The organism is Blautia massiliensis (ex Durand et al. 2017), assembly GCF_051861785.1.
GTDB lineage: Bacteria > Bacillota > Clostridia > Lachnospirales > Lachnospiraceae > Blautia_A > Blautia_A luti_A.
In genome coordinates, this window is the sequence record NZ_CP146725.1 from 2,326,028 (window position 1) to 2,383,698 (window position 57,671).

The 57,671-nt window shown below is 42.3% G+C and carries 53 protein-coding genes and 1 pseudogene (2 of these 54 running past the window's edge); 48 read left to right on the forward strand and 6 right to left on the reverse strand.

Annotation, left to right across the window (positions count from 1 at the left end; all coding sequences use genetic code 11):
• Positions 1–1,552: the 3' end of an Ig-like domain-containing protein gene (locus V9W66_RS11125; protein ID WP_186290079.1), read on the forward strand. Its footprint begins 2,918 nt before the window's first position; 1,552 of the gene's 4,470 nt are visible here — the last part of the coding sequence; its start codon lies off the left edge, out of view; its stop codon occupies positions 1,550–1,552.
• A 104-nt stretch (positions 1,553–1,656) separates the two neighbouring features.
• On the opposite strand, the gene V9W66_RS11130 is transcribed toward V9W66_RS11125, so the two are convergent.
• Positions 1,657–2,151 carry an HD domain-containing protein gene (locus V9W66_RS11130; RefSeq protein ID WP_021976382.1) on the reverse strand — a complete coding sequence of 165 codons (495 nt, stop codon included), beginning with the start codon at positions 2,149–2,151 and terminating at the stop codon, positions 1,657–1,659.
• A gap of 409 nt (positions 2,152–2,560) precedes the next feature.
• Between V9W66_RS11130 and V9W66_RS11135 the strand changes: the two genes are divergently transcribed.
• The gene (locus tag V9W66_RS11135) at positions 2,561–3,139 is read left to right on the forward strand and encodes an HD domain-containing protein (protein WP_144094396.1); all 579 of its coding nucleotides are present in this window, start codon (positions 2,561–2,563) and stop codon (positions 3,137–3,139) included.
• Positions 3,140–3,189: 50 nt separating this feature from the next.
• On the opposite strand, the gene V9W66_RS11140 is transcribed toward V9W66_RS11135, so the two are convergent.
• Positions 3,190–3,735, reverse strand: coding sequence for an NADH peroxidase (locus V9W66_RS11140; RefSeq protein ID WP_119240844.1), 546 nt, complete (start codon positions 3,733–3,735; stop codon positions 3,190–3,192).
• 107 nt (positions 3,736–3,842) lie between these two features.
• On the reverse strand, positions 3,843–4,247 hold the full coding sequence (locus tag V9W66_RS11145) for a Fur family transcriptional regulator (protein WP_144094395.1): 405 nt from the start codon (positions 4,245–4,247) through the stop codon (positions 3,843–3,845).
• Between the two features lie 236 nt (positions 4,248–4,483).
• Here V9W66_RS11145 and V9W66_RS11150 point away from each other — a divergent pair, with 236 nt between their 5' ends.
• From V9W66_RS11150 to V9W66_RS11230, 17 genes and pseudogenes are all read left to right on the forward strand, one after another.
• A complete protein-coding gene (locus V9W66_RS11150) occupies positions 4,484–5,077 on the forward strand; it encodes a DUF3793 family protein (RefSeq protein ID WP_186290078.1) in 594 nt (197 codons plus the stop codon).
• A gap of 30 nt (positions 5,078–5,107) precedes the next feature.
• On the forward strand, positions 5,108–5,533 hold the full coding sequence (locus V9W66_RS11155; RefSeq protein WP_110103074.1) for a flavodoxin: 426 nt from the start codon (positions 5,108–5,110) through the stop codon (positions 5,531–5,533).
• A 252-nt stretch (positions 5,534–5,785) separates the two neighbouring features.
• A complete protein-coding gene (locus V9W66_RS11160; protein WP_144094393.1) occupies positions 5,786–6,541 on the forward strand; it encodes a threonine/serine exporter family protein in 756 nt (251 codons plus the stop codon).
• Positions 6,542–6,686: 145 nt separating this feature from the next.
• Positions 6,687–7,133 (forward strand): threonine/serine exporter family protein, encoded by a 447-nt coding sequence (locus V9W66_RS11165; protein ID WP_144094392.1) that lies wholly within the window; start codon positions 6,687–6,689, stop codon positions 7,131–7,133.
• Positions 7,134–7,452: 319 nt separating this feature from the next.
• Positions 7,453–8,379, forward strand: a complete 927-nt coding sequence (locus V9W66_RS11170) for a helix-turn-helix domain-containing protein (protein ID WP_144094391.1) — start codon at positions 7,453–7,455, stop codon at positions 8,377–8,379.
• Positions 8,380–8,408: 29 nt separating this feature from the next.
• The gene (locus V9W66_RS11175) at positions 8,409–10,475 is read left to right on the forward strand and encodes a beta-glucosidase (protein ID WP_144094390.1); all 2,067 of its coding nucleotides are present in this window, start codon (positions 8,409–8,411) and stop codon (positions 10,473–10,475) included.
• A gap of 33 nt (positions 10,476–10,508) precedes the next feature.
• Positions 10,509–11,744 (forward strand): MFS transporter, encoded by a 1,236-nt coding sequence (locus V9W66_RS11180; protein WP_144094389.1) that lies wholly within the window; start codon positions 10,509–10,511, stop codon positions 11,742–11,744.
• A gap of 2 nt (positions 11,745–11,746) precedes the next feature.
• The gene (locus tag V9W66_RS11185) at positions 11,747–13,033 is read left to right on the forward strand and encodes an apiosidase-like domain-containing protein (RefSeq protein WP_144094388.1); all 1,287 of its coding nucleotides are present in this window, start codon (positions 11,747–11,749) and stop codon (positions 13,031–13,033) included.
• 58 nt (positions 13,034–13,091) lie between these two features.
• On the forward strand, positions 13,092–13,769 hold the full coding sequence (locus V9W66_RS11190) for an alpha/beta hydrolase (protein WP_279231485.1): 678 nt from the start codon (positions 13,092–13,094) through the stop codon (positions 13,767–13,769).
• Between the two features lie 547 nt (positions 13,770–14,316).
• Positions 14,317–16,332, forward strand: coding sequence for a methionine--tRNA ligase (gene metG, locus V9W66_RS11195; RefSeq protein WP_144094386.1), 2,016 nt, complete (start codon positions 14,317–14,319; stop codon positions 16,330–16,332).
• A 2-nt stretch (positions 16,333–16,334) separates the two neighbouring features.
• Positions 16,335–16,814 (forward strand): cyclic pyranopterin monophosphate synthase MoaC, encoded by a 480-nt coding sequence (gene moaC, locus V9W66_RS11200; RefSeq protein ID WP_144094385.1) that lies wholly within the window; start codon positions 16,335–16,337, stop codon positions 16,812–16,814.
• On the forward strand, positions 16,811–17,800 hold the full coding sequence (gene moaA, locus V9W66_RS11205; RefSeq protein ID WP_144094384.1) for a GTP 3',8-cyclase MoaA: 990 nt from the start codon (positions 16,811–16,813) through the stop codon (positions 17,798–17,800). The genes moaC and moaA overlap by 4 nt, the downstream gene beginning before the upstream one ends.
• Positions 17,801–17,806: 6 nt before the next feature.
• Positions 17,807–18,295, forward strand: a complete 489-nt coding sequence (locus V9W66_RS11210; RefSeq protein WP_144094383.1) for a MogA/MoaB family molybdenum cofactor biosynthesis protein — start codon at positions 17,807–17,809, stop codon at positions 18,293–18,295.
• A gap of 238 nt (positions 18,296–18,533) precedes the next feature.
• Positions 18,534–18,941: pseudogene (locus V9W66_RS11215) on the forward strand (MOSC domain-containing protein); the annotation flags it as partial.
• A gap of 24 nt (positions 18,942–18,965) precedes the next feature.
• Positions 18,966–19,742: a TatD family hydrolase gene (locus tag V9W66_RS11220; protein ID WP_243121763.1), complete on the forward strand. Its 777-nt coding sequence runs from the start codon at positions 18,966–18,968 to the stop codon at positions 19,740–19,742.
• Between the two features lie 695 nt (positions 19,743–20,437).
• Positions 20,438–20,773 (forward strand): hypothetical protein, encoded by a 336-nt coding sequence (locus V9W66_RS11225; protein WP_243121760.1) that lies wholly within the window; start codon positions 20,438–20,440, stop codon positions 20,771–20,773.
• 18 nt (positions 20,774–20,791) lie between these two features.
• Positions 20,792–21,136, forward strand: a complete 345-nt coding sequence (locus V9W66_RS11230; RefSeq protein WP_243121759.1) for an IS110 family transposase — start codon at positions 20,792–20,794, stop codon at positions 21,134–21,136.
• A gap of 139 nt (positions 21,137–21,275) precedes the next feature.
• Here the strand turns inward: V9W66_RS11230 and nagB are convergent, their stop codons facing one another.
• Entirely contained in the window at positions 21,276–22,001 is a 726-nt protein-coding gene (nagB, locus tag V9W66_RS11235) for a glucosamine-6-phosphate deaminase (RefSeq protein WP_144094381.1), read from the reverse strand.
• Between the two features lie 278 nt (positions 22,002–22,279).
• On the opposite strand from nagB, the gene V9W66_RS11240 reads away from it, so the two are divergent.
• The 12 genes from V9W66_RS11240 to V9W66_RS11295 all read left to right on the forward strand — a co-directional run bounded on the left by V9W66_RS11240 (position 22,280) and on the right by V9W66_RS11295 (position 37,142).
• Positions 22,280–22,969, forward strand: a complete 690-nt coding sequence (locus V9W66_RS11240; protein WP_144094380.1) for an N-acetylmannosamine-6-phosphate 2-epimerase — start codon at positions 22,280–22,282, stop codon at positions 22,967–22,969.
• 44 nt (positions 22,970–23,013) lie between these two features.
• On the forward strand, positions 23,014–23,931 hold the full coding sequence (locus V9W66_RS11245) for a dihydrodipicolinate synthase family protein (RefSeq protein WP_144094379.1): 918 nt from the start codon (positions 23,014–23,016) through the stop codon (positions 23,929–23,931).
• Between the two features lie 80 nt (positions 23,932–24,011).
• Positions 24,012–25,517 (forward strand): sodium:solute symporter, encoded by a 1,506-nt coding sequence (locus V9W66_RS11250; RefSeq protein ID WP_144094378.1) that lies wholly within the window; start codon positions 24,012–24,014, stop codon positions 25,515–25,517.
• A 17-nt stretch (positions 25,518–25,534) separates the two neighbouring features.
• Positions 25,535–25,987 (forward strand): YhcH/YjgK/YiaL family protein, encoded by a 453-nt coding sequence (locus V9W66_RS11255; protein ID WP_144094377.1) that lies wholly within the window; start codon positions 25,535–25,537, stop codon positions 25,985–25,987.
• A 128-nt stretch (positions 25,988–26,115) separates the two neighbouring features.
• On the forward strand, positions 26,116–27,012 hold the full coding sequence (locus tag V9W66_RS11260; protein WP_144094376.1) for an ROK family protein: 897 nt from the start codon (positions 26,116–26,118) through the stop codon (positions 27,010–27,012).
• Between the two features lie 10 nt (positions 27,013–27,022).
• Positions 27,023–27,862: a MurR/RpiR family transcriptional regulator gene (locus V9W66_RS11265; protein WP_144094375.1), complete on the forward strand. Its 840-nt coding sequence runs from the start codon at positions 27,023–27,025 to the stop codon at positions 27,860–27,862.
• A gap of 24 nt (positions 27,863–27,886) precedes the next feature.
• On the forward strand, positions 27,887–29,041 hold the full coding sequence (gene nagA, locus V9W66_RS11270) for an N-acetylglucosamine-6-phosphate deacetylase (protein WP_144094374.1): 1,155 nt from the start codon (positions 27,887–27,889) through the stop codon (positions 29,039–29,041).
• Between the two features lie 467 nt (positions 29,042–29,508).
• Positions 29,509–30,513: a glycosyltransferase family 2 protein gene (locus tag V9W66_RS11275; protein ID WP_186290077.1), complete on the forward strand. Its 1,005-nt coding sequence runs from the start codon at positions 29,509–29,511 to the stop codon at positions 30,511–30,513.
• Positions 30,510–32,156 carry a glycosyltransferase gene (locus tag V9W66_RS11280; RefSeq protein ID WP_144094372.1) on the forward strand — a complete coding sequence of 549 codons (1,647 nt, stop codon included), beginning with the start codon at positions 30,510–30,512 and terminating at the stop codon, positions 32,154–32,156. Before V9W66_RS11275 ends, V9W66_RS11280 begins: the two co-directional genes overlap by 4 nt.
• Positions 32,149–33,993, forward strand: a complete 1,845-nt coding sequence (locus tag V9W66_RS11285; RefSeq protein ID WP_144094371.1) for a glycosyltransferase — start codon at positions 32,149–32,151, stop codon at positions 33,991–33,993. Before V9W66_RS11280 ends, V9W66_RS11285 begins: the two co-directional genes overlap by 8 nt.
• The gene (locus tag V9W66_RS11290) at positions 33,990–36,335 is read left to right on the forward strand and encodes a polysaccharide pyruvyl transferase family protein (protein ID WP_144100349.1); all 2,346 of its coding nucleotides are present in this window, start codon (positions 33,990–33,992) and stop codon (positions 36,333–36,335) included. Before V9W66_RS11285 ends, V9W66_RS11290 begins: the two co-directional genes overlap by 4 nt.
• A gap of 6 nt (positions 36,336–36,341) precedes the next feature.
• Positions 36,342–37,142 carry a UDP-galactopyranose mutase gene (locus tag V9W66_RS11295; protein WP_144092119.1) on the forward strand — a complete coding sequence of 267 codons (801 nt, stop codon included), beginning with the start codon at positions 36,342–36,344 and terminating at the stop codon, positions 37,140–37,142.
• Between the two features lie 71 nt (positions 37,143–37,213).
• On the opposite strand, the gene V9W66_RS11300 is transcribed toward V9W66_RS11295, so the two are convergent.
• The gene (locus V9W66_RS11300) at positions 37,214–38,302 is read right to left on the reverse strand and encodes a pyridoxal phosphate-dependent aminotransferase (protein ID WP_144100350.1); all 1,089 of its coding nucleotides are present in this window, start codon (positions 38,300–38,302) and stop codon (positions 37,214–37,216) included.
• A gap of 291 nt (positions 38,303–38,593) precedes the next feature.
• On the opposite strand from V9W66_RS11300, the gene V9W66_RS11305 reads away from it, so the two are divergent.
• The 13 genes from V9W66_RS11305 to V9W66_RS11365 all read left to right on the forward strand — a co-directional run bounded on the left by V9W66_RS11305 (position 38,594) and on the right by V9W66_RS11365 (position 51,660).
• Positions 38,594–39,538 (forward strand): ketopantoate reductase family protein, encoded by a 945-nt coding sequence (locus tag V9W66_RS11305; protein ID WP_059086618.1) that lies wholly within the window; start codon positions 38,594–38,596, stop codon positions 39,536–39,538.
• Between the two features lie 137 nt (positions 39,539–39,675).
• A complete protein-coding gene (locus tag V9W66_RS11310; RefSeq protein ID WP_144092440.1) occupies positions 39,676–40,104 on the forward strand; it encodes a hypothetical protein in 429 nt (142 codons plus the stop codon).
• Between the two features lie 274 nt (positions 40,105–40,378).
• Positions 40,379–41,053, forward strand: coding sequence for a TMEM165/GDT1 family protein (locus tag V9W66_RS11315; RefSeq protein WP_144092438.1), 675 nt, complete (start codon positions 40,379–40,381; stop codon positions 41,051–41,053).
• A gap of 89 nt (positions 41,054–41,142) precedes the next feature.
• Positions 41,143–41,400, forward strand: a complete 258-nt coding sequence (gene spoIIID, locus V9W66_RS11320; RefSeq protein WP_021653046.1) for a sporulation transcriptional regulator SpoIIID — start codon at positions 41,143–41,145, stop codon at positions 41,398–41,400.
• 183 nt (positions 41,401–41,583) lie between these two features.
• On the forward strand, positions 41,584–41,988 hold the full coding sequence (locus tag V9W66_RS11325; RefSeq protein WP_021653044.1) for an ACT domain protein: 405 nt from the start codon (positions 41,584–41,586) through the stop codon (positions 41,986–41,988).
• Between the two features lie 558 nt (positions 41,989–42,546).
• Positions 42,547–45,069, forward strand: coding sequence for a YfhO family protein (locus tag V9W66_RS11330; protein WP_144092436.1), 2,523 nt, complete (start codon positions 42,547–42,549; stop codon positions 45,067–45,069).
• 203 nt (positions 45,070–45,272) lie between these two features.
• The gene (gene rpsL / locus V9W66_RS11335; RefSeq protein ID WP_144092434.1) at positions 45,273–45,692 is read left to right on the forward strand and encodes a 30S ribosomal protein S12; all 420 of its coding nucleotides are present in this window, start codon (positions 45,273–45,275) and stop codon (positions 45,690–45,692) included.
• A gap of 229 nt (positions 45,693–45,921) precedes the next feature.
• Entirely contained in the window at positions 45,922–46,392 is a 471-nt protein-coding gene (rpsG, locus tag V9W66_RS11340; RefSeq protein ID WP_059086633.1) for a 30S ribosomal protein S7, read from the forward strand.
• A gap of 18 nt (positions 46,393–46,410) precedes the next feature.
• Positions 46,411–48,534, forward strand: coding sequence for an elongation factor G (gene fusA, locus V9W66_RS11345; protein WP_279231177.1), 2,124 nt, complete (start codon positions 46,411–46,413; stop codon positions 48,532–48,534).
• Positions 48,535–48,659: 125 nt separating this feature from the next.
• Positions 48,660–49,853 (forward strand): elongation factor Tu, encoded by a 1,194-nt coding sequence (gene tuf / locus V9W66_RS11350; RefSeq protein WP_144092432.1) that lies wholly within the window; start codon positions 48,660–48,662, stop codon positions 49,851–49,853.
• Between the two features lie 470 nt (positions 49,854–50,323).
• Positions 50,324–50,851, forward strand: a complete 528-nt coding sequence (locus V9W66_RS11355; RefSeq protein WP_144092430.1) for a hypothetical protein — start codon at positions 50,324–50,326, stop codon at positions 50,849–50,851.
• A 4-nt stretch (positions 50,852–50,855) separates the two neighbouring features.
• The gene (locus V9W66_RS11360) at positions 50,856–51,230 is read left to right on the forward strand and encodes a TnpV protein (RefSeq protein ID WP_144092444.1); all 375 of its coding nucleotides are present in this window, start codon (positions 50,856–50,858) and stop codon (positions 51,228–51,230) included.
• A 136-nt stretch (positions 51,231–51,366) separates the two neighbouring features.
• On the forward strand, positions 51,367–51,660 hold the full coding sequence (locus V9W66_RS11365; protein WP_144092428.1) for an LPS biosynthesis protein: 294 nt from the start codon (positions 51,367–51,369) through the stop codon (positions 51,658–51,660).
• Between the two features lie 120 nt (positions 51,661–51,780).
• Here V9W66_RS11365 and V9W66_RS11370 read toward each other — a convergent pair whose 3' ends face one another.
• Positions 51,781–53,019 (reverse strand): IS110 family transposase, encoded by a 1,239-nt coding sequence (locus tag V9W66_RS11370; protein ID WP_439362778.1) that lies wholly within the window; start codon positions 53,017–53,019, stop codon positions 51,781–51,783.
• 457 nt (positions 53,020–53,476) lie between these two features.
• On the opposite strand from V9W66_RS11370, the gene V9W66_RS11375 reads away from it, so the two are divergent.
• The 4 genes from V9W66_RS11375 to V9W66_RS11390 form a co-directional block, all read left to right on the forward strand.
• Positions 53,477–54,082: a helix-turn-helix domain-containing protein gene (locus V9W66_RS11375; RefSeq protein WP_243121742.1), complete on the forward strand. Its 606-nt coding sequence runs from the start codon at positions 53,477–53,479 to the stop codon at positions 54,080–54,082.
• Between the two features lie 575 nt (positions 54,083–54,657).
• On the forward strand, positions 54,658–54,936 hold the full coding sequence (locus V9W66_RS11380; protein ID WP_144094225.1) for a hypothetical protein: 279 nt from the start codon (positions 54,658–54,660) through the stop codon (positions 54,934–54,936).
• 182 nt (positions 54,937–55,118) lie between these two features.
• The gene (locus V9W66_RS11385; RefSeq protein WP_144094224.1) at positions 55,119–56,588 is read left to right on the forward strand and encodes a TIGR02677 family protein; all 1,470 of its coding nucleotides are present in this window, start codon (positions 55,119–55,121) and stop codon (positions 56,586–56,588) included.
• 2 nt (positions 56,589–56,590) lie between these two features.
• On the forward strand, positions 56,591–57,671 hold the 5' portion of the coding sequence (locus V9W66_RS11390) for a TIGR02678 family protein (RefSeq protein WP_144094223.1). It continues 56 nt past the right edge of the window; 1,081 of the gene's 1,137 nt are visible here — the first part of the coding sequence; it begins with the start codon at positions 56,591–56,593; its stop codon lies off the right edge, out of view.

Genomic DNA, 57,671 nt, shown 5'->3' on the forward strand with positions numbered 1-57,671 from the left:
CCAGGATTCCAGGATTCCGCAGAGTGCTGATGTAACTGTCATCGCCGGTACCGAAGCAAACACAGCCGGAAAAACACAGGCCCTTACAGTAAAGGCTACAGACGCAGCACTTTACGGATATGTAAAACCGGAGAAAGTACAGGCAGAGGTAACTGTTCTTGACGCACTTGCAGATCTTCATGCAGCAATGTACGGAGACGCATTTAAGGCAGCACCGGAAGATTACCTGGTAGTAAATGAGAGTGGCTGGATCAGCAAAGCGTTTGGAGTTACTACTGCTAATGTAAGCTTCTTTGTAAACAACAAAATGCCGCTGGGTGACAGTGGATATGGAAGCATGTGTAATGAAGCCATTCTGAACAGCGGAGATGTTTTAAACGTATTCTTCTATAATGACACAGCAGGATACAGTGACGAATATCTGTATTTTGACAGCATTGCATGCGACATCATGGCTAAGAAAGACTTTATCCTGAATGTAAAAGGATTTAAGGCAGCATGGGGTGAGGAGGCTTCTGCACAGAAGGATATCACCGTAGAACTCCGTGACAGCGAAGGTAAGACAGTAGCAACAGGAACCACCGATGAGAACGGAAATGTAACACTTAATGCACCGGCAGAAGGAACTTATACAGCAGCTATCGTAAAAACACCATATGAGTACTATATTCCGGTAGATGCCAAGGTTGTTGCCAAGGCACATGAGCATAGCTACACAACCTGGAAAAAAGTAAGCTCTGCAACCGTATTTGCTCCGGAGAAACAGGAAAGCACCTGTGATTTCTGTGGCGAGAAGACAACAAAAACTGTTGGCGAGAAACTTACACCAACCGTTAAACTTACAGCAACAAAACTGGCACTGAAAACGAAACAGTCTGTAACCGTAAGGGCAACAGGACTTGCAAAGGGAGATTACGTCAAGAGCTGGACATCCTCCAAAAAGTCAGTTGCAACTGTAGACAAAAACGGTAAGATCACAGCAACCTCCAAAGAGGGAACCGCAGTGATCACAGTAACTCTTGCAAGTGGAAAAACCGCAAAAGTAACTGTAACCGTAAAAATGATCAGAACAACAAAGCTCACAAAAGTACCGAAGACACTGAGCCTTACAACCGGAAAGAAATATACCCTGAAACCGGTTGTAACACCATCCAATTCTCAGGAGAAAGTTACTTACAAGAGCAGCAACACCAAGATCGCTACTGTAAGCAGCACAGGTGTGATCACTGCGAAAAAAGTCGGAAAAGTAACGATCACCGTACAGTCCGGAAAGCAGAAAGCAACGGTAACATTAACTGTGAAAAAAGCGCCTGCATTAAAAGCAATCAAAAATGTTCCGACTAAGAAAACCATCACAAAGGGTAAAACATACACATTAAAACCACAGCTTTATCCGTCAGGAGCAATTGCAAAGATCACTTATACATCCAGCAACAAAAGCGTTACCACAGTAGATTCCAAAGGCAAGATCACAGCAAAGAAAAAAGGAACTGCTGTGATCACTGTAAAAGCCGGCAAATTTACTGCAAAATGCAAAGTTACTGTAAAATAGGAAATTGATAAGAAATTAAAGATCACAGAAATGTGAAACCAAAAAACAGGGTCTGTCAGAAATGACAGCCCTGTTTTTTGTTGTTTCTGTCAGAAAAAATCTGATCAGGCCGGATTGATGACGATCCGGTTCCGTCTGGCCAGAGCAATGGCGATATGACAGCCTTCCGCAATGGCACAGGCTTTGTCGGCAAAGCTGATGATCCAGGCTTCTCTGTTGCGTGGAAGAGGTCCCAGAGGGAACATATGTGAGAGAATTGCGTCCAGTTCTCTGTCCGTCATATCAAAGTGAGTGGCACTGTTTTCTGCGGCAGCTTTCGGGTGATAGAACGCCTGATGCTCACCGGTCGGTGTCTCTGCTTTGAAATCGTAAGGACAGAAATCGTGGAGAAGTCCTGCCCTTGCGGCGGCTTTCTCGTCACATCCCAGCTTCCTGGCAATGAACCAGGAGAGGTAGGAAACATTGATACTGTGCATGAGCCGAGTGGTCCACTGGTGGTGGGTGTACAGGCTCAGCTTCAGGAATTCTCTGTTGCAGAGGATGTTTTTCACAAGCTCATGATATTCCTGTGAGACCTCGTCCGACACTGTGATATCCATCGGCAATCACCTTCTTTCTTCTGTTTATAATTTCATTATGACGCTTATAGCGAAAAATGCAATAAAATTTATAGTTTTTTTAGAAATTAGTTGGAACAAATTTTTTTAGACTTTGCTGTGGGGTGTCGATCAGAATGTGAATGCCAGTCGCATTGGATGTTTTGTCCGGAAGGGATGTATGGTATAGTTTAACCAAATCAAGTAAGTCCCCTGCTTAAATTGCGAAAAGCAATAAGCAGTGGGTGGGGACTTGCTTGTATCAGGAGGAGTGAAAGCTCCTCCTGATAAACTGCGGAGCAGTTATTTGGTGTAGAGCTACGTAGCGAAGCGGATTGCGAATATCCGCTTGACTCAGCGAAAAAAATATTGTCGAGAGACATTCTTAAAAGACTGAGGAGGGTGAATGGATATGAAACCTGAAAAACTGATCGAAGTACTTTCCGTTGCAGAAAGATTAAAAGATGCGGTGCGTCATTGCTACACATCCGGTGGAAGGCGGGAGAGTGTTGCGGAGCATTCCTGGAGAATTACACTGATGGCTTATTTTGTCAGCGATGAGTTTCCGGATGCGGATCTTCTGAAAATTATGAAAATGTGTCTGATCCATGACCTGGGGGAAGCTTTTACCGGGGATATCCCAGCTTTTGAAAAAACGGATAAAGATTCGGAAAAAGAAGCGGATGTACTGGGCGAGTGGGTAAAAACCCTTCCGGAGCCATTTGATAAAGAGATGGCAGAACTATATCAGGAAATGGAAGCACAGCAGACTCTGGAATCCAGGATTTACAAAGCTCTGGACAAGCTGGAAGCTCTGATCCAGCACAATGAATCCGATATTAAAACCTGGATCCCGCTGGAATATGATCTGCAGATGACTTACGGAAATGAGCAGGTGAAATTCTCAGATTATCTGACAGAGCTTCGTGATCAGGTACGCGAGGACAGTGTGCGGAAGATTGAATGCAACAGAAAAGAGGGAACCATATAATCTGGCTCCCTCTTTTAAAAATCTTTATTTTATGATTTTATGCGGATTTCTTATTTACCGAAGTATCTCTTAAGCAGACCGGCGAATGCTTTTCCGTGTCTAGCTTCATCCTTAGCCATCTCATGAACTGTGTCATGGATTGCGTCAAGGTTAGCTGCTTTCGCACGTTTAGCAAGGTCGAATTTACCTGCTGTAGCACCGTTCTCAGCCTCTACACGCATCTGAAGGTTCTTCTCTGTGCTGTCTGTTACAACTTCGCCAAGGAGCTCTGCAAATTTAGCTGCATGCTCTGCTTCCTCGTAAGCTGCCTTCTCATAGTACATTCCAACTTCCGGATATCCTTCTCTGTGAGCTACTCTAGCCATTGCAAGATACATACCAACCTCAGAGCACTCGCCCTCGAAGTTTGCTCTCAGGTCTGCAAGGATGTCCTCGCTGACGCCTTTAGCTACACCTACAACATGCTCAGCTGCCCATGAGAGCTCGCCTTCCTGTTTCTGGAATTTAGAAGCTGGTGCTTTACATACCGGACAGGCTTCCGGTGCCTGCTCGCCTTCATAAACATATCCACATACTGTACATACCCATTTAGCCATAGTAATGATCTCCTTTTCTTTTTTGAAATATATTGTTTGTTTTTGTTTCTTATAAATTAATAATAGTAATTATTACTATTTTATAGTATCATGTGATCTTTATTTTGTCAAGCTTGTTTTTCTTCTTTTTTCAGGCATTCCTTGCAGATCCCATAGAAGCTTGCATCTACGTCAAAGACTTTTCCGTGGATAAATTCTGCAGCTGCCTGTTCAAGAATTCCGTTAAGTCTGTCTGACTGCATATCGATCACCCGGTTGCATCTGGTACACATGAAATGTGAGTGTGGTGCGACCCTTCCATCGTAGCGATCCGCGCTTCCGAAATTGGTCAGCTTCCGGATCTCGCCGATGTCACTGAGAAGAGAAAGATTACGGTAGACAGTTCCGAGACTGATGCTGGGGTAGATCTGTCGAAGATTCTCGTATACTGTGTCTGCCGTTGGATGATCTGTTCTGGATCTCAGAAATTCCTTGATAGATTCTCTCTGACGGCTGTATTTAAGTGCTGCCATAATGTTTCCTCCCTATTAGTAATAGTAATTATTACTGATATTATAATACATGACAGAGAAAGGTTTGTCAAGAGATTTTGATCTTATTATCCAAAATATTGTGCCCTTAATGATGGGATTTTATCAATAAAAATTCCTGATGAGAATTTTAAAAAAAATAAGTTGACACAAACTAACTTTAGTAGTATATTTACGATAGTTAGATAAATCTAACTAAAGCGTAAAGGAGAATGCAAATGACTTGTGCAAAATTTGAATCTGTCATAGGTTATCATTGTTCCCCTGTATTAATGGGAATGAAACCGGCGAACCTTGTTTCCTTTTCCAAGGAAAAAATGCCGGAGCTGCCGGAGATCATTTCGGATTATAAGGAGAGTCTTGAACAGGAAGGCATCCGTATGGAGATCATCTGCGGATGCAGGAAGCATTATCTTCTTCTGGTGTACCGGTCGGATATGCTGCAGGAATATCTTAAGCAGGAAGAGGCCAGGAATCTTTTGCTCCAGGATGGTTATAATATAGATGGTTCTCTGGATGAGATGATCGCCCGTCTGAAGGAGAGATTTTTTCATAAGACGGAATTTCCTCATGAGATCGGACTTTTCCTGGGTTATCCCATTGAAGATGTGAAGGGCTTCCGGAAGTTCGGAGGCAGTGGCTGCAAGATGTGTGGTTACTGGAAGGTTTATGATGATGTGGAGCAGGCTCGCAGGATTTTTGACAGCTATGATAAGTGCCGGGAGTTTACTGCGGCGCAGATCCGTGCTGGGTATTCGATTTTGCAGGTTGTTGGTATGAAGCATCTCTGTACATCTCAGATGTGCGTATAATATAAAGTTTAAAAACAGGAGGTTTTTAAGATGAGCAAGGTAGGAATTATTTACTGGTCTTCCACAGGTAACACAGAGGCAATGGCACAGGCTGTTGAGGAAGGCGCAAAAGCAGCCGGTGCGGATGTTGAGATCATGGAAGTTGCAGATGCAGATGTAGATAAAGCTCTCTCTTATGATGTTCTGGCACTTGGTTGTCCGGCAATGGGAGATGAGGAGCTTGAGGATGGTGAGTTCGAGCCATTCTTCTCTGATTTGGAAGGCAAACTTTCCGGTAAAAAAGTTGCACTTTTCGGTTCCTATGACTGGGGCGACGGAGAGTGGATGAGAACATGGTGCGGCAGAGCAAAAGACGCAGGCGCAGAGCTTGTTGAGGATGAAGGACTCATTGTAAACAATACACCTGATGATGAAGGACTTGCAGCTTGCCGTGAACTTGGTGGAAAACTTGCATAAGATCTGTTAGATTTCAAACAAATAAAAACTGAGCAGAGCATTGGATTTTCAAACACAAACACCATCCGGACAGAAGGGATAGATATCTTTTTTGTCCGGGTGGTGTTTTATTTTGAGCGAAAATATCTGCTTATTACTTTGAGAAAATATAGAGGAAATGAATATTAAGACAAAAAATCCTTGTTGATTTTAATATTTACGTGTCCTAAAATAGATAAAGATGAAATAAAGCAGGAAAGTGAGGGATGCCGGATGACGCGGGAGGAAGCGGAACAGTATTTATATTATGCGATGACAATTGGTGAACAGCTTCTTTGCTGCGGAGCAGAGGTTGGACGTGTGGAAGATACCATACGGCGGATCTGCCTGGCATATGGAGCCACCCGGGCAGATGTTTTTTCTATCACATCCAGTATTGTGACGACTATTTATGGAGAGGATTTCGGTATTTGCACCCAGACGCGGCGTGTGCCGGGAATGTCCAATGATCTGGGGCGGCTGGATGACCTGAACCAGCTTTCCAGATATATCTGTGAGTATCGGCCGAAGCCGGAGGAGATCCAGAAGGGGCTGGAAAAGATCCGGGATAAACAAGGATATTCTTTTAAAACGCAGATTTTGATCTATGCTGTAATTTCAGGTTCTTTTTCCGTGTTTTTCGGAGGAGATGTCAACGATATGATCGCTTCTGCGCTGATAGGTATCGCCCTGAAGCTGTTTGAGGCTTTTGTAAAAAAGGGCACATTAAACTCGCTGCTGACAGTGCTTCTTTGCTGCGGAGCCGGCGGAGTACTTTCCAATCTTACAGTTCTGATCGGGCTTGGACATCATGCGGATCTGATCAGTATCGGAAATATCATGCTTCTGATACCGGGAATTGCATTTACCAATTCATTGCGCGATATGTTTTCAGGAGATACCATTACAGGTTTGATCCGATGTATGGAGGCACTTTTGCTGGCACTGGTCGTGGGCCTTGGTTTTACGGTGGCGAATCTGTTGTTTTAACCGAATCAGGGAAGTTCTCTTGAAGGTTGCGAAAAGCAATAAGCAGTGAATGAGGAGGTCACATACAGTATCAATTGTGGAGTAGCGAAATGCAGCAGATAATGGGAGCATTTGAGAGTAGTTATGATTTATTCAGGAGGAAAATATGAGGGAAATCATACAGCTGGTCGTATCCTTCACAGGATCCCTCGGCTTTGCGGCATTATTTAATATCCATGGAAAAAAACTCTGGTTTGCGGCTGTAGGGGGCTGTCTGTCCTGGGCTGTATATCTGGCAGTGGAGTTCATAACGCCAAGTCCGTATGCGTGCGGTTTCTGGTCAACAGTAGCTATTACTCTGTATGCAGAATGTATGGCAAGAATTCATAAAACGCCGGTAACTGTATTCCTGGTTTCCGCGACAATTCCGCTGATTCCGGGAGCAGCACTTTACCGGACCATGAACTGGATGTTGATGAAAGACTGGGCGAAATTCCGGAAAGACGGAATCTATACGATCCTTTTTGCGGTGAGCATGGCAGCAGGAATGACGCTGACGACGATTGCGTTCCGGATGGCGTGGCGGTGGATGTACAGGCAGAGGAGAATGTAATAATGGAAAAGTAAAAAAAGAATATTGTTTTTTTATCAGCAGTCTGAGAGAAAATAGTGATACATAAAGTGAGAGGTTGGAACGATAGTGTTCTAACCTCTTTTTGGCAGAAATACAAATAGTAAATGTAATTATTGCACAAAAAATGCATATAAAATATATACAAAATACATAAAATAAAAACGAAAATAAAATAAAAAACATACAATATATACAAGATGTCCATAAATGACAGAGGTGTTATCTTTATATGACAAAGAACAGGATAATTACATGCTATACTCATGCATGTAATCGAGGGAAACATAAAGGAGAAAAAATGAGCTCATACATTTTCGAAACGGTAGATTATGATAAAAAGTATCCGGCAAATGTTTTTGTCACACATATAGGAAATAGTCAGTTCCACTGGCACTATGAATACGAGATATGTCTTGTATTAAAGGGAAGTATCAAGATTATTTATGATTCAGAGCCAACTGTTTACCATGAAAATGAAATTGTACTTATAAATTCCAGAGCAGTTCACAGTGTACAGGGTGAAGAAGATAATCTATGTGTATTTATACAATTAGATCCGGTGTTGTTTCAGGAAGATGGGCAGAATACAGGAAGTATCCGACATTTTTATCTGGATAGTGTTCGGAATGAGCTGGAATCATATAAGCCATACCGGTATTTTGTAAAAAAAACAGCAAAGATTGCCTATGAAACTTTGGAAGATCAGGAAAATGGATATTTTCGTGGCAGAGCAGAAATTTATACGCTGATAGCAGATCTGATCGAACATGTTGAATATGTTATTCATTCAAATGTGCAGATTGCAGAGAATGAAATGGATTTGGTTATGAGATTCTTCGATTATGTTAAAGAGCATCTTCAAATGGAAGAAGTCCTTCAGAATGCGGTAAAAGAACTGGGTGTAAGTCAGAAAACGATGATTCGGTATCTGAAAAAACATATAGGAATGTCTGCAAAAGAAGTTCTGGATATACAGAGAGTAGCAATGGCACGCCATTATTTGTCAGAAACAGATAAATCTGTCAATTATATTATTGACTGTTGTGGATTCGGTTCAGAAAAAACTTTTTACCGTATATTCAAAAAAGAAACAATGATGACACCAGCTGAATATAGAAGCAAGATTTCAAAGCAGCGCGGTGATAAGAAGAAAAAACAGGGCTATCTTTCATTTGACAGGCAGGAAACGCATCGACTGCTGAAAAAACTGCTTAAAGAGAATTAGGAACAGATTATCAGGCAGGAGGAAGAAAAATGCCAGGAAACACGAGAACACAGCGAATGCAGTATAACGGAAAAGCAAAAAAAATCATTGATTCACTTACGTTGGAAGAGAAAGTTTCATTGATGAGCGGCACTATGACATTTGAGGAAGTTCGTGGTGCGATAAAAAAGAGGACACAGGAGCATTATAATCAGTTCCCGTATCCTGCGGGCGGAATTACAAAACAGCATGTTTCTCCGGTTTTGTTTGTTGACGGACCGAGAGGTGTAGTCTGTGGCAATGGAAGAAGTACTGCATTTCCGGTATCAATGTTGAGAGGCGCAACATTTGATACAGAGCTGGAAGAAAAAATCGGAGAAGCGATCGGTGAGGAAGTACTTGCCTATGGTGGAAATCTTTTTGGTGGCGTATGTATAAATCTTCCATATAATCCAGGATGGGGAAGAAGTCAGGAAACATATGGAGAAGATACATTTCAACTTGGGGAAATGGGAGCTGCTCTTGTACGGGGAGTACAGAGCAAAGGTGTAATGGCCTGCGTGAAACATTTTGCATTTAATCAGATGGAAAATGCAAGATTTACAGTGGATATTACAGCAGATAAACGGACAGAAAGAGAAGTTTTTCTCCCACATTTCAAAAAAACCATAGATGCAGGTGCGGCCTGTATTATGAGTGCGTATAATTCATATCAGGGTAAATTATGCGGACATAATGAATATCTGCTAAACCAGGTACTAAAAAAAGAATGGGGATTTGACGGATTCATTATGAGTGATTTTGTCTGGGGTGTGAAAGATACAATCGAAGCTGTTAACGGTGGACAGACAATGGAAATGCCGAATACAAAATATTTTGGAGAATGCCTTGTGAGAGCTGTTGAAACAGGAGAGGTATCAGAAGAAGTGATTGATGATGCGGCATTGAGGATTGTAAGAACCGTTCTGGCGTTTGATGATGGACAGAGTAAAGCTGACCGGAAAAAAGTCGGATGCAGGGAGCATATAGAACTTGCATTAGAAGCGGCAAGAGAAGGAATCACTCTTATAAAAAATGATGAAAACATATTGCCTTTATGCAAGAAAGAAACGCATAAGCTTCTGATTCTGGGAAAACTTGCAGATAAAGAAAATACCGGCGACAGAGGAACCAGTCAGGTGTATCCGAAATATGTTGTAACGATCCTTGAGGGGCTTATTAAGAACTGTCCGGATACAGAAGTAATCTATTATCCAGGCAAAAATGTTGAGCATAGCAAAAAAATGGCCCGGGAGGCAGATGCAGTTATTTTTGTTGCCGGATATGATTATCGGGATGAAGGTGAGTTTGTGGCACAGGATAAAGAAGATGTCTTTACCGGAGGTGTGGGTGGAGACAGAAGAAATGGTCTGAGTCTTCATAAAGATGAGCAGGAACTGATTGAGCAGGTTGGATCGGAAAACCCTAAATCTGCAGTTGTTCTGATTGGTGGAAACACAATCATGCTTGATTCATGGAGCAATAAAATAAATGCAATTCTGTTTGGATATTATCCGGGAATGAAAGGCGGACAGGCTGTTGCAGAAATCCTTTTTGGTGATGTGAATCCAGGAGGAAAACTTCCATTTACGATTCCACAGAAAGAAGAAGATCTGGCAGAAATAGACTGGAATGCAGAGCATCAGAGATATGAGTATTTTCATGGTTATAGAAAACTGGAAAAAGAAAGTCATACACCGGCTGTTCCGTTTGGATTTGGTTTAAGCTATACACAGTTTGAGGTAGCGAAACCTCAAGCATGGAAAGAAAAAAATCAGATTTGTGCATGTGCAGAAATAAAAAACTGCGGACACAGAGCTGGAAGTGAAGTTCTTCAGTTGTATATTGGATTTAATAATTCGAAAGTGAAGCGAGCTGTAAAAACGCTGAAAGGATTCAGAAAAGTATGGCTGGAACCAGGAGAGAGAAGGACTGTAACGATAACATGTCCGACAGAAGAACTGGAATGGTATAACGAAAATACCGGCGAATTTGAGTTGGAGCATATGAATTATGAGATCTATATCGGAACTAGCAGTGCAGACAAGGATTTATATAAAATAACTCTTGATGTATAACGATTTATAAAAAACGAAAGAGAGGGATTGATAATGAAATCAGCAATAAATGTACAGGAAACACCATTATATCAGCGTTCGAAGTACCGTAAAATTATGCTTCTTACCGCGATCCTGCTTTTAGGTGTTCTGGATCAGGCACCATCTGTAGTCAATTCAACTATACCGGCCATGACAGAGACTTTTAGCGGCCATGCACTTTCACTGATTGAGTCTATAACAACAATTGTAAATCTGTTTGTTACAATTTTTGTATTAGTCAGCGGATTTCTTGTAAATAAAATAGGACAGAAACAAACCGCATTGCTTGGTATTGGCATTGCAGCGATATCTTCAATTGTACCTGTATTTTCAACAAACTTTTATGTAGTACTTGGATCACGTGCAGTACTTGGAATTGGTATCGGACTTTCCAATGCTCTCGCAGCCAGTCTGCTGAGTGCGTTTTTTAAAGGTAATGAGCTGGCAAAATACATGGGCTGGAGAACAGCTGCAGGCGGAATCGGAACTTCTCTTATGACAATGGTTGCAGGTCAGCTCCTTAAGCTCAGCTGGCATATGTCTTATCTTGTTTATATACTGTTTGTACCTACATTATTGCTGTTTATCTTCTTTGTTCCGGAACCGGAGAAGTATGGAGTTTTTGTTCAGAAGAATGAAGAAAAGAAAAAAAGTGTAAAAGAAGCTAATGCAGATAATAAACTTGCAGGACTTGGTACAGTTCTGGCACTGGCAGTATTATTCTTCTTTTTTCTTGTAGGAGCAACTATCTTTGGAACGAAACTTGCACAGATCTTTGTTACAAAAAATATCGGAACTGCATCAGAAGCAAGTGTTGTTGCAAGTATCTTTACATTATCACAGATGTTTGGAGGCATGCTTTTTGGATATTGCTATAAGCACTTTGGGACAAAAATGCTTCCTGTAACTATTTTACTGAGAGGGCTTCCTCTTCTTGTGATCGGAGTAGTAAACAGTAAAATACTGATTGGTTTAATGGCTGTTATATTTGGACTTGCAGGTGGAATGACAGTTTCTCTGATTTTTATGACAGTAAGTACGGTTATTACACCAAAGAATGCAACATTATACAATGCAATTCCAATGGTAGGTTCTAATCTTGGCGCATTTTGTGCACCATTCATCGCAGGATATATGGGAAGTGCACCTGATACTGCGATGAGAAATGCAGGATGGATGTACGTTGTAATGTCCGTAGTTGTTATTGTGGTTCTCACAGCTGTATCAGCAAAAAGAAAGGATAGATAAATATGTTTCAGGTAAAAAAAGATAGAATCTATAAAGACAGAAAACCATTTTTCTATTTTGCAGATACTTGCTGGAGTGCATTTACCAATATTTCCATGGATGACTGGAAATATTATGTGGATTACCGATATAAACAAGGATTTAATTGTATTCAGATCAATATTTTGAAGCAGTGGGATTCCAGTGGAGATGAACTTAATCTGTATCCGTTCCCGATCAAAAAAGAAGGGGAATGGAGAGGCGCGCATTTTGAATTTGATTATTCAACTATTAATGAAAAATATTTTGATGCAGCGGAAGAAAAGCTGCAGGTGCTGAAGGAGTATGGAATGACACCGGTTCTTGTCCTGCTGTGGGGAAATTATGTACCGGGAACATGGGAATCTAAATTTACAAATAATAATCTTTTTCCATATGAATATCTGGAACAGTACACCTCATATGTGGCGAAAAGATTTAAAAAATATGAGCCGATTTATTTTATAAGCGGTGATACAGATTTTCCGGAGGAAGAGACTGTTAAATACTATAAAAAAGTCTTTGATACAGCAAAAGCAGCAGATCCTGATGCGTTGTATACATTTCATATCTGTGGTGAAAGCATGGAAATTCCAAAAGAATTAAAAGAAGCAGCAGATTTTTTTACATACCAGTCGGGGCATTTTATTCCAGGACAGCATTTTGCATATGATATTCCGAAAGCGATGCGTAAAGAGGGATATGAGAAGCCTGTAATCAATACAGAGCCATGTTATGAACAGATTGCTGCTCCCGGGAAAATCCGTTTTACAAATCGTGATGTAAGAAGAGCTGCCTGGCAGTCTGTACTTTCAGGTGCGGATGCAGGAGTAACTTATGGAGCACATGGAGTATGGAGTTGGCATCATCATGGACAGAGCTTTGATTCTTTTATCCGAAAGGGAGCGGGATTTTCGCTTCCATTTGACTGGCATGATGCGTTGCATTTCAGAGGTGCGGATGATATGCATTATCTGAAAGAAAGCATGGAGGAATTTTTTCCGGAAGGATGTACTTCAGATTATGTAACATTCAATGAAATGGAAGAAATTCGTTGTGCACATGATGCAGATAAATATGTGATCTATGTGCCGACAAATGTGGAATTGGATCTGTCTGTACTGAATATCAGTAAAGAAAAGTATCAGGTAGAAATAGTGGATCTTGAGACACGGCAAAAATATCAGGGGCAATGGAAAGAAAATGAGGCAAGGCTGCATCTTCTTTCATGCTATGAGGATGCACTTGTTGTTTTAAAGAAACATAAATAAAAAAGAGGGAGAGCCAATTGCCGCGGAATATTTTGCGAAGGGAATTTCCAGTGTTGTTTTGAAGTATGCTACGGAAGGACGACCTTTTTTCAAAGAAAATCTTTATCCGGGAAAAGAACCAGTATCAGTTTTTCCTAATTCGTTAAAAGAGCTGGCAATGACAGTTGCTATGTTAAGAGAAAATGCACAGAACTGGGCAATCGATCCAGATAAGATTGCAGTGGCTGACTTTTCGGCAGAAGGCAATCTGGCAGGACAACTTTCCGTATACTGGAAAAAAGAATGGCTTGAAAAAGAAACAGGATATTCATCGGAAATGATGAAACCTAATATTGCAATCCTTGCTTATCCGATGCTTGACTGTGTAAAAGCTTCAGGAAGAACTGCAATCAATGCGTGGGTGAATAGGGCAATGCTCGGGGAGGATGCTACTGAGGAAAGGCTGAAAAAAGTTTCTCCGTTGTATCAGGTAAATTCAGATGTGCCGCCAACCTTTATCTGGCATACGACAGAAGATACATTTGTTCCTGTGGAAAATTCCTTGGCATATGTAATGGAACTTCAGAAAAATCAGATTCCATATGAAGTACATATTTATCAGAAAGGTGAGCATGGCTTTGCATTGGGAGATGAAAGAACAGATTCCATGCCAAATCACAGCCAGGTTAACGAACAGGGAGCAACATGGGTTAAGCTGTCATTGGGATGGATGAGGCAGATTGGATTTATGAAATAAAACACAAAATAAAGGGTACACCTAAATTATTATTGCTGTGTCTGACAGTTCTTGTTGCTGCGGTGACCTAGACAGTATATGGTTTTGAGTAGAAAATTGTATATTTGTAGGTAGACAGAAGTTCGTCAGCACATGGATAGAAGCAATTCTTGGGAGTGCTATAGAACTCTGACCTGAAATTCCCCGTTTACAAACCATCAGAAATGTGTTACGATTTTCCCATATGGAAAACTCGTGGAAGAAGAGAGTACATGTGTACACCACACTACAGGGAAATCCCCGGAGAACTTTTTATATAAGGAGTTCCGAGACTGAGAGGGATGTGCAGGCGCAGATGGAAGATGGCTTCGGAGAGGCATTGCTGACCCGGTTTGAACGTGATAAGCGAAATGTAAATGTCCCGTTTAATGGACACCGGCAGGTGATGACAGGACCGCCTGTTATAGCGGAAAGGTATAGAAACTGCTGTACCTGATGAGGTTTTTGCCGCGAGGCAGGAACGAAAAGAAGTGGTAACACGGGTAATAACTCGTCTTCTCATATCATTATGGTATGGGAAGACGTTTTTTTATTTTTATTATGGAGGAAAGAAAAGATGGAAAAGCAGAGATATTATATCAGCACTGCCATTGCGTACACATCCGGTAAACCGCATATCGGAAATACCTATGAGGTCGTTCTTGCGGATGCGATCGCACGTTTTAAAAGACAGCAGGGTTATGACGTATATTTTCAGACAGGTACTGATGAGCATGGCCAGAAGATCGAGCTGAAGGCTGAGGAGGCTGGTGTTACACCAAAGGAATTCGTAGATAACGTTTCCGGCGAGATCAAACGCATCTGGGATCTGATGAACACATCCTATGATAAATTCATCCGTACAACAGATAAAGACCATGAAGAGCAGGTCAAAAAAATCTTCAAAAAAATGTATGCAAAGGGAGATATCTACAAGGGTCATTATGAAGGAATGTACTGTACACCATGTGAGTCCTTCTTCACAGAGTCCCAGCTTGTAGACGGCAAATGTCCGGACTGCGGACGTCCATGCGTACCTGCCAAGGAAGAGGCATATTTCTTCAAAATGAGTAAATATGCAGACAGGCTGATTGACTACATCAACACACATCCGGATTTCATCCAGCCGGAGTCCCGTAAAAACGAGATGATGAACAATTTCCTTCTTCCGGGACTTCAGGATCTCTGTGTATCCAGAACATCCTTTAAATGGGGAATCCCGGTAGATTTCGATCCGAAGCACGTTGTATATGTATGGCTGGATGCCCTGACAAACTATATCACAGGTATCGGCTATGACTGCGACGGAAACAGCAGCGATAAATTCAACAAATACTGGCCGGCAGATCTTCACCTGATCGGAAAAGATATCATCCGTTTCCATACCATTTACTGGCCAATCTTCCTGATGTCTCTGGATCTTCCGCTTCCAAAACAGGTATTCGGACATCCATGGCTGCTTCAGGGCGATGGAAAAATGAGTAAATCCAAAGGAAATGTAATCTATGCAGATGAGCTGGTTGAGTTCTTTGGTGTAGATGCTGTCCGTTATTTCGTACTTCACGAGATGCCATTTGAGAATGACGGTGTGATCACATGGGAGCTGATGGTTGAGAGACTGAATTCCGACCTTGCAAACACACTTGGAAATCTTGTAAACCGTACTATTTCCATGTCCAACAAATATTTTAACGGAGTCGTTGAGAATAAGAATGTTACTGAGCCGGTTGATGAGGATCTTAAGAACTTCATCCTTCAGGTTCCGAAGAATGTTTCCGCAAAAATGGACAAGCTTCGTGTGGCAGATGCTATCACAGAGGTATTCTCGCTGTTCAAACGCTGCAACAAATATATCGACGAGACAATGCCATGGGCACTTGCAAAGGATGAGACAAAGCAGGATCGTCTTGCAACAGTTCTCTACAACCTGGTTGAGGGAATCTGCATCGGCGCATCTCTTCTGAAATCCTTTATGCCGCGTACAACAGAGCGTATTCTTGTACAGCTCAACGCAAACGAGAGAACTCTTGAGGAGATGGAGCAGTTTGGTCTTTATCCTTCAGGAAACCGCGTAACCGACAAACCGGAGATCCTTTTTGCGAGACTTGACCTGAAAGAGGTTCTTGAGAAGGTTGAGAAGCTTCATCCGAAGAAAGAAGAGCCGAAGGAAGAGGTAGAAGAGGAGAAAACAGAGAATGTGATCGATATTGAGGCAAAGCCGGAGATCACTTTCGATGATTTTGAGAAGCTGCAGTTCCAGGTTGGTGAGATCATCGCCTGTGAGGAGGTTAAGAAATCCAGAAAACTTCTCTGCTCTCAGGTTAAGATCGGAAGCCAGGTTCGTCAGATCGTATCCGGAATCAAGGCTCATTATTCCGCAGAGGAAATGGTGGGCAAAAAGGTTATGGTCGTTACAAATCTGAAGCCTGCCAAGCTTGCCGGAATCCTCAGCGAGGGTATGATCCTCTGTGCAGAGGATGCAGACGGAAATCTTTCCCTGATGGTGCCGGAGAAAGAGATGCCAGCAGGTGCTGAGATCTGCTAAGTATGGGATTGAATCATTTTGATAAAAACGGCAATGCTGTTATGGTGGATGTGTCCGACAAACCGGTCACTCACCGTACGGCAACAGCCACGGGTTCCATTCAGGTAAGTCCGGAGATCATGGCCGCGGTAAAAAGCGGAAATGTGAAAAAGGGTGATGTACTTGGTGTGGCTCGTGTGGCAGGTATCATGGGTGTGAAGCGTACTTCTGATCTGATCCCCATGTGCCATCCACTTCCCATCCAGAAGTGCTCTGTGGATTTTGAGACCGATGAGGATGCGGGAGTGATCCGTGTATTCTGCACGGTAAAAACAGAGGGAAAAACAGGCGTGGAGATGGAGGCCCTGACAGGTGTTCAGGTGGCGCTTCTTACCATTTATGACATGTGCAAGGCAATTGACAAGCACATGGTTATGTCTGATATCCATCTGGAAGAAAAAACAGGAGGCAAAAGCGGAGATTTCCGCTTTGAGGAAAAATGATAGACAGGTGCGGAAGAAATATTGATTATCTCAGGATTTCCGTAACTGACAGATGTAATTTGCGGTGTATTTATTGTATGCCGGAGGAGGGAGTGCAGCATGTGTCGCGCTCCCTTATTTTGCAGGAAGAGGAAATCTTGAGGATCTGCCAGGTGATGGCAGAGCTGGGTATCCGGAAGATCAAGCTGACCGGTGGGGAACCTCTGGTTCGTTCCGGAATGCCTCAGCTTGTGGAAAAACTGAAAAATATGACGGGAATCGAGAAGGTGACTCTGACTACAAATGGTGTGCTTCTGAAAGAGCAGATGAAGGATTTTGCCCGGGCAGGGCTGGACGGATTGAACATCAGTCTGGATACGCTGGATGAGGCCTGCAGCAGGAGAATTACCCGGCGTGATGAATTAGATCGGACGCTTGAAGGGATCTCAGAGGCGTTGAAGTATCCGGAGATTTCGCTGAAGATCAACTGCGTACCACTGGGAATTCCGGAGCAGGATCTTTGCGAGGTGGCGTTTCTGGCCAGGGATCATAAGGTGCATGTGCGGTTTATTGAGATGATGCCCATTGGGATGGGAAAAGAGTTTCATGGGGTGTCGGAGGTGGAACTGCTTCGGATCCTTGGGGAAAAGCTTCCGCGGTTTTCACCGTATGTTGGGGAGCCCCTTGGGAATGGACCGTGTCATTATTATGATGTGGATGGTTTTTCCGGAAAGATCGGGTTTATCAGCGCGGTGAGCCATAAGTTCTGTGGGGAGTGTAACCGGATCCGGCTGACTTCTCAGGGCTTTTTGAAGACCTGTCTGCAGTATGCGGCGGGAAGGGATCTTCGGGAGGTGATCCGCAGTGGTGGTTCGGATGAGGTGCTGAAGGCTGTGATCCTGGAGGCGTTGGCGGAGAAACCGGACGGGCATGCTTTTGGAGGCAGCCTGGAGAAACAGAAGGAAGATAAAACGGAGAAGCTTTGTATGGCTCAGATCGGAGGTTGAGTGTTGATGAAAAGAGTTGCTGTGATCACTTCCAGTGATAAGGGGTTCAGAGGAGAACGTGAGGATCTCAGCGGGCCGGCTGTAAAGGAAATCATGGAGGCGGCCGGGTATGAGGTTGTTTCTGTGGATGTTTTGCCGGATGACCGTGGGATGCTGAGTGCACGGATGGCAGAGATCGCGGATATGGGTTTGGCTGAACTGATTTTGACTACGGGTGGTACCGGGTTTTCTCAGAGGGATGTGACACCGGAGGCTACGGAGGATGTGATCGGGCGGCGTGTGCCGGGGATTCCGGAGGCGATGCGGGCGTTTAGTATGACGATTACGAAGCGGGCGATGCTGAGCCGGGCTACGGCCGGGATCCGGAAGGGGACGTTGATCGTTAATCTGCCGGGGAGTCCTAAGGCTGTCAGGGAGTGCCTGGAGGTTATTATTGAAGCGTTGGGGCATGGGATTGAGATTTTGACCAGCGATGCTGGAGAATGCGGACGGTAGTGTGCGGTGTATACCTGTACTAACAAACGGACGCCCAATGGAGTCAGAGCCGGTACGGTGACACGCTGTTGGATGTGGTATGTTTTGTGATCAAAATTCATTTACAGCAATTCATAATTCCTGAGGCTTGAGAGTTGCATGTGGTAGGCTTTGCCGGATGTATTGATATTTGGAAATTAATATTGCTGGTGTAATAGGAATAAATTTGGTAACGCTGTGTAATTAATAGGAGTTTATTATGGGAAAAGTACTTGCGGTTTGTATCAGTGAGAAGAAAGGGACACAGAAGAAGAATGCTGGGTCTGCGGTTTTTGTGGAGGACTGGGGGCTTGAGGGGGATGCTCATGCCGGAAAGTGGCATCGGCAGGTGAGTCTTCTTTCCGGTGAAAAGATCGATGCGTTTCGGGCGAAGGGTGCAGAGGTCGAGGATGGTGCTTTTGGTGAGAACCTGGTTGTGGAAGGGATTGATTTTGCAAAGCTTCCGGTTGGCACCAGGTTTCGTTGTGGTGAGGTTGTGCTGGAGCTGACTCAGATCGGAAAGGAGTGCCACAATGGCTGTGCCATTTTTCAGAAGATGGGTGAATGCATCATGCCACGGGAAGGTGTGTTTACAAGAGTGCTGAAAGGTGGAAAAGTTTCCGTCGGTGACGAGATGACTGTGGATAAAGCTATGATTTTTGATACCCATGCACATTACGATGATGAGGCTTTTGATGAGGATCGTTTTGCCATGCTGGATAGTATGCAGGAGAACGGGATCGGGCATATTGTGGATGTGTGTGCTTCTGTGGGACATTTTGACCGGGTTTATGATTTGGTGGAGAGGTATCCTTTTGTTTATGGCGCAGTGGGTGTTCATCCGGATGATGCGGATAAGGTGGATGCAGTAGTTCTGGATGAGATCCGCAGATATTGCGACATGAAAAAAACGGTAGCTGTAGGCGAGATCGGCCTGGATTATTACTGGCATAAGGAGAAGGAAGAGCATCTTCTCCAGCAGAAGGTATTTCGCCAGCAGATGGACATTGCCCGTGAGAAAAAGCTTTCGTTTATGATTCATAGCCGCGATGCCGCGGAGGATACGTTGAATATTGTGAAAGAATATATGAAGGACGGAATGCATGGCGGAATTATTCATTGTTTTTCATATAGTAAAGAAATTGCAAGAGAGTATCTGAATATGGGACTTTATCTGGGAATCGGTGGAGTGGTTACTTTTAAGAATTCCCGGAAGCTGAAGGAAGTGGCAGAGTATGCGCCGTTGAATCAGATTCTGCTGGAAACCGACTGCCCCTACATGGCACCTGTGCCGAACCGTGGAAAAAGAAACAGCTCCCTGTATTTGCCGGAGGTTGTGAAGACGATCGCGGAGCTGAAAGGTGTCAGCTGCGAGGAGGTTGTGTCTGTGACGGAGAGTAATGCGTTGCGGGTGTTTGGGCTGGTTTGAGAATAAAAATATTGAAAATACACAAAGAGACTTCTCAAAAGATAAAAGATATTTTATAATTGATAATATAAATGTGAATTTATTACTTTTCAAGGTTTGCATATCGTACGATAAGAGTAGATGAGGCGCTTCATTTTTGAATTTGAGGTTTGAGATGATGTAAAAACGCATAGTATTCAAACTAATAGGAGTAGTGTTATGTACATTTAAGGGCAATTATTAGTATATGGATTAATATTATTTGTGATTTATTTAATATTGAGTTAAGGGGAATTAGTTTGAGTATTGATAGATTCGGGATAAGGTTAGTGTTTTAAATGCAAGAGTAGGATTTGAAAGAAGAGAATGTATAAAATAAAGAAGAAGCCGCTGTATGGCAGATGAAGAGTCATTTGTCATATGGTGGCTTTTTGAATGATCAAAGTTTTGAAGGTTTGTCGAACTAATTGAGGGTCAGTCGAGAGAGATTGGCTCTTTTTGCCTTAATAAGCCTAAAAAAAATTTGTTTTGACGGCAAAGAAATCAATGATGCATGTTCATATGTGACCGTTTTTATATGAAAATATATGTTACAATAGATGTGTTCCTTTAATTTTGCCAAATAAAAAAGGAGCTTCCTGTATATTTTAAAGAGTAAAGGGAATTGACCCAAAAGAATACCTCAAGTAAATGTAGAAAATCAGGCAATTAATCTTTTGTCAAAAGAAGAACTGAATAAGAAAATAGAGGTGGTAGAAAAAGAACTGAGATCCTGCACCTGGCGGGAATTGGAAACAAACGGTAAATTTTCCAAGAACGATAAACTCTCCTTCATTACGGATGACATGCTTATAGTTGGATGCGATATAGGCAGTGAGACTCATTATATCAGGGCAATTGATGTCAGAGGAAGGGAGTTGAGTCGCGGAGCATTTGAATTCAGCAATACTTCAGAGGGCTTTGAGAATGCAAAAGCATGGATGCTGGAACTAGAAGCAAAAAATGATAAGAAACAGATAGTGCTGGGTCTTGAACCAACAGGCCACTACTGATTTGCGTTGGCTGCATGTATGATTTCAAGCGGAATCAGTGTTGTCCAGGTAAATCCATATGCCGTAAAGCAGAGCAAAGAAATTGAAGACAACAGCCGGCTCAAGGATGACAGAAAAGATCCGAAACTGATTGCAAATCTTGTGAAAGATGGAAACTACGGAATGCCATATCTTCCAGAAAACGTTTATGCAGATATGAGAAGGCTCTCTATGTTCAGAGATCAGCTTACCGAGGACAGGATAAGAAATATCAATCGTCTTCACAGGAAATTGAAAATCTATTTTCCGGAATACATGGACGCATTTGGGAAAATAGATGGAGCATTCACTCTGCAGGGTTCTGGAACAGAAACCCGTAAATGATGGAGCCCGGAACGGACTCCATCTGCAAAAGACCAACAGTAAGCCATAGTGGTATTTTATGAAAAATCACTATAACTCGTTAAAGGTTAGAATGATTTTTGCAAACATATATTGTGAAGACAAAAATGGAGAAATTACTCTAAGAGTTGCTGAGAGCTGCTTCGTCAGCAACGATTGTAACATCATTGTGTAACTGTAAAATAGAAGCGGGGACTTCAGGAGTAATTGCTCCATAGAGTACTTCTTTTAGTATGGCTGCTTTATCTTCCCCACTTACAACGACTAGAATTTTTTTTGCCTGCATGATATTTTTAATACCCATAGTATAGGCTTGTCTTGGAACGTCTTCTTCTGAAGCAAAGAAGCGTTTATTTGCTTCGATTGTGCTTTCTGTCAAATCAACACAATGTGTTTCTTTTTCAAAAGCAGCTCCAGGTTCATTAAATCCGATATGACCATTGTGACCAAGACCGAGAAGCTGAAGATCAATACCGCCCTGTTTACGGATAATTTCATTATAGGAATCACATGCTTTCTTTGAATCTTTTTCCAGACCATTCGGGACGAAAGTATGAGTTTTATCAATGTTTACATGGTCGAATAAATTGTGATTCATAAAATAACGGTAACTCTGGTCATTTTCAGGGCTTAATCCCTTGTATTCATCAAGGTTGACACTTGTTACTTTAGAAAAATCCAGATCTCCTTTTTTATACCATTCGATTAATTGTTTGTAGGTACCAACTGGAGAAGAACCAGTGGCTAATCCGAGTACACAGTTGGGTTTCATTATAATTTGGGCAGAAATGATATTTGCTGCTTTTCTACTCATATCCTGATAGTTTTTTGCTCTATAAATAATCATTATCTATGCTTCCTTTCTAAAATAATTTATTTATTTATCCTCTAGTATATCTAAAACGAAAATAATTTCAACAGAAAAGTATTATAAAGAAACTAGTTTCGTACGCTGGAAGAATTACTGTTGGTTTGTGCAACTTAACCCAAAAAAATGAATGCGTAAAATTGAATAAAAGAGCCTTTGAGCGAAAAATATGAAACTAGTTTCAAAAATATCGATATATATTGAAAAAAGTTTCATAATAATCTATACTACCGTCAAGAACGAAGGAGGGCAAAGAGATGAATCACAAAATTGAAAATCTTAAGGGAAAATTGATTGTATCTTGCCAGGCATTACCGAATGAACCGTTACATTCATCTTTTATTATGGGAAGAATGGCACTGGCAGCGAAAGTTGGAGGTGCCAGTGGAATTCGCGCCAACACAAAAGAAGACATTAAAGAGATTAAGTCTCAGGTTGATTTGCCAATTATTGGAATTGTCAAAAGAGACTATGCAGATAGTGATATTTACATTACGCCGACTATGAAAGAAATCGATGAATTGATGGAAGTAAAACCGGAGATTATCGCAATGGATGCAACTATTTCCAAACGTCCTGGAAATAAAACGCTGGATGAGTTCTTTCATGAAGTTAAAGCAAAATATCCGGAACAGCTCTGGATGGCTGATTGTTCAACAGTGGAAGAAGCACTTCATGCTGATGAGTTAGGGTTCGATTTTATTGGCACAACTATGGTGGGATATACCGAACAGAGTAAGGGTGACAAGATTGAAGCAAATGATTTTGAGATTTTGAGGAAAATCGTATCCAAAGCAAAACATAGAGTTATCGCAGAGGGAAATATTAATACACCAGAGAAAGCAAGACGTGTCATTGAGCTTGGAGCTTATAGCGTTGTAGTAGGATCCATCATCACAAGGCCACAGTTGATTACAAAATCATTTGTTGAAGAAATGGAACGCTAAAAAAGGGAACAATGGAAATTATATAAAGAAAGGGAGAAAAAACTATGAGAAATCTGGAAAAGTACAAAGGAGTCATTCCGGCATTTTATGCATGCTACGATGAAAAAGGAAATGTAAGTCCAGAAGGGGTACAGGCACTGACAAAATATTTTGTGAAAAAGGGAGTAAAGGGTGTCTATGTAAACGGATCTTCAGGGGAATGTATTTACCAGAGTGTGGAGGATCGAAAGATCATTCTCGAGAATGTTATGAAAGCCGCAGAGGGTAAACTTACTGTTATTGCACATGTTGCATGTAATAATACAAAAGATAGCCAGGAACTGGCAAGACATGCAGAGAGCCTTGGCGTAGATGCAATCGCAGCTATTCCGCCAATTTATTTCCATTTACCAGAATATGCAATTGCACAATATTGGAATGATATCAGTGCAGCAGCACCACATACAGATTTTGTAATTTACAACATTCCTCAGCTTGCAGGTGTTGCTTTAACACAGAAGCTTTTTGCAGAAATGAGAAAGAATCCAAATGTAATCGGGGTTAAGAACTCCTCTATGCCGGTTCAGGATATTCAGATGTTCAAGCAGGCAGCTGGCCCAGATTACATTATCTTTAATGGCCCAGATGAGCAGTTTATGAGTGGACGTGTAATTGGTGCAGAAGGTGCTATTGGTGGAACATATGGTGCTATGCCAGAACTGTATCTGAAACTGGATGAATATGTAAAGGCAGGCGAGATGGAAAAAGCAAGAGAGCTCCAGTATGCTTGTGATGAAATTATTTATAAGATGTGTTCCGCACATGGAAATATGTATGCAGTAATCAAAGCAATTCTTAAGATTAATGAAGGTCTTGAACTGGGCGGCGTAAGAGAACCTCTTCCTGCTTTAATTGAAGATGATATGGATATCGTGAAAGAAGCAGCACAGATGATCTGTGATGCAAAGAAGAAATATTTATAAAAAACACGAAACGGTACCCGGCAAAATGGCCGGGTATTGTTTTAAAGAGAAGATCACTGGGAATACAGGAGGAAAAGAGTATGCAGGGATTTACTTATATTGACCTTGTTATCTTGATCGTATACTTAGCGGCAGTTTTGTTTGCCGGCCTTCATTTTGCAAAAAAGGAAATGAAGGGAAAAGAGTACTTTAAAGGAGATGGAACCGTTCCGTGGTGGGTTACATCCGTATCCATTTTTGCAACACTGCTGAGTCCGATTTCTTTTTTATCACTGGCAGGAAATTCATATGCAGGAACGTGGATTATGTGGTTCGCACAGCTGGGTATGCTGCTTGCTATTCCACTTACCATTAAATTTTTCCTTCCAATATATAGTAAACTGGACATTGACACTGCATATCATTACCTTGAACTGAGATTTGGAAGCAAAGGCCTTCGTGTTCTCGGAGCGGTTATGTTTATCGTATATCAGATTGGGCGTATGTCTATTATTATGTATCTTCCGTGTATGGTACTCGGAAGTCTGACGGGTATTAATGTAAATCTTTTGATTATTATTATGGGTGTAATTGCAATTATTTACTCCTATACAGGTGGTTTGAAATCTGTACTCTGGACTGATTTTATCCAGGGATCCGTACTTCTGATCGGTGTAACATTTGCCTTGATTTTCCTTTTAGTACATTTGGACGGAGGAATTGGATCTATTTTCCAGGCATTTGCTACAGAGCATAAATTCCTTGCTGTAGATCAGCCAATCTTTAATCCTAATATATTAAAAGACAGTGTATTTATTATGATCGTTGGTGCTGGATTTAATACTATGGGTTCCTATGTTTCTAGCCAGGACATTGTTCAGCGTTTTACAACAACTACAGATACTAAAAAATTAAATAAAATGATGCTGACAAATGGAGCATTATCTATTTTTATTGCAACTGTATTTTATCTGATCGGAACAGGTCTGTTTGTATTTTATAAACAGAACGCATTACCACCAGCAGCTGCACAGGATCAGATTTTTGCATCTTATATTGCGTTTGAACTTCCAGTTGGTGTAACGGGACTTTTATTAGCTGCGATTTATGCTGCCGCACAGTCAACACTTTCTACCGGTTTGAATTCAGTAGCATCCAGCTGGACACTGGATATCCAGTCAAGCCTTTCTAAAAAAGAGTTAGGTTTTGAAAAAGAAACAAAAATTGGACAGAGAGTTTCTCTTATTGTTGGTATCTTTGCGATTGTAGTTGCAATGGTACTTGCAAATGGCGGAGTAAAATCTGCATATGAATGGTTTAATGGATTTATGGGACTGGTACTTGGAATTTTGATTGGAACATTTATCCTCGGTGCATTTACAAAGGTTGCAAATACATTTGGTGCAGTTGCAGCATTTATTGCATCTTCTGCAGTTATGGTTTATATCAAATATTTTGTACCTGCTGACAAGGTAACAATTTGGAGCTATTCCATTATTTCCATTGTAGTTTCCTTAGTGATAGGTATTCCAGCAAGTATTATTTGGAGAAAAGTGAAAGGTGACAAATCTGTACCAGCTCCAAATACAACAATCTTTAAGAACTGATAAGGAGTGTATGGAAAATGATTTTTGGAAATATTAAAAATACAGAAGAGTTTCCGTATCTTGAAGAACAGATTAAAGAATGCTTTGAATATGCAAAAAACCATGATTTGGCTTCTTATGAAAAGGGAAGTCATGAAATTGATGGAGATCGACTGTTTGTGAATATTGTGGAATATACAACGACAACTCCAGAAGAACGTTTTTGGGAAGCTCATAAGAATTACTTAGATGTTCATGTAATGCTTCATGGTACTGAACAAATTGACCTGAACTTTATTCAGAACATGGATTTGAAGGAATTCGTGGAAAAGGATGATTTCCTTCCAATGGAAGGCGAAAAAAAATCTTCTGTGGTACTGACAGATGGTGACTTTTTAATTTGTTATCCAAGTGATGGACATCGGACTGCAGTTCAGGCAGGAGAGAAACCAGAAACAATTAAAAAAGCAATTTTTAAAGTGAGGATTTAAATTTATGCAGGCATTTTATCCTGCTGGAGGAGAGGGCAAACCAACGGTTTGCCTTTTTCTCATAAAGATAAGCATAACTTGAGAATGTATTTGAAATTATATATAATAAATGAAAGTAGGATTACAAGATGAACAGGTATATAAGCATTGATATCGGTGGAACCGCAATCAAATATGGAATTATTTGTGAAGATGCTGAAATAGAACTGAAAAAGTCGATGCCAACAGAGGCCTGGAAAGGCGGCCCGTCCATTCTTAAAAAAGTAATTACAATTGTTCGAGGAATGGTAAAACTGTATTCTGGTAAGATTGCAGGAATTTGTATTTCGACAGCAGGAATGGTTGATACAGAAAAAGGAGCAATATTTTATTCTGCACCATTGATTCCTAGTTACGCAGGTACGGAATTTAAAAAGATACTCGAAAAAGAATTTCATATTCCGTGTGAAGTAGAGAATGATGTAAATTGTGCAGGTTTGGCAGAGTATAAAAATGGTGCTGCAAAAGGAAGTAAAGTCGCTCTAGTATTGACGATAGGAACTGGAATCGGTGGATGTATCATATTAGATGGAAAAGTGTTCCATGGTTTTAGTAATAGTGCATGTGAAGTTGGTTACATGCATATGAACGACAGTGATTTTCAGACATTAGGTGCTGCGAGTATTCTGACAAAAAAGGTTGCAGAATGGAAAAAGGAACCAGAAGAAAAATGGGATGGTTATAACATTTTCAAGGAAGCCAAAAAAGGTGATAAGATTTGTATACAAGCTATTGAAGAAATGACAGACATTCTTGGAAAAGGAATTTCCAATATTTGCTATGTTCTTAATCCAGAGGTAGTTGTGTTAGGTGGAGGGATTATGGCACAAGAGGACTTTTTAAAAGACAGGATTGAAAAAGCAGTAAAAAAATATCTTGTATCCAGCATTGAAAAACATACAAAAATTACATTTGCAGAAAATCAGAATGATGCTGGAATGCTTGGAGCATTTTACCATTTTTGTGGAGTGCATTTAAAAGAATAGGAATGAGTATATGGAATATTATGTGAAATCTGTTGTCCCAGTTATAGAATCAAATTATGATAAGTTTACGCCTGTTGAAAAGGAAATTGCTGACTTTTTTATTCATAATCAGAAAAGGATGGATTTTTCAATAAAGAATATTTCGGAAACTTTATTTACCTCAAAGGCTACATTGGTTCGTTTTGCACAAAAATGTGGTTACCATGGATATAAAGAATTTATTTATCAATATGAAGAAACTTTTATTGAGAAGTCGGAAAAAATAACTGGAAATACAAGAATGGTTTTGAATGCTTATCAGGAACTTTTAAATAAAGCATATAGTCTTGTTGATGAAAGACAGATAGGAAAAATAACAGGATATTTCAATAAAGCAGATCGTGTTCTGGTATGTGGTTTAGGTAGCTCTGGGCTTTCTGCAAGAGAGATGGAAATACGTTTTATGAGAATAGGAGTTAATGTGGATTCCTTAGCCGATCCAGACATGATGAAGATGTCCTCTGTTTTTCAGAATAAAAATAGTCTTGTTTTAGGTTTTAGTCTTAGTGGAGAAAGAGAGGAAGTTCGGTATTTATTGAGAGAATCCTACAATAAAGGTGCAAAAACAGTACTTTTTACTACAAAGAATAGGGTTGCATTTGATGAATATTGTTCGGAGGTTGTATTGCTTCCATCTTTGAAGCATTTGAATCATGGCGATGTGATTTCACCACAGTTTCCAATTTTAGTCATGCTAGATATTATATATGCTTACTATGTAGAGCAAAATAAATATATTAGGAAAGGTATGCATGATAGCACTCTTAGGGCACTAGAAGAAGGAGAAAAGAACCATAAAGAAGTTTATTAGAGGTTTATGTAGGAGGTCGCTAAAATGATTATTGATAATGTTTATGTATATACACCAAATAAAACATTTGTAAAAGGCGGAATTATTCTGGTAGGAAACTGTATCCAGAGTGTTTATGAGGAAAAAGATACACCCCAATTAAATGAGGAAGTCATTGACGGAAAGGGGAATTATGCAATTCCTGGTTTGATTGATCTTCATTTTCATGGTTGTAAGGGTGACGATTTCTGCGATGGTAAGAAGGAAGCTCTTGGAAGAATTGCAGAGTATGAAGCGTCAGTAGGTGTTACAGCTATAGCACCGGCGACGATGACACTGCCAGTGGAAGAATTGGAACACATTCTTCAGGTGGCAGCAGAATATAAAAAGGAAACTAAGGATTGTCATAAAGCAGATTTGCTGGGAATTAACATGGAAGGACCTTTTATTAGCCATGTAAAAAAAGGCGCACAGGATGAAAAAAATATTCTTCCATGTAATGTAGAGATTTGTGATCGATTTCTTAAAGCATCAGAGGGATTAGTAAAATTTATTGGAGTGGCTCCGGAAGAAAGTAGCAATGCAATTGAATTTATTAAAGAAGTCAGCAATCGAGTGAACGTTTCATTAGCACATACGAATGCTGATTATGAGACCTCAATGGCGGCTTGCAGGGCAGGAGTAAATCATGCCGTACATTTATATAATGCGATGCCTGCATTTACACATCGTGCACCGGGCGTAGTTGGTGCTGTGTTTGATAATAAAGAGGTTATGGCAGAAATCATTTGTGATGGAATACATATTCACCCATCTATTGTACGTGCTACATTCCAGATGATGGGAGCAGATAGAATGATTCTGATTAGTGATAGTATGAGAGCAACTGGGATGCCAGATGGACAGTATACACTTGGTGGTCTGGATGTTAAAGTGGTTGGAAGATTAGCAACACTTGTATCAGATGGTGCGATTGCAGGTTCGGCAACAAATTTGATGGACTGCATGAGAACAGTAGTAAAAAAGATGGGTATTCCATTGGAAACAGCAGTAGCTTGTGCGACAATCAACCCAGCCAAAAGTTTAGGAGTAGAGGATCAGTACGGTTCCATAGAAAAAGGAAAGAAAGCCAATATTGTGTTATTAGATTCAGAACTTGAACTAAGAGGCGTCATTAAGGATGGAATAAAAATTAAATAGAAATGAAAAAAAGATTAGGGATTTTCAAGAGCAATTTTAGGTTTTGAGAATCCCTTTTTTTAATTTAATCCCAGAGTAATTCACTTTCCTGCCAGATTTTGATTTGGTCAAAGTCATAATTTGGTAAGAGATAAGGTGTTTCAAAGTAAACGCTTACAAAAAGTATCACAAATAATGATGTAGTTAATAACAGAAAAAAATGTTATGTTACACTACACCATGTTTTAGGGCACTTACTTTCTATATATGTCAATAAATTCTATTATCAATCCTCTCAATGTTAACCCCACGTTAAATCTTCATTCAACCTTCGCAAAGTCCATTGTATTCCATTTTTTCCATCCCTATAATATACGCAGATAAAGCAGTTTCAGGAGTTGACTGAGTTCTGAATCTGAAGAAGCTGGCCGGCAGATCAGTGCTCATGTATCAGAACTCATGTAAAGGGAAGAGAGATGGATAGCAGTATGGATAAAGTTCTGACGGTGATCGTGCCTGTCTACAATATGGAAAAATATATCCGGCAGTGTCTGGAATCTCTGGTGATCGGGGAGGTGCTGGACCGGATCGAGGTGCTGGTGGTGTTGGATGGCTCCAAGGATGGTTCTGCGGAGATCGCATATGAGTTTGTGGGGCAGTATCCGGATACCTTCCGGATCATTTATAAGGCGAATGGTGGTCATGGTTCAGCGATCAACACAGGTCTTATGATGGCATCCGGTGAGTATGTGAAGATCCTGGACAGTGATGACTGGGTGGAGAGGGATGCTTTCTGCAGGCTGGTGGACTGCCTTGAAACGGAAGGGACAGATATTGTCTGGAGCAATTATTACTGGGTTTATGAGATGGATGGAGAAAAAGCGATCCAGTATCGGGATCCTTTTCCGGAGGTTGTTTATGGAAAAAAATACCGGTTTAAGGATATTGCGGACAAAACCTTTATCAAGATGCATTCCATGACGATCCGAACGGAGCTTGCCAGACAGGTGGGGCGGAAGATCGATGAAAACTGCTATTACGTTGATGTGGAATTTGTCATGTATCCCATCACTGAGGTAGAGACGATCATTTTTCTGGATGAATTTGTTTATATGTACAGGCTGGGTCGTTCCGGTCAGAGTATGTCCATGGAGCAGATGCGCAGGAACCACAGAAATCATGAACAGGTTCTGAACAGTCTTCTGGATTTTTATGATGAACAGAAATTCAGACATCTGGATCAGGCACATCTGGATTATCTGGAAAAGGGAATTGCAAGGGTAGTCAGCAGTCATTTTAAGATCTATCTGAGCTTTCCCTGCTCCGGAAAAGTGTTTGCAATGATGAAAGCACTGGATGAAAAGATTCGGGAAGAGTATCCGGATGTTTATAAGAAAGTAGAGAATAAGGTTGTGTGGGCAATCCGGCGAAGTGGCTATCTTCTGTATTATCCGGGACATTTTTGCATGAGCCTGAAAGAGAAAAAAGTATGAGCGGTGAAGTGGTACGGATTCAGCAGATGATCTTTCCGGAGGATGAAAAAGAAAATCATAAGCTATATTATTCGGGGACCGGATATGAGCGTACAGAGGCCGGGCTCTGTGTAACAGAAGGCGGGAGGGTCGAGCTGTTTACGTATTTTAACGGATTTTTTGTGAAACAGTGGAAGCGTTATACGCAGATCAGGAACCCTTTTGCGGAATTTTTTGTGCAGGGAAGCTGCAGGCTCTCTCTTTTGTACAAGGATCAGAACGGGAATACGGTCACTGAAGAAAAAGCAGAGCTCCATGCAGCAAAAGAGCCGGAGCTCCTGCGTCTTAGGATGTGCTCATGGAAAGAAGCAGAGGTTTACTGGATCCGTGTGGAAGGCCTTGAGGATGGTGCCCTGCTGAGGGATTTCTCCATTTATGCAGAAGTGGAAGAGGTTCGCAGAGTAAACTGTGCAGCAGTGATCTGTACCTGCAGGCGTGAAAAGGATGTCACAGCTAATATCGATCAGATCCGGAAGCTTTCCGGGGAGAAGCGGCCGGAGGTTTTTGTTGTGGATAATGGAAACACCCTGACGGATCATGCGTTTCCGGAGTTTGTGAGATATATTCCCAACAAAAACTGCGGTGGAGCAGGGGGCTTTACCAGAGGAATGCTGGAAGCAGTAAAGCAGAAAAAATTTACTCATGTGATCCTGATGGATGATGATATTTTTCTGGAACCGGAAGTTCTGGAACGGACCAGATGTTTTCTTTCGGTGCTGAAGAAAGAATATGAGGATGCTGAACTGGCAGGCTCGCTTCTCAGAAAGGATATTCCATGGGAACAGTTTGAATGTGGGGCAGACTGGAACCGGGGGCGGATCAAAGCTTACGGAAAAGGCTTTGATCTTCGTGACAGGAATACCTTGCTGGAGAATGCAGAAGAGAACAGTCCGGAGTATGGCGGCTGGTGGTATTGCTGCATTCCTGTAAGGGAAATCCAGAAAAAGGGATATCCGCTCCCACTGTTTATCCATCGGGATGATGTTGAATACGGGCTCCGTATGGGGAAGACGATCACCATGAACGGAATCGGTGTGTGGCATGAAGCTGTCACAAGAAAGCTTTCCCAGGCTGGGGAGTATTATGACATTCGAAATATGGCCATTGTGAATGCTGCGCATCTCCGGGATTTTACGGCAGCAGAATGGAAAAAGTTTCTCATTAAATGGACTCTTGGAAATATTCTCAGAGGAAGATATCAATATATCAGGCTGAATTTTCTGGCAGTGCAGGATTTTCTGAAGGGAGAACCATGGCTGGCAGAGGAGGATGGTGTGGAACTGAATGGAAGGGTCAGAAAGCTTCTCCCACAGCTTGAAGAGATGGGGAAAAAACCAGAGAAGGATTTTCTGGTTCCGGCAGATATCAGTGTTTATACCGTGGCGATCAGAAAAAGAGTGATCTATCAGGATCCCTCCGGAAAATGTCTCAGAACGGAGAAAACCTTTGGGAAAACAGTACATGCACTTGCCGGACTGATGCGTATGCTTCGAGTGGTGGACCGGGATTTTAAAAACGCGGAAACCAGCTACAGAACAAAATGGAAGGAGCTTACTTCAGAAAATTTCTGGAACGGATATCTGGAGTGTAAAGAAGATGAATGATTATTTTAAGCTGCAGAATGTTCTATTCTGTGAGGATGACAAACTTGCAACACACTGGAAAATGTTTTTTCACGGAAGCCAGCCTGCATATGACAGACAGAACCGATGTATTGTGATCGGAGCCGGACAGGTGGTGGATTTCTGCACATATTTTAATTCCATAGCTCTCCGGAAATGGAGAACCTATACCTGGGCAGACAAACTGATCCTGAAGTTGAGAGTACAGGGGAAAATAGAGATCTGCCTGACCGGATACGAAAAGGAAGACAATCGTTATATACGTAGGATCGTTGCCAGAAAGAAGATCAATGCAGAAGAGGAAAAGGAGATCTGGATCCCGTATCCGGATAAACCGCTGGAGCTGGCGGGATTTGAAGTGCATGCACTGGAGTATTCCACGATCTTTGAGGGGGAATATGGTACAGAGGTGCAGGCAGATAAAAGAAATCATGTGTCATTGCATCTGATAACAACGACCTTTAAAAAAGAAGAATATATTTTGCCGAATATAGAGCTTCTGAAAAAAACAGTGCTCACGGAAAAACGGCTGGAAGAGATATCAGACAGAGAATCTCTGGCAAAAAATTTCTGGATCCATGTGGTGGATAATGGTCGTACGCTTTCTCCAGAGCAGATGGAAGCGGATCATGTGCAGCTTCATCCCAATCTGAATACCGGAGGTGCCGGCGGATTTACCAGGGGAATGCTGGAAAGCCTGGAGCACAGAGAAAAGCCTACAAATGTTCTTCTTATGGATGATGATGTGCTGGTTCTTCCGGAGAGTATCATACGTACGTATCAGCTGCTTCGGATTCAGCGGCCGGAATATAAAAGACATTTCATCAGCGGAGCCATGCTTTATTATGAGGAGATGGAACGCCTTCATGAGGATGTGGGATATGTAAACAGAACGGGTGAATATGGCCCTTTAAAATCGCGGATCAACACAGCCAAAATAGAAAAAGTCCTTCGCCGTGAAGGACAGAAAAAAAATCCGGATACCGCCTATGCGGGCTGGTGGTACTGCTGTATCCCTGTGGAATTTGTAAGAAAGGATAACCTGCCGCTTCCGCTTTTTATCCGTGGTGATGATGTGGAGTACAGTCTGCGTAATAAGGCGGAGTTTATTACAATGAATGGGATCTGTATCTGGCATAAAGGCTTCAGCAACAAGTTCAACGGAGCAATGGAATTTTATCAGGTGCACAGAAACAGCCTGATCCTTCAGGCGGCCAGCGGAGTATGCCGGAATATAGACTTTATGGACAGGATCAGCAAGCTTGTGCGGGTGAATCTGCTGCGGTTTAATTATGACGGGGCTGAGCAGCTTCTGGATGCAGTGGAAGATTATCTGAAGGGCTATCATTTCCTGATGAAGAATCAGGGAGAAAAGCTCATGAAGGAGGAGTCTTCAAAAAATGAAAAGCTGATCAGCCTGGAGCATTTCCCGGAGGCACCGATGAAGCCTTATGAGGTATATAATGATACGCCCAGAAAACCACTGGAAACCTTTTTGTACAGGATTACCTATAACGGACATTTCTGGCCGTCCTGTTTGCTGAAAAAACAGGTCGTTCCGGTGGCCTATGACTGGTTTTATTCTCCGCATCTGTATTTTTTCAGAAGAAAACTGCTGGTTGTGAATCCTGCAATGGAGACCGGAGCGTACCGTGAAATGGACAGAAAACGGTTTATCCGTATTCTTCGAAGAAAACACCGGATCATGAAGCAATACAAAGAAACACATACCCATGTAGAACGGGAATTCAGGGAGCACAGAGATGAAATGACATCGGAGAGCTTCTGGAGAAAATATCTGGAGATCGATCAAAAATGAAAAAGAACCATATAGGAAATCTGAATAAAACACAGTGCTTCGGATGTACCGCATGTGCGTATACATGTCCATTTGGAGCAATTATCATGGAGCGTGACCAGGAAGGATTTTTTTATCCAAGGGTGGACGAACAGAAATGTACGGACTGCGGACGCTGCCGAAGGATCTGTCCGTCTGTAAATCCAAAGGATATGACAAATTCACCGGAACCGGAAACCTATGCAGTGCGTAGTGAGAATGCTGTTCGCAGAAAAAGCAGTTCCGGTGGAAGCTTTACACTTCTGGCCCGGAGCGTACTGGATAAGGGCGGTGTTGTCTGTGGCGTTGTTATGAATGAGAAATTTCAGGTGTTCCACACATTTGCCCGGAATGAAAAAGAACTGGAACCTATGCGGCGTTCCAAGTATGTAGAAAGCAATCTGGGTGATATTTTTCCGAGGATCCGGGAGCTTCTGGATGAGAAAAAGAAGGTTCTTTTTACCGGCACGCCCTGTCAGGTAGCTGGTCTGAAGGCTTATCTCGGCAAAAACAGAGAGGGGCTTTTTACCGCGGATCTGATGTGTCACGGAGCTACTTCTTCTATGGTATTCCACCGTTATCTGGAGGAAACCTACGGGATCGAGAATGTAAGGATCTATTATTTCCGCACAAAAAAATACGGTTACAACGGAACCACCAGCGTGGCAGTGATGAAGAATGGCAGATCCTATATGTGCAGTGATGACCAAGATCCTTTTGTGAAGGGCTCTTACAGGAGTCTTTTTCTCAGAAGGTCCTGTGAAGACTGTAAGTTTGCATCGCTTCCCCGACAGGGTGATCTTACGATCGGTGATTTCTGGGGATTACGAGCATATGATAAAGAGCTGCACAGTGAACTTGGGACCTCTCTTGTGCTTGTAAACAATGACAGGGGAAAAGAGCTTCTTGAGGATGCTCTGAAGGATGCCGGATTTGTCAAAAAGCTTCCGTTTGAGGCAGCAAAGAAAAATCGTTTCCGGGAAAAAATGCACGTGCATTCCCAAAGAGACCGTTTTTTTGAGATGCTGCAATATACCAGCATGCACAAGGCAGTGGAATACTGTACAGAAGGCAGATATGACGTTGGTATGCTGGGGGTGTGGTTTGGCTGTAATTACGGAAGCGTTGCTACATATTACGGCTTGATGAAGCAGCTTCAGGGGCTGGGGCTTTCAGTGCTGATGATCGACAAACCAGGTTATACAGATGAGGACAGAGAACTCAGCGGAGAAAATCACAGCCGGATTTTTGCAAACGCACATTTTCATGTAAGCCGGAAATATGCGCTGAGTGAGATGCATCTTCTGAATCATAAATGTGATTCCTTTGTGATTGGGTCAGATCAGGTATGGAATTATGGAATCTGCCGCAATTTCGGAAGAAGCTTTCTGATGGATTTTGTCCGTGATGAAAAGAAAAAAGTAGCAGTTGCGGTGTCCTTTGGTCATGAAAAGGATTTTCGACCGGAGAGAGAACGGCTGGTTTCGGCAGAATATCTTAAGCGATTTGATGCGATTTCAGTAAGGGAAACCTCGGCAGTTGATATTCTGGAAAAAACCTTCGGAGTGTCTTCGGTTCGTGTTTTGGATCCCGTTTTTTCCACAGACAGAAGTGTTTACGATGCGATCGCAGAGGAATCTTCAAGGAGAGAAACAGAACCGTATCTTCTTACCTATATTCTGGATCCGACTCCGGAGAAAAAAGAGGCGATCCGTTTTCTTTCCGAAAAACTGGGACTGCGGGCAGTGCATATCCTGGATGGAACTCCATGGAATTATGAATCCAATAAGGAAAAAATGGGCATGGATGGAATTCTGGAAAATGTGAAATTTCAGGACTGGATCTATTATTTCAAAAACAGCAGCTATGTGCTGACAGATTCCTGTCATGGTGTCAGCTTTGCGCTGATCTATCATAAACCCTTTGCCGGGATCGGAAACTGTCACAGGGGCATGGAACGGTTTCATTCTCTGACTCATCTTTTTCAGGTGGAGGACCGGGTGGTCACAGACCCGCTGGAGATCACAAAGTCCGACCGTTTCCTCAAACCGGTAGATTATGACAAGGTTGCAGAGATCATGGAGAAGGAAAAGGAGATTTCTTCCAGATGGCTCAGAGATGCGATGTTTAAGGAAAAAGAATCCCATACCAGTCAGACATATGCCGCTCAGATCACTCCGGTCCGTAAGGAGGATATCCGGATCGTAGCGCAAAGGGTTCAGGCACCGCCGCAGCCTTTGTGGAAAAAGATATTCAGCAGACTGCCGGAGAGCGTGCAGAAAGGTATCAAAGAGAAGGCTGGGAAATACAGACAGAAGAGGTGACTGGAAATGTATGATTTTCTGATTGTAGGAGCAGGTATCTCCGGAGCTGTTTTTGCCCATGAGGTCCATAAAGCGGGAAAAAAATGTCTGGTCATTGATTCTCGTGGTACGATCGGAGGAAATCTTTACTGCGAAAACATAAGAGGAATACCGGTGCATTGTTACGGATTGCATATTTTACAGACGGACGATCGCAGGGTCTGGGAATTTCTGAACAGTTTCGGGAAATTTGTTCCGTGCAGGGAAAGAGTTTCAGAAAAACAGTATGAGGGAGTTCCGGAAAAAGGATATACGCAGATCATCCGAAAGCTTCTGAAGGATTGTGATGTATATCTCAATACAGATTATAACAGCCTGCGGAAAGAGAAGCCGGATATCGCAAAAAAGGTGTTTTATACAGGCAGACTGGATGAATATTTCGGGGAAGAGTATGGCAGACTTGTCTATGAGCTTCATAGCTATGAAACAGAATTGCGGTTTCAGAAGCATTACCAGAAGCACATGAAGGAGAAAGTCCGGGGGAAAAATGCTCAGATCATAGAACATAAATATCTGACAGGTATTTACGATAAGAAACATACGCCCTTTACTGTGATCACAAAAGAGTCCTGGGGAAAAAATCTGAAGGATGGGGTTCCTGGTATGTTGGAAAACACAGAAAAGAATCGGATGCTTTTTCGAAAATACCGGATGCTTGCAGGAAAAGAAAAAAGGGCTATCTTTGGTGGAAGAATGTTTCATGAGGGAAGCTATGGGATCGACGAAGCGGTAAGGGATGCCATGATCCTTGCAGAAAAATATGCCTGACAGAAATGTCTGTCAGGCATCGGAAGCATAAAACAGGGGATCCGGAAATCCCGGATCGTATTGTATAGCTTTTACAGTGATTTCAGTACTTTAACAAGCCGTGAATTATCCTCCGGCATCATGATACAGAATCGTACAAATTCCCCGTCCAGGCACTGGAAGGAAGAGCAGTCACGGATCATCATGCCTTGTCTGATGCAGGCTTCAAATACGTCATAGGAGGTCAGTCCGTTTTTCAGGATCCGGAGCAGGATAAAGTTTGCATAGGCGGGATAGATTTTGTAGGTGTCTGTATCCCTCAGTTCCCGGATCATCCGGTCGCGTTCGGAAAGGATCAGATTTCTGGTTTCTTTAATATAATCTTCATCCTGCAGCATGATCTCTCCTGCAAAGGCACCAAGGCTGTTAAGTGACCATGGTGTCTGTTTTTCGCGCATTTTTGCAAGAAAGTCAATATTTCCGGTGATGCCGTAGCCCAGGCGCATTCCGGGAGCAGCGAAGAATTTGGATACGCCACGGAGTACCATGAGATTGGTGAATTCCCGTGTCAGCGGAACTGCGGTGATGGCGTTGATATCCGGGGCAAATTCCACATAGGTTTCATCGATCATCACGAAGATATTTTTTTCTGCACAGAAACCGATAAGTCTGCGAAGCTCTTCCTGGGTGATGGCAGAGGAGGTCGGATTGTTGGGGTTGCAGAGGATGAGAAAATCATAGCCCTGCTCCAGCTTCCGGCAGAGATCCGGAATGTCCGGCTCGAAATCATTGCTTTCCTGAAGGTGGTAGTATTCCTGGGTACTTCCGGAGAAAGAAAGCTCTCTGGAGTATTCAGAATAGGTAGGCCCAAGGATCAGAGTATGCTTCGGGGCACGCTCCTGGATCAGAAGGGAGATCAGTTCGCTGGAGCCGTTTCCCGGAAGGATGAAATCAGCGGGAATATTGCAGTAGCTGGAAATCGTATTCCGAAGGGATGTGTATTCTCTGTCCGGGTAGGAGGAAAGGATATCCACGTGTTCTGCAATGGCTCTGCCGGCTTTTGGGGAAAGTCCCAGAGGATTGACATTTGCACCGAATTTGACGATGTTTTCTCTTTTCAGATTGTAGTAGCTGCAGATCTTTTCTATATCACTTCCGTGAAAAACGGGTTTGGTATCCATTTTTGTCACCTCACATTTTTATTTTTTTCGTAAAAAATTATATCCAGTATACACCAGAATCCGGGACAAAAAAAGATGGGATAAAAAGTTTCTGTATTTTCTATATTTTTTGAACAAGATATTACTGAAAATTGCTTTCTGGAAATGTATGGGAATGTTTGATACAATGAGCAGGTAGCGAATGCAGATTGTGAATATCCATGCTGTTTGTCAATGCGGACTGTGAATATCCACATTTTTCCGGGGCGGGTAAGTTTTCAGGGAGAAACAGCAGGAAAGGAAACAGAAAATATGAATACAGAAGAGAAAAAGATCGCAGTGATCGGAATTGGTGGTGTTGGTGGTTACATAGCCGGGCTGCTGGCGAAGGCGTATCCGCATGTGACGATGGTTGCACGTGGCGCCAGGGCAGAGAGCATCCGGAAAAAAGGACTGGTACTCCACAGTGATTATAAGGGTGAGATCGTGGCAAAGCCAGAGCGGGTAGTTCCAATTCAGGATATGGGACAGCAGGATTATATTTTTATCTGTGTAAAAAATTATTCTCTGGCTGAGGTGTGCGAAAGTATCCGGGACATGGTCACGGATGACACAGTGATCATTCCTGTGATGAATGGTGTGGACCCGGGAGAAAACATCCGCCGTCTGGTTGGTAAGGGAACGGTTGTGGATTCGCTGATCTATACGGTGGCTTTTGCCAATGAGGATTTTTCCATTTCCCAGCAGGATACGTTTACTTGGCTTTGTATTGGAATAAAAGATGCGGATGAACGGCAGCAGAAGAAAGTTGCAGAAGTGGCAGGGATCCTGAAAGGTGCGGATATTGACTATAAGGATCAGGGGGATATCGAGGTGGAGATCTGGAGAAAGTATATCCTCAACTGTGCCTTTAATGTGATGACTGCTTTTTATGATAATACCATCGGGGAGCTCCGCAGAGATCCGGTGAAAGCGCAGCAGTATGAGAAGCTTGTATGGGAAGCTGCCAGTGTAGGTCAGGCCAAGGGGGTTGCGCTGACAGATGAGCACATCAATGAGGTGATCCATAAATTCCGCCATGTACATGCAGATAATGCAACCAGCTCCCTGCAGAGAGATTTTCGCATCCGGAGAAAACAGACGGAGCTGGAAACCTTCAGCGGCTATATTGTGAAAGAAGCGAAGAGACTTGGTGTTTCCATTCCGCTTTCCGAAAAAATATATCAGGGACTTATGGAAATAGCAGAAAAATTCTGACCGAAAAGGTGAGCTTTCCTGGTGGAATCCTGTATGCTCTGGTACAATGGGCTTGCCGGAAGTAAAGAAGCTGTGGAAGCAGCAGAGGCTGATGATTCAGCAGCAGATACGCCGGATGTAGGGGATATGCTGGCAGAGTGATAAGATCAGACCATTGTTCTGATGAAATGAAAGAACGGCTAGAGGGAGAATATCCTATAAAAAAATGGATCGGACGGATGGCTATGCTGCTGGCTTTGCTCATGGTGGGCGCATATCTGCTGTGCGTGATGCTGCCTGTATTTCTTATCGTAACTATGGTTCTGGTTCTGAAGGGCCTGATAATGAAATTGTCGGGAAAGGATACCGCAGACTACTGGAAAAAGAATTTCAGCCGTATGAGTGTACTGCACCGGCTCTTTAATTCCCTGTTTCCGCTGAGCTGGATCCTGGGAAGAGGGGGAAAAAGCAGCGGCGGAAGTTCCGGTAATGACGATGACAGAGATGATGATTATGACAGCTACGACAGCGGAAGCTCCGGAGACGGAGGAAGCTTCGGCGGTGGCGGTGCAGGCAGGGATTTCTAGTGGTGTCGGCATGAATCGCCGGTTCTCTTGTACAGCACAGGCGGAGCTTTCTAATGCTCTTGACAAAATTTCTCAACTTTGCTACAATGACGAAAATCAATTCCGTGAGGGAGTAATTCGCGTGTAGACGTGGTTTGTCAACATACTGGTGCATGCACCTGGCAAATCTTAAAGAATGAGACTCATGTATATTTTATTTCTGTTACAGAGATAGAGTATACGTGGGTCTTTTTTTATGGCTCCGGAGCGGATGAATATGCAAAGGAGAAGAAAAATGCTGTTATTTATGAAAGTGCTTTTTACCCAGTTTATTGCGGAAATGGGTGACAAAACACAGCTGATGCTGGTGGCAATGACTTCCAGGTTCAAGCTGAAGGATATTTTGCTTGGAACCGGTGTTGCTGTCCTGGTGCTCAACGGACTGGCAGTGCTTGCAGGAGGTATTATCAGTACCGTGGTCCCTACCTGGCTGATCCGTCTGATCGCAGGTGCAGCGTTCCTGTTTTTTGCGGTGACAACGCTGAAGAGTGACGATGATGAGGAAGAGAATGTTAAGGATCGTAAGATCAGATTTGCACCGCTGTCTGTATTCTGTACATTTTTTGTTGCAGAGCTGGGGGATAAGACACAGCTTACCGCAATTACATTTGGTGCCAATGAGGGACTGAGTTCAGCGGTTGTGGTATGGCTTGCCTGTTCAATGGGACTTTTTGCAGCGGATGTGATCGGACTTCTGATCGGATATCTTCTGAAAAGCAAGGCACCGGAGGAAATCCTCAATACAGTTACATTTGTTATTTTTTCCATCTTTGGAATCCTGACGCTGAGACAGGGATTTGGCCTTCTGCTTGGGGCGGGCTCTTCTATGATCCTTCCGCTTACCGTAGCAGTTACGGTTGCGTTTGTGATCGTCTGTCTTGTGCTTTATAAGCAGGCGAAAAAGAATTAAATTATTATAAGGAGCTTTGCACAGAATAGGGCTCATACCTGAAAAAGCCTCCGCATACACTGTAAAAAAGCGTCTTCGGGGGCTTGGCAGTGAAGGATTATATTGAAGAACGTGCAGTTGAGATCGCAGGATATATTGTTGAAACAAAGGCTACGGTGCGGCAGGCAGCTAAGAAATTCGGAATCAGTAAGAGTACGGTACATAAGGATTGCGTAGAACGCCTGAAAGTGATCAATCCGGCTCTGGCCATAGAAGTTCGCAAGGTACTGGATGTAAACAAGCAGGAGCGACATATCCGGGGAGGTATCGCTACCCGGGAAAAATATCTCCATGCTCACATGCGGTGAACAGGCGGGCCGGGTTAAATGCTGATCATAAAATATCAGTGTTTATGGAGCCGGGTAAACTAAAATATGAATGTCTGTGTTATTATCCGGCTTGCTCTGGTTGACATACCTGATAAGATGTGCGAAGATTTATCATACGATAGAACAGCAAAATAAAGCACATAGGAAAGAGAGGATTTTATCATGCTGAAACAGTTATCCATCTATGCAGAAAATAAAAAGGGTGTTATGCAGAACATTACCGGTATCCTGAAGGACGAGGATATCAACATTCTGGGCTCTGTGACCAATGACAGCGCAGAGTACGGAATCGTACGAATGGTAGTTTCGGAGCCGGATAAGGCAATGGAGGCTCTGATTGCTGCAGGATATCTCTGCCACGTGATCGAGGTGATCGGAGTGGAGGTTGAGGATAAGACCGGAAATCTGAATGATCTGCTTCTTACACTGAAGGACAGTAATGTGAGCGTGGATTATCTGTACCTCTCCTTTAACCGTGATTCCGGCAAGCCGATCATGGTATTCCATACCGAGGATATTATGGAAGTGAGAGCCTGCCTGAAATCCAGAGGCTATACCGTTTTATAAAAACAGAATTTTACCGTGTGGTAGAGGCTTTTATCCGTTTGATAAATATTAAAATATTCTATATTATAAACACTATGGCCATGCTATCATAAATCCATAATAGTTCTTAACCTGTAAACAGCCACCGCAGGATATGTGAATATCCGTATCATACAGGCCGGGAACTAAAAAACTCATCACATAAGGTTAATAATTACACCCATGAAGAGATCTGTGGATCAGCGTACACAGATTCCTTCAGAAAGAAGCTGTTACGTTGGCGGAGTTTTCTGTGTCTCCAATGATGTGACAGCTTTTTTCTTTTGCTCTGAAAAAATTCGCAGTAATTTCACAAAAACATGATACAGTAGGAAACATGCTATGATCTGTTTTGCAAAAATGTTCAAGTTTATGAGCATGCGATAAGGTAAAACGCAGATGTTTGATTTACAGAATACAGAGGATCAGAAAAAAAGGCGGAAAAGAAATAACAGTATTTCAGAAAATAACAGCCGGTAGATAATTCAGCTGTCCAGAACAGAACAGTCTGGAATTACTGCAGACAGACGAGGAAATGAAATGAGACCAATAAGAATACAGAAAGCAGAAAAAAACAAAAAAAAGGGAAACAGAGGGTGGATCTATCTCCTGGCGTTTCTGTTTCCGGTGCTGATCTTTACGCTGGGCTTTGCACTGAAGGGTGTTTATCCTTTTGGAGAAAATTCGGCGCTGGTGGTAGATGGAGTCCATCAGTATACAGCCTTTTACAGGGAACTTTCAGAGCAGCTTGGAAAGGGAGCGGGCTGGACCTGGTCCGCACATGCCATGGGATATAATTTTTACGGATTGTTCTGCTATTATCTCTGCAGTCCGTTCAGCTTCCTAATACTGCTGTTTATGAAATTCATGTATGTAAACGAGGCTGTCACTGCGGTGATCCTGATCAAGGCAGGGCTTTGCAGCGTATCCATGGCATGGTATTCCGGAAAAAAATATCCGGGCAGAGGAAGTATGGCAGTTTCTCTTGGCTGTATGTACGCACTGTCTAATTTTCTTATAGGCTATTACAGCAATGTGATGTGGCTGGACTGTATCATGCTTCTTCCGGTGCTTGCATATCTTATTGAACAGCTGGTGCATACCGGAAAATGGCGAGGGTATTGTCTGTTGCTGGGGTACTGTATTTTAACCAGCTATTATATGGGATTTATGTTATGCACATTTGCTGCTTTTTATTATCTGGCAGAGCTGGCTGCGGCAGAATCCGGTCGACGACCGGAGAAAATCCGTTTTTCATTATTGAAATTTGCCGGGGCGTCTGTTTCCGGAGCCGGACTTGCAGGAATCACACTGATCCCCGGAATTGCTGCGGTATCCAGAACTGCAGCGGCGGAAGAGGCAGGCACCGGACTTTCGGGAGTGTACGGAGATATCTGGAAACAGCTGGGAGCATTATTCGAGGATTCTCTGTCCTTTGTAAAATCCGGCGACCAGGGAGATGTGAACCTTTACTGTGGCTGTGCAGTGCTGCTTTTTGCCGGGATTTATTTTCTGAATAAAGAAATCCGCACAGCAGAAAAAATCGTAACAGTTATATTGATCGTTTTGTATTTTGCGGGGATCCATATCACAGCGCTGAATCTGCTTTTTCACGGATTGCATAAACCTGTGGGAATCCCCAATCGTTTTGTGTTCATCCTGATATTTCTGCTGCTGAAAATGTCCTGTGATGCATGGGGAAATGTGAAAAATGAAAGCACAGGAAGAATTTTTGCCGGACTGATCGCTGCAGAGGGCTTCTGTATCGTTGTGGGGATCAAAAGCGGAAATATCTGGGGACTTCTGCTTACAGCAGGGGTTCTTGCAGTATTCTTTCTGGTTATGTGGACGGAACGGTGTATCTGTAGAAAACTGTCCGGTCATGCCTTCTGCTGTGTGGAGATCCGAAAGCTGGGATGTCTGGTGCTGGCAGTGCTGATCCTTGCAGAGACAGGAATTCACGGAATCGTCAGTATTACAGATAATGGAACCGCAAACCGTGATATTTATGTGGAAAGTGAGCAGGAGGTTTGTGGATTACTGGAATCTGCCGGTGTGGATCAGGTGGATTACCGTGCCGCTATCGTAAATCCTCTTGTGAGAAATGAAGAGATGCTGTATCAGCTGAACGGGATATCTATGTATTCCTCTACTAATACAGAGGTAATGTGGGATTTTGTAAAAAACATGGGCTTTGAAAATCTGGAAAATCGTTTTCAGTATGCGGGATCCACGGAAGTGACGGATATGCTTCTGGGAATACGATATCTGTTTTGCAGGAATACAAGAAAGCTTCATACTGTTTATAAAAAAATCGGAGAAAGCCAGTCCTTTGATCTCTATGAGAATCCGAGAGCACTGAAAGCAGGATATATGGTCAGTGATTCCGTACTGGACTATGCAATGGAAGGAACAGATCCACTTGAGGTTCAGAACCGGCTGCTCAGCGGTATTGCGGGAAAAAGACTGTACAAAATGCAGACGGTGTCTTCAGAAGCAGTATGGGCCGGGACTGCGGATTTTGATATTTCGCTGAAAAAAGGGGAGCATGGGTATCTCTATATTCCGGGGACAGAGCCGGAAACAGTAACGATCAACGGCCAGGAGCAGAAATCCGATTACTGGAATAATAATTTCCTGGATCTTGGCACTTATGATACGGATACGGTTGTGCATGTAACTGCGGAAACCGGAATGCAGGAAGCGGTTCTGGGAACTTACCGGGAATCGGACCTGGATGAGATCTATGAAATGCTTTCTTCCCGGCAGATGGATCTGAAGAATGGAAAGGGTACCATAGCTGCAGCAAAGGATGGAATGCTCCTTCTCAGCATATTTTATGATCCTGATATGCAGATTTATGTAGATGGGAAAAAGGTCAATGGGAAAAGCATCCAGGGGCTTACCGGTGTAAAGCTTTCGGCCGGGACACATACGGTTACTGTGAAATATCGGACTCCGGGGCTGCAGACGGGAGCAGTTCTTTCTATATTAATAGCAGGAATACTGGGAATACTCTGGTATATCAGCAGAAGAAAAACGGGTATTTCCGGCAGGTTGTGACATCTATGGAGAAAACCGTGTAAACCCCCTGTAAAATCAGCAAAAATTCTTTATAAAACACCTTGACAAGCCCTGTATTTACGGGCTATAATGAGCAAGCGTGCGAATGAAACGTTATATTTTCGCATGCCGTAATTTGTAAATAGCAACCGCAAGGCCCCATGGGAAAGCCCATGGAGAAATAAATCGGGAGGTGAAATGGAATGCCAACATTCAACCAGTTAGTAAGAAAGGGCCGTCAGACAGCTGTTAAAAAATCTACAGCACCGGCTCTGCAGAAAACATACAACTCTTTAAGAAAGAAAGCAGTTGATCAGGCTGCTCCACAGAAACGTGGTGTTTGTACTGCTGTTAAAACAGCTACTCCTAAAAAGCCTAACTCAGCTCTTAGAAAGATCGCCAGAGTTCGTCTTTCCAACGGTATCGAGGTAACAAGTTATATTCCAGGAGAGGGTCACAACCTTCAGGAGCATAGCGTTGTTCTTATCCGTGGAGGAAGAGTTAAGGACTTACCTGGTACAAGATACCACATCATCAGAGGTACTCTTGATACCGCAGGTGTCGCTAACAGAAAACAGGCTCGTTCCAAATACGGAGCTAAGAAACCTAAAGTTAAAAAATAATTTTTGTAGATCAGAAATCTACGCCGCTTCCTGATTGCAGATAATCAGGAGGATTACAAAGATATTATTCATCTAATGTATTACAGCGGAAGACTATAAGGATTTGTACGGTATTCCATATACCCTGTCGGTTGCGGGTTAAATATAGGACCTTACCAGTGCGAACATGCAATAGTTTTACTGCGTGAGTACCGATGATATAATCAATATGATTAAGGAGGGAAGTAACGTGCCACGTAAAGGACATACTCAGAAAAGAGACGTTCTGGCTGACCCGATGTACAATAACAAAGTGGTTACCAAGCTTATCAATAACATCATGTTAGACGGTAAGAAAGGTGTTGCTCAGAAAATTGTATACGGTGCATTCACCAGAGTAGAGGAAAAAGCTGGTAAACCAGCAATTGAAGTATTTGAAGAGGCTATGAATAACATCATGCCAGTTCTCGAGGTAAAAGCAAGACGTATCGGTGGTGCTACTTATCAGGTTCCGATCGAGGTAAGAGCAGACAGACGTCAGGCACTTGCTCTTCGTTGGCTTACAATGTTCTCACGTAAGAGAGGCGAGAAGACAATGGAAGAAAGACTGGCTAATGAGCTTCTGGACGCAATGAACAACACAGGTGCATCCGTTAAGAGAAAAGAAGACATGCACAAGATGGCTGAGGCAAATAAAGCATTTGCTCACTATCGCTTCTAATTCGAGGAGGAAAATTCATTGGCTGGAAAAGAAGGAAGAGAATATCCATTAGAGAGAACCAGAAATATCGGTATCATGGCGCATATCGATGCTGGTAAAACAACTCTTACAGAGCGTATTCTTTATTACACAGGTGTTAACTACAAGATCGGTGATACTCATGAAGGTACAGCAACAATGGACTGGATGGAGCAGGAGCAGGAGCGTGGTATCACAATCACATCCGCTGCTACAACATGTCACTGGACTCTTGAGGAGAACTGCAAACCAAAGCCAGGTGCTCTTGAGCATCGTATCAACATCATTGATACACCAGGACACGTAGACTTCACTGTTGAGGTTGAGCGTTCCCTTCGTGTACTTGATGGTGCTGTCGGCGTTTTCTGTGCTAAGGGTGGTGTTGAGCCGCAGTCAGAGAACGTATGGCGTCAGGCTGATACCTACAATGTACCTCGTATGGCATTCATCAACAAGATGGATATCCTTGGTGCAAACTTCTACGGTGCAGTAGAGCAGATCAAGACTCGTCTTGGTAAAAACGCTATCTGCCTTCAGCTTCCGATCGGAAAAGAGGATGACTTCAAAGGAATCATCGATCTTTTCGAGATGAAAGCATACATCTACAATGATGAGAAGGGTGATGACATCTCTATTACTGATATCCCGGAGGATATGCAGGAAGATGCAGAGCTTTATCATACAGAGCTGATCGAGAAGATCTGCGAGCTGGATGATGACCTCATGATGGAGTATCTTGAGGGAGATGAGCCTTCTGTAGACAGACTGAAAGCTGTCCTCAGAAAAGCTACATGTGAGTGTACAGCAGTACCGGTTTGCTGCGGTTCCGCTTACAGAAACAAAGGTGTTCAGAAACTTCTGGATGCAATCCTTGAGTATATGCCGGCTCCTACAGATATCCCGGCTATCAAGGGTGTTGACCTTGACGGCAACGAAGTTGAGAGACATTCCTCTGATGAGGAGCCGTTCTCCGCTCTTGCATTCAAGATCATGACTGACCCATTTGTAGGAAAACTTGCTTATTTCCGTGTTTATTCAGGAACAATGAACTCCGGTTCTTATGTACTGAATGCCACAAAAGATAAAAAAGAGCGTGTTGGACGTATCCTTCAGATGCACGCTAATAAACGTATGGAGCTGGATAAGGTTTACTCCGGTGATATCGCTGCAGCAATCGGATTCAAATTTACTACAACAGGTGATACAATCTGTGATGAGCAGCATCCGGTAATCCTTGAGTCCATGGAGTTCCCAGAGCCAGTTATCGAGCTCGCGATCGAGCCTAAGACAAAAGCTGGACAGGGCAAACTTGGTGAGGCACTTGCTAAGCTTGCTGAGGAGGACCCGACATTCCGTGCTCATACAAATCAGGAAACAGGACAGACCATTATCGCTGGTATGGGTGAGCTTCACCTTGATATCATCGTTGACCGTCTTCTTCGTGAGTTCAAGGTTGAGGCAAACGTTGGTGCACCTCAGGTTTCTTACAAAGAGACAATCACCAAGTCTGTTGATGTAGACAGCAAGTATGCTAAACAGTCTGGTGGTCGTGGACAGTATGGTCACTGTAAAGTTAAATTCGAGCCTATGGATGCCAACGGAGAAGAGCTGTACAAGTTCGAGTCCACAGTTGTTGGTGGTGCTATTCCGAAGGAATACATCCCGGCAGTTGGCGAAGGTATCGAGGAAGCTATGAAAGCTGGTATCCTCGGAGGATTCCCGGTAGTTGGTGTACATGCAAATGTATACGATGGTTCTTACCATGAAGTCGATTCTTCTGAGATGGCATTCCACATTGCAGGTTCTCTTGCATTCAAGGATGCTATGCAGAAAGCAGCTCCGATTCTTCTTGAGCCAATCATGAAGGTCGAAGTTACTACACCAGAGGATTACATGGGCGACGTTATCGGTGATATCAACTCCCGTCGTGGACGTATCGAGGGTATGGAAGATATCGGTGGCGGTAAGATGATCCGTGGATATGTTCCGCTTTCCGAGATGTTCGGATATGCTACAGACCTTCGTTCCAGAACACAGGGACGTGGTAACTACTCTATGTTCTTTGAGAAATATGAGCAGGTTCCGAAGTCTGTACAGGAGAAGATCCTTTCTAAGAAGGACTGATCTACTATAAAATAATAAAATGCTTGCAAATAACCTTGGTTTGCAATATAATCAAGGTTAGCAAGTTTAAATCTGAAAAAATGCTCTGATCACAGAGTCAAGTTTTTTAAGGAGGACATTTTAAAATGGCAAAGGCTAAGTTTGAGAGAACAAAACCGCATTGTAACATTGGTACCATCGGACACGTTGACCATGGTAAAACAACTTTAACAGCAGCTATCACAAAAGTTCTGTCTGAGAGAGTAGCAGGAAACACAGCTACAGATTTCGCTAATATCGATAAAGCTCCAGAGGAAAGAGAGCGTGGTATCACAATTTCTACAGCACACGTTGAGTATGAGACAGAGCATAGACATTATGCACACGTTGACTGCCCAGGACATGCTGACTACGTTAAGAACATGATCACAGGTGCAGCTCAGATGGATGGTGCTATCCTTGTTGTTGCTGCTACAGACGGTGTTATGGCTCAGACTAAAGAGCATATCCTTCTTTCCCGTCAGGTAGGTGTTCCTTACATCGTTGTATTCATGAACAAATGTGATATGGTAGACGATGAGGAGCTTCTTGAGCTCGTAGAGATGGAGATCCGTGAGCTTCTTTCCGAGTATGACTTCCCAGGAGATGACATTCCGGTTATCCAGGGTTCTGCTCTTAAAGCTCTTGAGGATCCGGCTGGCCCATGGGGAGATAAGATCATGGAGCTTATGGATGCTGTTGACAGCTACATTCCGGACCCACAGCGTGACACAGATAAACCGTTCGTAATGCCTGTAGAGGACGTATTCTCCATCACAGGACGTGGTACAGTTGCAACTGGTAGAGTTGAGGCTGGTGTTCTTCACGTATCTGATGAGGTTGAGATCGTTGGTATCAAAGAAGAGACTCGTAAAGTTGTTGTAACTGGTATCGAGATGTTCCGTAAACTTCTTGATGAGGCTCAGGCTGGTGATAACATCGGAGCACTTCTTCGTGGTGTTCAGAGAAACGAGATCGAGCGTGGACAGGTTCTTGCTAAACCAGGAACACTTACATGCCATACAAAATTCACAGCTCAGGTTTACGTTCTGACTAAAGACGAGGGTGGCCGTCATACACCATTCTTCAACAACTATCGTCCGCAGTTCTACTTCAGAACAACAGACGTAACAGGTGTTTGCAACCTTCCAGAGGGAACAGAGATGTGCATGCCTGGAGATAACATCGAGATGACAATCGAGCTGATTCATCCGATCGCTATGAGCCAGGGTCTTACATTCGCTATCCGTGAAGGTGGACGTACTGTAGGATCAGGTCGTGTTGCTTCTATCATCGAGTAATACAATCTGAATATAGATTTGTTATCGTAAGATAACGTTGTGTCCAAACGTAAGATACCCCGGAAACCTTGTGTTTCTGGGGTTTTTCTGTTGAGTGGAAAGTAAAATCACCTATGAGTTTTCAAGATAAAAGTAAGCAGAAAATTAATCAGTAAGACGAAGTACAAATAAACTAAAAACCGAATAATCAGACCAGCGGTGCCAAAACGGTGCCAAAAAGAAACTCCTGCGAATGTTTGCTATTCACAGGAGTAATTTTTTTACCAGCCTTTGATCTGTTTGATCTGTTCAGCACGTTCTGGATCACGATGATATTGTAGTTTTAGACGGATAGTTTCCACAATATCCAGCTTTTAAAAGATGACAAGGAGCAGGCAGTTAAAGATAAAGAGGAAGCTGAGAAGCGTGCGGAAAAAGCCGAGAAAGATCTGCATAGCCTGGAAGAACGCAGAGAACGGTTACAGCCGGTAATGGATAATGTCAGCAAAGAAATAAAGGAATATGGAACAGTGAAAACTCTACTTCCAGAAGCTGGTGCATTGGAACGTGCAACAACTTACCGGGATAAGAAAATAAAACCACTGTTTACTCAGGTGAAAAATAAAATTGCTGCGATGGCTGCACAGGTTAAAGAACTTGCCGAAGAAGTAGAAAAATGGAAACACAAATATCAGAAAACAAAGCAAGCATATAACCAAATACAAAGAGAGTTAGATACAGTGCGTGAAGAAAAAGAGCAGTTATTTGATGAAAAACAACAATTGAAGGATGTTTCTGATAGATATGACCGGGTAGTGCGTGTTCTTGGAGAAAATGCTGTAGATGATGCGGTACAACAGGATATACAGGAGCAGAAGGCATTAGAAGAAAAGCGACAAATGGAGCAAATGCCAACAGGAAGTATTCACGAAAGACTTACCTGGGGAGCCAGAAAGAGCGAGATGGAGAATCAGCAGCGTAAGAAAAATAAAATAAAAAACAGAGGAATGGAGAGATAAGATGATGAAAAAGCACATTTATGATGAAAGCAATGGATTAAGTTACACACTGCATGGAGACTATTACCTGCCAGATCTGGCAGTGAATGAGGGAGAACCGACATATGGTAAATACGGAATGTTGCGGAAACAGTTCCTGAAAGAGCATAGACCGGCACGATACCAGTATTTATTTATGACTGGGGAGCTGACGGTACATCTGAACCGAGTCGATCAGGAGGCCAGAGAGCAGGTGGAAACCTTGGTAAAGCAGATTGAGGAAAAACAAGGTGTGACGGAACAACTGAAAATGCAGGATCTGATGAAATGGGTTGGATTGATAAATAATATAAAGGCATATGCGGAGGAAATTGTGTTGAAAGAGAGCGTGTATATGTGAGCAGAAAGGGCAGTCGGAAGGCTGCTCTTTGGCAATCTAAGAATAGAGTTATGGGATAGAATATGATAAAATGTAAGAGATAAATCGGTATTTATCAGAAAATGAGGAATAGTTGAAATGGAGGCGCTATAATAACATGAAGATTGAAGGGAACCAGAAAGAACTGGATGCAATGGTAGAATTTCATAAGGGAAACCGTGTCGAGGGGCTGAGACTGCAAGAAGAATTTGCAGCGGAATTTCGTAAGGAGTATAAAGACAAAGATCACTGTCCTTGCCTGAAAGCCTGTCGTTATCACGGAAACTGTAAGGAATGTGTAGCAATCCACAGAGCGCATCAGGAACATGTTCCTAATTGTATGCGACCATTGATTAATAAAAAATTGAAATTGATGTCAGAATTAACAGAGCATACCTTGCTACGAAAATAAAACACGTAGCAAAAAACTGAACCTTGACAACAAATGTTTTCAACAATTATGAAAGCATCACTATAAAGCAGTCACAGTATTGGCTGCCTGTAGTGAGAGATTGATCGTATTTAAGAAAGGCTAGCTTTGAGCTTCCACATGATAACCATGCTTTTCCAATTCCCGTATATAACGAGAAAGCTGTTTTTGTTCACAGTGCTTACGTCTTGTTTCAAAACAGGATTCGTCAAATACAGTTCCTTGTTTTAACATTGTGTAGATGATGACAAGAAGTTTTCGGGCAAGTGCGACAATCGCTTTTTTGGCTCCTTTTTTCTGTTTGATTCTCCAGTACCATGCCGAAAGATAAGTGTTGCGTTTCCCTGCAATCACCCAGGCAATTTCGCAGAGCATACTTTTTATGTAAGGATTGCCTTTTGTGACAGAGGTGCTTTTTCGTTTTCCAGCACTTTCGTTATTACCTGGGCACAGACCGGCCCATGAGCAGATGTGTTCCGCAGTTTTAAACGGCTTCATATCAATACCGATTTCAGCAATAATTGCACAGGAAGCAGTTGTGCTTATTCCATAGATGCTATTCAACTGCTCAACCTGCAGGACAAATGGAGCCATATCTTCCTCGAGACTCGTTTCAATTTCAGCAAGATGTTTCTTTAAAGAATCATAATGAGTCATGAGAATCCTTAAAAATGCCTTTTGGTGTTCTGACAGTGTTCCGTTCACGGACATGAGAATTTCATCAATACGGTTTCTGGTCTTGGTTTTGAGACAAGAATCTAAAGCAGTTTTATCAATCTGCCCATGTTCAATTAAATGCAGAATGATGTTTCTACCCGAAGCGCCAAAAATATCAGAAATAAAGGATGATAGACGGAAGCCGGAACTTTGTAAAAATTTCTCAATCCTGTTCTTCTGTGATGTAATATCGCGGATGACACTCTTACGGTAACGATTTAGATCGCGGAATTCCCGAATTCTTTTTTCGGGAATAAAACTTCCGTTCAAAAGTCCGGCGCGAAGCAAGGTGGAAATCCATTCGGAATCCCGCATATCGGTCTTTTTGCCAGGAACATTTTTCATATGGCGTGCATTTACAACAAGCAGGGTAATGTCACCAGAGAAAGCATCCTCCAGTATTTCATAAATCGGCATCCAATAGATACCGGTGCTTTCCATAGCTACATGATGGCAGTTTTTAGAAACGATCCAATGCCGTAATGCTATCATATCCGGAATCAATGTAGAAAACTCACGGATTTCAGAACGGGTTGGCTTGCCCAGAGGACCAGTCAGGATACATGCAACAATTTTTTCTTTGTGGACATCCAGTCCACAGGAAATTTCCAGAAGGTCTTTCATACAGAACAACTCCTTTACTATAGAATTGGCAGAAGATTTGCCCGAAATAATACGGACTTTGCTACTCGTGCTATTCATAAAAGGTGCGACAATATGCTGTGCTCAAGGGCAAATCATTTACGTTGACAAACGGGGTGCAAATCCTCCAAGGTGCAATCAAACTTAATCCTGCCTAAGACTATTGTAAGGCAAAAAGAGAAGTGAAAAAAGTAGTGGAGTAAGTATCCTATTTTCATTATAGGCTGAGATAAGCTTTCATGATTCGTTGGCAAATGAAATAGAAGCTCCACATGAGATTTTAAGAAAATAGGCAAGTCAAATTTCAGTTTTTATAATTGAAAAAATGAAAAACGCATAGACAACTGTGTCTATTAGTGAAAATACGACATTTCTCGCTTTGTGTCGTGTTATTTGCAGATAACAGATTCTATATTTGATGATGAAAGGAGGAGTTGAGGTGGAGCAAGTAAAAATCGGGAATTTTTTAAAAAAACTTCGCAAAGAAAAAGGCATTACACAGGAGCAGTTGGCAGAAATATTAAATGTCTCTGGAAGGACCGTATCCAGATGGGAAACCGGAAACAATATGCCGGATATCAGTATTCTTGTGGATATTGCAGATTATTATGATATCAGCATTCCTGAGATTATCAGTGGAGAAAGGAAAAGCGAGATGATGAACGAAGAAGAAAGAAAAATTGCTAAAACAATGTCAGATTATGCAACTACAGAGAAAGAGAAGATTTTTAAGGAAATGAAGCTCCAAAGTGTCATGGGAGTTTGTGCATTGGTTCTATACTGGATTCTGCATGAAACAGGTGCATATATGTATAATGATGTGTTAGGAAAGCTTGCCGGCTATTGTGAGACCTTGGTATCTGTGTCAGTCATAATGATGGCAGCATTTACGACAGGATCTTTAAGCAAGGTGCGGAGCAAGAGTAGGAAAGTTTTTGTGTTCGAAAATTTCCCAAAACCTATGCAATTAGTTGTAACTGCAGTTGTTGCTTTTGGTGGAGCTGCTGTGATCAAGCTGGTACTGGTGTATTTTTTCGGCTTATAAGTATTTTCAAATTCGTATTATATACTATGGAAAAAGAACTTTTTGACATTTTCACAGATGCGTGCTAATATGATTATAGAAAAAGAGTGCTACCGATAGACGGTTAGTCCGTTTTACTATTTAGAATATCATCAAAGATAACCGCTCAGTTTACCAGACCAGGGCGGTTATTTTTGTGGTTTATGATTATCTTTGCCTAATGTATATCCGATACTAAAGCAGGTTAAGCCGAAGCTCACTACTGCTATGAAGTCAATAATACTCATTGGCTTAGCCCTCCTTTCCACTGGATTCCTTTACAGGTTTCTATGTAATCAGAGGGTCACAGGTCTCCGTTTCACTTCGGTCGTTGCAAAACGAGTGCCACTGGCACTCTGCAACCCTCTGGAGAAGGCCATGTAAAACGAAATAAGAAGACGTTTTACTTCGTGCACCCAAAATCCACTATTTTCGTACCAGATACAGAGAAATGTCCATTCCTATGGCTCCTTCTTCTGAGATATTTATTGATGAAACACTAAAAAATCCTTGATTTTCAAGGAAAAAAGACTTGACTATATAGGGAGGATTCAAAGATGGTAAAGATAATAGATAAAGAAAGAGTATTGGGAAAAATAAAAAAAGAAAAATCCATCATTGAATTTTTTACGGGCGTAGGCACCGGAATTATTGTATCCTGCTTGCTTTCACCCGATTCCATACGCCGAACTGTAGTAATACTTATTGGACTTGTAATGATTGGAATTGGTTGGTACAAAGAAACAAGGTATGATAATAAAGTTTTTAAATATATGGAAGAATTCGAAGAAGATTCATTTCACAATCTTTGTGTTTTTACATGCAGAAAGTTTTGATTTTGGGTAATGCATCGGGAAGCTAATCATGTTACAATTATAGTATTTCCTGGAATTATTACGTTAATTTTCTGTTGCGCAGCACTTTGTTCCCGAGCAATGTATTTCTGATGTATTAATTCCCGGAACTACTGTAAATAATTCAAAAAATGCCATAAAACAAAAAGAAAAGGAAATAAAAAATGTCTAATCTGGAAGCAATCAACGAGACTTCTTATCTGTCTGTTCCCAACGCTCCCGTGTATCGAAAGATCATGCGCTGTTTTTACAGAGAATATGAAAAGATGAATTTCAAAATGTACAAAGAAGACATTTTTCAGCTGTTAAAGCAGGATGATATGTTTCAGGATTATACGATAGAACAGCTGATTCTGGATCTGGATGCGCTGGTCAAATGGCGGAATCTTACGCCGATCCAGGACCCGGGCAGAGTGTATACGATTGCAGAATATAAGAATAAACAGTATCAGTATACGATGTCTGAGTATGCAGTAGAAATTGAACGTATGACAGTACGTCTTGAAAATCTGTTTGTGGAATCCGGGAATCTGTCCACGAATTTTTTTGTACGTATTGAGAAAAGCCTGGATGAAGCGGAGGATATGCAGAATGCATCTCTGAAGGATATCAATGAATGGTGGAACCTTCTTCAGGAGGATTTTAAGCGGCTGAACCAGAATTATCAGGATTACCTGAGAGATTTTTATTCCGGAAAATCCGAGCAGCTGATGAAGTCGGTGGAATTTATTGTTCATAAGGATAAATTCATTAAATATCTGACGGAATTCATACAGGAAATGCAGCGCCATTCCAGAAAGATCCAGCGCATCCTGGAGAAAAATACATCTCTGCTGGAAGATACCCTTCTGGAAAAGGTTGTACAGAGTGAACTGGAAATTCCTCATGCCGTACTGGAGATCAGGGGAAATGCAGAACCCAGTATCAGGGAAAATGTAATGGGAAAATGGAATTCACTCAAAAACTGGTTTTTGGATTCCGACCGGAGGGAATGTGAATGCAAAAAAGTTCTCAGGATCACCAACGATGTAATTCGAAGTATTATCCAGAATGCGGCCCTGATCGTACAGATCCAGAACTGGGGAATCAGCAGAAAAGACGATTACAAAAAATTTCTGGAACTTTTCCTGCAATGCGAAGATCTGAATGAGGCCCGAAGGCTTTCAGCGCATGCGTTTGGAGTGCAGAAGATCCAGCATTTCAAGACCCTGGAATCACGGGAGGAAGACTCCATTAACAACAGTGTATATGACGAAGCTCCTTCTGGATTTCTTCTGAAACCTCATACCCGGAACTACAGAGAGAAAAAAGACAAGAGAGGTTTTGAGGACAAATCCTTTCAGAAAATGCTTCAGAGAGAAGCGTATCTCAGACAGGCCCGGCAACAAAAAGAGATCGTTATGCACTATATTAAAGATAACAAAATTACCTTTTCTGAAATTGATGAAATTGTGACGGAAGATACCCGAACTGTATTTTTGCAGTGGATCACCCAGGCAAATATGAATTCACAGAAAACCGGAAGAACAGAATACGGACAGGAGTACCGCCTGATCCGGAAACCGGAAAAATGCGTGCTGAAATGTGAAGATGGAAACCTGGTCATGCCATCCTATATACTGGAGTTTAAATAAAAATGAATGAAGTCAGAACTTTGCTGGAAAACTTCTGGATCTGCAAGGATACAGATAAAGAAACCTATTACAGAATAAAAAGAGATATTCCAAACTTTCAGAAATTTATCCGGGAACAATTGGGCTGGAAGCTGATACATACGGAGAATCTTCTGAAACTGGAAAAGAGACCTGCACATGCAGAACCGTTTATGGGAATCGAAGAATTTACAGAGATCCGTGATTACTGTATTCTCTGTGTGGTTCTGATGTATCTGGAAGATAAGGAAGAACAGGCTCCGTTTTTGCTGTCAGAGCTGATCAGTTATGTTGAAACGCAGCTAAAAACTTATATGACCATTGACTGGACATCTTTTACCCAGAGAAAATCTCTGGTAAGAGTTCTTCAGTACATGGAGAAGCAGCAGATGATCCGGGCTCGCGATGGACGAAGTGAAGGCTTTGGTTCCGAAGCTGGGCAGGAAGTATTATATGAAAATACCGGATATTCGAAATATTTTGCCACAAGTTTTCCAAGGGATATTTCAGGCTATCAGTCCTGGAAGGATTTTGAAAAAACAGATTTCCAGGAAATCGAGCAGAATAAAGGTGTGGCGAAGATCAATCGTGTCTACCGTCAGCTTGCCGTCTGTCCGGCAATGTACTGGGATGGAAATGAGGACCCGGATGGACTTTATCTGAAAAATCAGCGCCAGTGGGTATCCAGATATCTGAAGGAAAATCTTGGCGGAAATCTTGATATTTACCGAAATATGGCATGCCTGACACTGGAGGAGAGAGACTGCTACGGAGCGGTACATCCACGTGACGCGATGCTTCCGGAAGCAGTACTTCTGATCTGTGCCAGAATACAGGATGAGCTTACCGATGAAAAGATAAAAAAAGCGGAAGATGAATGTATTTATATTACTCTGGAGGAATTTCAGGATCTGGTGCTGGGATGCCGGAAGGAATGGAAAAAAGGCTGGAGTAAGGAATTTCGTGAAATGGAAGAAACAAAGCTGATAGAAACAGTCAGAACATATATGGAAAACTGGATGATGATCCGAGAGGAAGCGGATCAGATCGTTATATTACCGGCAG

Coding starts and splice junctions, on each gene's coding strand:
- V9W66_RS11380 (WP_144094225.1), top strand. CDS start 54,658: ATGGTAAAGATAATAGATAAAGAAAGAGTATTGGGAAAAATAAAAAAA.
- V9W66_RS11315 (WP_144092438.1), top strand. CDS start 40,379: ATGCTGTTATTTATGAAAGTGCTTTTTACCCAGTTTATTGCGGAAATG.
- moaC (WP_144094385.1), top strand. CDS start 16,335: ATGGGATTGAATCATTTTGATAAAAACGGCAATGCTGTTATGGTGGAT.
- V9W66_RS11160 (WP_144094393.1), top strand. CDS start 5,786: ATGACGCGGGAGGAAGCGGAACAGTATTTATATTATGCGATGACAATT.
- V9W66_RS11255 (WP_144094377.1), top strand. CDS start 25,535: ATGATTTTTGGAAATATTAAAAATACAGAAGAGTTTCCGTATCTTGAA.
- V9W66_RS11240 (WP_144094380.1), top strand. CDS start 22,280: ATGAATCACAAAATTGAAAATCTTAAGGGAAAATTGATTGTATCTTGC.
- nagB (WP_144094381.1), bottom strand. CDS start 22,001: ATGATTATTTATAGAGCAAAAAACTATCAGGATATGAGTAGAAAAGCA.
- V9W66_RS11330 (WP_144092436.1), top strand. CDS start 42,547: ATGAGACCAATAAGAATACAGAAAGCAGAAAAAAACAAAAAAAAGGGA.
- V9W66_RS11370 (WP_439362778.1), bottom strand. CDS start 53,019: ATGAAAGACCTTCTGGAAATTTCCTGTGGACTGGATGTCCACAAAGAA.
- V9W66_RS11145 (WP_144094395.1), bottom strand. CDS start 4,247: ATGGCAGCACTTAAATACAGCCGTCAGAGAGAATCTATCAAGGAATTT.
- V9W66_RS11325 (WP_021653044.1), top strand. CDS start 41,584: ATGCTGAAACAGTTATCCATCTATGCAGAAAATAAAAAGGGTGTTATG.
- V9W66_RS11260 (WP_144094376.1), top strand. CDS start 26,116: ATGAACAGGTATATAAGCATTGATATCGGTGGAACCGCAATCAAATAT.
- tuf (WP_144092432.1), top strand. CDS start 48,660: ATGGCAAAGGCTAAGTTTGAGAGAACAAAACCGCATTGTAACATTGGT.
- V9W66_RS11385 (WP_144094224.1), top strand. CDS start 55,119: ATGTCTAATCTGGAAGCAATCAACGAGACTTCTTATCTGTCTGTTCCC.
- V9W66_RS11275 (WP_186290077.1), top strand. CDS start 29,509: ATGGATAAAGTTCTGACGGTGATCGTGCCTGTCTACAATATGGAAAAA.
- V9W66_RS11250 (WP_144094378.1), top strand. CDS start 24,012: ATGCAGGGATTTACTTATATTGACCTTGTTATCTTGATCGTATACTTA.
- V9W66_RS11170 (WP_144094391.1), top strand. CDS start 7,453: ATGAGCTCATACATTTTCGAAACGGTAGATTATGATAAAAAGTATCCG.
- V9W66_RS11180 (WP_144094389.1), top strand. CDS start 10,509: ATGAAATCAGCAATAAATGTACAGGAAACACCATTATATCAGCGTTCG.
- V9W66_RS11305 (WP_059086618.1), top strand. CDS start 38,594: ATGAATACAGAAGAGAAAAAGATCGCAGTGATCGGAATTGGTGGTGTT.
- metG (WP_144094386.1), top strand. CDS start 14,317: ATGGTATGGGAAGACGTTTTTTTATTTTTATTATGGAGGAAAGAAAAG.
- V9W66_RS11300 (WP_144100350.1), bottom strand. CDS start 38,302: ATGGATACCAAACCCGTTTTTCACGGAAGTGATATAGAAAAGATCTGC.
- V9W66_RS11220 (WP_243121763.1), top strand. CDS start 18,966: ATGATTTTTGATACCCATGCACATTACGATGATGAGGCTTTTGATGAG.
- V9W66_RS11175 (WP_144094390.1), top strand. CDS start 8,409: ATGCCAGGAAACACGAGAACACAGCGAATGCAGTATAACGGAAAAGCA.
- V9W66_RS11355 (WP_144092430.1), top strand. CDS start 50,324: ATGGATAATGTCAGCAAAGAAATAAAGGAATATGGAACAGTGAAAACT.
- rpsL (WP_144092434.1), top strand. CDS start 45,273: ATGCCAACATTCAACCAGTTAGTAAGAAAGGGCCGTCAGACAGCTGTT.
- V9W66_RS11360 (WP_144092444.1), top strand. CDS start 50,856: ATGAAAAAGCACATTTATGATGAAAGCAATGGATTAAGTTACACACTG.
- V9W66_RS11230 (WP_243121759.1), top strand. CDS start 20,792: ATGATTTCAAGCGGAATCAGTGTTGTCCAGGTAAATCCATATGCCGTA.
- V9W66_RS11280 (WP_144094372.1), top strand. CDS start 30,510: ATGAGCGGTGAAGTGGTACGGATTCAGCAGATGATCTTTCCGGAGGAT.
- V9W66_RS11285 (WP_144094371.1), top strand. CDS start 32,149: ATGAATGATTATTTTAAGCTGCAGAATGTTCTATTCTGTGAGGATGAC.
- V9W66_RS11130 (WP_021976382.1), bottom strand. CDS start 2,151: ATGGATATCACAGTGTCGGACGAGGTCTCACAGGAATATCATGAGCTT.
- nagA (WP_144094374.1), top strand. CDS start 27,887: ATGATTATTGATAATGTTTATGTATATACACCAAATAAAACATTTGTA.
- V9W66_RS11365 (WP_144092428.1), top strand. CDS start 51,367: ATGAAGATTGAAGGGAACCAGAAAGAACTGGATGCAATGGTAGAATTT.
- V9W66_RS11210 (WP_144094383.1), top strand. CDS start 17,807: ATGAAAAGAGTTGCTGTGATCACTTCCAGTGATAAGGGGTTCAGAGGA.
- V9W66_RS11135 (WP_144094396.1), top strand. CDS start 2,561: ATGAAACCTGAAAAACTGATCGAAGTACTTTCCGTTGCAGAAAGATTA.
- moaA (WP_144094384.1), top strand. CDS start 16,811: ATGATAGACAGGTGCGGAAGAAATATTGATTATCTCAGGATTTCCGTA.
- V9W66_RS11150 (WP_186290078.1), top strand. CDS start 4,484: ATGACTTGTGCAAAATTTGAATCTGTCATAGGTTATCATTGTTCCCCT.
- V9W66_RS11140 (WP_119240844.1), bottom strand. CDS start 3,735: ATGGCTAAATGGGTATGTACAGTATGTGGATATGTTTATGAAGGCGAG.
- V9W66_RS11295 (WP_144092119.1), top strand. CDS start 36,342: ATGTATGATTTTCTGATTGTAGGAGCAGGTATCTCCGGAGCTGTTTTT.
- V9W66_RS11155 (WP_110103074.1), top strand. CDS start 5,108: ATGAGCAAGGTAGGAATTATTTACTGGTCTTCCACAGGTAACACAGAG.
- V9W66_RS11185 (WP_144094388.1), top strand. CDS start 11,747: ATGTTTCAGGTAAAAAAAGATAGAATCTATAAAGACAGAAAACCATTT.
- V9W66_RS11165 (WP_144094392.1), top strand. CDS start 6,687: ATGAGGGAAATCATACAGCTGGTCGTATCCTTCACAGGATCCCTCGGC.
- V9W66_RS11290 (WP_144100349.1), top strand. CDS start 33,990: ATGAAAAAGAACCATATAGGAAATCTGAATAAAACACAGTGCTTCGGA.
- V9W66_RS11245 (WP_144094379.1), top strand. CDS start 23,014: ATGAGAAATCTGGAAAAGTACAAAGGAGTCATTCCGGCATTTTATGCA.
- V9W66_RS11265 (WP_144094375.1), top strand. CDS start 27,023: ATGGAATATTATGTGAAATCTGTTGTCCCAGTTATAGAATCAAATTAT.